Here is a 54,614-nt window from a genome sequence, read left to right on the forward strand (position 1 = left end):
CTGAATTTCTTTGATTTCCTGGCGGTTCTCCTGAAGAAGAACCTGCGTGTGTCGCGCGCGCGATCAGCCAAGATCGCGGGCCGCGGCGCGCAGGCGCAGAAGGAGCACGAGGCCTTGTTTGCCGCCATCGAGAAAGGCGACGTCGAGCTTGCGCGGCAGCATGCGCGCACCCACGTCGACAACACGGAAGCACGTCTGCGTACAGCGGCGGCCACGGCGGAAAGACCGTAGGCGCCCGGGTTTGGGGGCATCCTCCAAGGGGAAGTGGTGATGGGTCATAAGACGATCGATGAGTTGGTGCGCGCCGACGAGGGGCTGGTCAGCCGGTCTATCTTCGTGGACGACGAGATCTTCCAGCAGGAGCTAAGGCAGGTGTTCTCGCGAGCGTGGTTGTTCGTGGGGCACGAGAGCCTGGTGCCCAAGCCGGATGATTATTTTGTGTCGCGCATGGGAACAGAGTCCGTGATTCTGACGCGCGACCGGCAGGGCCAGATACAGGTCATGCTAAATAGCTGTGCGCATCGGGGCATGAAGCTGTGCCGCTACGACCACGGCAACAATCGGACCTTTACCTGTCCGTACCATGGCTGGAGCTTTTCCACCGACGGCAAGCTGGTGGAGCGGCCTGGCGAGCTGGTCGGCGTGCCCGGCCACGCGACGCATTACAAAGGCGAGCTGGACAAGAAACAGTGGGGCCTGAAGACCGTGGCGCAGGTGGCGAACTACAAAGGCGCGGTCTTTGCGACGTGGGACGCGGATGCGCCGCCGTTCGAGGATTATCTGGGCAATATGCGCTTGTACCTGGACGCGGCGCTGGACCATCGCGATGGCAGCCCGGGCGGTTCCGAGGTTATCGGCGGCGTGCAGAAGTGGCGGGTGAAGTGCAATTGGAAGTTCGCGCCCGAGAATTTCATCGGAGACCTGTATCACGACATCAGCCATCGCTCGGTGGATATCGTGGGCATAGGGCCGGGCGGAGGCAAAGGGCGCCGCGACGCGTCCGTCAGCCGATCGGCCATCTGTTTTCCCGAGCTCGGGCATGGGTTGCTGGGCCGGTTGCCGTTCTATGAAGAGGGGCCTTACGCGCCGCAGTATGCGCGCTATCCCGAGGTGGAGGCGTACTTCCGCCAGATCCACGAGCAGCGCGAACGCACGCTGGGGGCGGCCATGCGGGTGCAGACCAGCGTGGGTACGATTTTCCCGAACATGTCGTTTCACGGGCGCCAGCCGCGCACGCTGGCCGTATTCCATCCCATCAGCGCGACCGAGATGGAAATGTGGCGCATGTATCTGGTGGACAAGGACGCACCCGAAGCCGTCAAGGAAGCCATGCGCCACTACTTTCTGCGCTATTCGGGGCCGGGCGGCATGACCGAGTCGGACGACATGGAGAACTGGACGGGCGCTACCGAAGCCAGCATGGGCGCCATGTCGCGCGAGCTTTACTTCAACTACCAGATGGGCGTGGGCCACGCGCAGGCCGTGCCGGAGATTCCGGGCTGTGCCGTCAACGGCGAGTACACGGAAGAGAACGCGCGAATCTATTACCGGCGCTGGGCGCAGTTCATGAACGGCCTGTCCTGGAAGCAGCTGATGGCCGGCGCCACGCGCGCCGAGGAGCAGGCGGCATGAACGCGACCATTGAAAACGCGCCGGACGCGGCGCAGGATTCCAGCGTGGACGACATGCACATCTGGTGGCAGGCGCAGCGCTTTCTGCACTACGAGGCCGACCTGCTGGACCATCGCGACTTCGACGCCTGGCTGGGCCTGCTGGACGAAGACATCGCCTACCGCATGCCGCTCACCCGCAACGTGCGGCGCGACGCCATGGCGCAGGAATATTCAGGCACGCAGGACGCCGCCTGGTTTGACGAGGGCATCGATACGCTGCGCCAGCGTGTCGCGCAGATCAAGACCGGCATTCACTGGGCCGAGGAACCGGCTTCGCGCGTGTCGCGGCTGGTGACCAACATCCGCGTGCTGGACGTCGCGCCGGAAGAGGGCGGCGGCGAGCGCGTGCGGGTGCGCTCACGGTTTCTGATCTACCAGAACCGCCTGCAGACCGAAGTCAACTTGTTCGTCGGCAAGCGCGAGGACGTACTGCGCCGGCGTGACGGCCGCTGGACGATCCTGGCGCGCGAGATCCACCTGGACCAGAACGTCCTGCTTTCCAAGGCGCTGACGATCTTCTTCTAGCGCCGACCCTGCCGCAAATCGTTGGTTGTTTCCACTCGGGGCCAGTCCGCCGACAGGACGAGACTCGTCCATACCTGGAGTCGCAGCATGCATAGACGTACTGTATTGAAGGCCATCGCCGGCGGCGTCGCCGTAGCGACGGCCGGAATGTCCCGGGCGGCCGACGGCGCGTTTCCCACCAAGCCCATGCGCCTGATCGTGCCCTATCCGCCGGGCGGCGTGACCGACGTGGCGGGGCGCCTGGCCGGGGAGATTCTTAGCCGCAAGTTTGGCCAGCCCGTCGTGGTCGAGAATCGTCCCGGCGCCAACGGCATGATAGGCAGCCAGCAGGTGGCGACGGCGCCGGCGGACGGCTACACGCTGCTGCTCAATGGCCTGGGTGGCATGGTGCTGCCCATGGCCACGGTGACGGGGCTGCCGCTGGACATGTCGCGCGCCTTTACGCCCATCGGGCAGATGGCCGAGTTCATCAATGTGCTGATCGTGCGTGCTGATTCACCAGTGCGCAGCGTGGATGACCTGATCGCCGCCGCGCGCGCTCGCAGCAAAGACGGATTGAACTATGGCTCGAACGGCATCGGCACCTCGGTGCATCTGACCACCGCTTTCTTCGCGCAGCGCACCGGCACCAATCTGCTGCACGTGCCGTACAAAGGCAGCGGCGAGATGCTGGTGGACGTGGTCAACGGCAACCTGGATTTCAGCTTCAGCAATCTGCCGCCCGTGATGGGGCTGGTTCGCAAGGGGTCCATCCGTGCGATTGCCGTGACCAGCAGTTATCGCAGCAAACAGTTGCCCGACGTGCCGACGATGGCCGAGCAGGGCGTGGCGGATTTTGATGTGACAAGCTGGTTGGGGCTGTATGGCCCGGCGGGATTGCCGGCGGCATTGGTAAGCAAGCTTAGCGCGGCATTGCAGGAAGGCATGGCGCAGCCGCAGTCGGTGGAAACGCTTAGCGCGGCGGGCTTCGAACCCAGGCCGTCGGGGGCGGACGCCTTTGCGGAATTGAACCGGGCCGAACTGGCGCGCTGGAAGCAGGTTGCCACGCGCGCCAATATTTCCCTGAAATTCGGAGCGTGATGGCCATGGAGTCTTCTTCGCGGGTACGGCACGTTCATACGGCCATCATCGGCGCGGGGCATGCCGGCGTTGAATGCGCCTGGGCCTTGCGCGCGGCCGGCGTTGAAGGCGACCTGGCGCTGTTCGGCGCCGAGACGCATGCGCCCTACGAACGGCCGCCGCTGTCCAAGGCGCTTTTGACTGGCGGAACCAGCGCCGAGCGCATCGCATTGCGCGCCGACAGTGCTTACGAAAAGTCGCGGGTGGTGGTCGTGGCCGGTGATCCGGTGGTCAGCATCGATACGGCCGCGTATACCCTGTCCACGCGCTCCGGCCGCGTGGTCGGCTACGAACACTGCGTGCTGGCCACGGGCGCCAGCGCCCGCCCTATCGCCGAGGTGGCGGGTGAGCAGACCTATTCGGTTCGCGGCCTGGACGACGCGCACCGGTTGCGCCAGGCGCTGCGTCCCGGCGTCCGGCTGCTGGTGGTCGGCGCGGGCTACCTGGGCCTGGAGGCCGCATGTTCGGCGCGCAAGCTGGGCGCCGAGGTGCTGGTGCTGGAGCAGGGCGGCAACGTGATGGCGGGCAAGGTGTCCGAGCCGACCGCCACCCGCATCGGCGACCTGCACCGCGAAGCGGGCATCCAGATCCGCCACGGCGCGGCGGTGGCGCGGTGGGAGCGCACCGCGACAGGCTGGCGCGCCCACTTGGCCGACGGAACGGTGCTGCAAGCCGATCTGGTGCTGGTGTCCATTGGCGCCATCGCCGAGACCGCGCTGGCCGAGGCGGCCGGCCTGATCTGCCTGGATGGCGTGGTGGTTGACGAGTGCTGCCGGACCTCGGCGCCAGATGTCTACGCCATCGGCGATTGCGCCAGCGCGTTCCGCGGCGAGCTGCAGCGCCACGCACGCATAGAGAGCGTGCAGAACGCGCTGATGCAGGCGCGCACGGCAGCCGCTGCCATCGCCGGCAAGAGCCCGCCGGCGCCGCGTCCGCCCACGTTCTGGTCAGAGCAGCAGGGCCGTCGCCTGCAGATGGCGGGCCTGGTCGATCCGGCCCAGGCTTGCCGCGACGTATTGTTGCCCACCGCCAAGGGGTGGCTGGTGGAGCGCTATCAGCAGGGCCGGCTGGCCGCCATCGAAGCGGTCGACAGTCCGGTGGAATTCATCAAGAGCGTGCCGCGCATCGGCTCGCCCGAGTCCGCCTCATGAATCGTAGTGAAGCCACAGGGAGGCATCATGCCCTTTGCCATATTTGAGTTGCCCGACGGCGCCGAACAGGTGCTGGACGTTCCCGATGACTGGTCGCTGATGGAGGCGGCGCGCCGCGACGGCCTGGAAGGCATCGTCGCCGAGTGCGGCGGCGGCGCCATCTGCGGGACCTGTCATGTGCAGGTGGACGCCTCCTGGCATGCGCGGCTGGAACCGCCCGGCATGGCGGAGGAAGCCTTGCTGGAAGTCGTGCCCGAGCGTTGCGCCACCAGCCGCCTGTCTTGTCAGGTGATCATGACGCCAGCGCTGGACGGTATTCGCGTGCGCGTGCCGTCTTCGCAGCTTGAACTGTAGTGGTAGCGGAAAGGAGACAGCCGCGATGCCCGATAACAAATCCATCAACCTCGTCGACCTCCAGGCAGGCGTGCGCGTGCGCATGGCCGGCGGCGCGCTCGCCGAGATCGTAGAGAACCCGCAGGACGGGTTCTGGCTGATTGTCCGATACCTGGAACATCCGGCCGAACCCGCGCTGGTCGACGCTGGTGAGCAACAGGTGTTCGCCACCGACGTCGAAGCAATCGAACCTTGACCCTACCGGAGCCGTAAATGAATCAAAAGCCTAAAGTCATCGTGTCCGCGCCACTGCCGGCGGACTTGCGCGAACGCCTCGCCGCACGGTGCGAAATCATCGATGTGCCCACCGGACAGAATCCTGCCGAAACCGTGCCGGCGGCGTTGCGCGAGCAGATCGCCGGCATGGTCTGCACCATGCGCACCAAGGTGGATCAGGCGCTGCTGGACGCATTTCCGGCCCTGACCGTTAGTTCCAACTTTGCGGTGGGTTTCGACAACGTCGATCTGGCCGCCGCCACACAGCGCAAAGTTCTGATTTGCAATACACCCGGAGTACTGGACGGCGCGGTAGCCGACGTGACCATCGGCCTCATGCTGTGCCTGGCCCGCAACCTGGTGGCGGGCGACGCGTTCGTGCGTAGCGGCGAATGGACCAAGGGGGCTTTCCCCCTGACTCGCGACATTCGTGGCAAGACGCTGGGGCTGCTGGGCATGGGCCGCATCGGCCGCGTGGTGGCGCGCACGGCGCAGGCTTTCGACATGAAGGTGGTCTATCACAACCGGCGCCAGGACCCGCAAGCCGAAGGCCTGGCCAGTTACGTCGAACGCGATGAGCTGTTCAAGGTGTCGGACGTGCTCAGCGTGCATATTCCGCTGTCCGCCGAAACGCGCCACTCCGTCGGCAAGCGCGAATTGGCGTTGATGAAGCCGACGGCCTACCTGATCAACACGGCGCGCGGGCCGGTCATCGACGAAGCGGCGCTGATCGAGGCACTGCGTGCCGGGACCATCGCGGGCGCAGGGCTGGACGTGATGGAGCAGGAGCCATTGCCGGCCGCAAGCCCGCTGTGCCAGTTGCCCAACGTGGTGTTGCAGGCGCACGTGGGCAGCGCCACGCACGAGACGCGGCGCGCCATGATAGACCTGGCCGTCGCGAACCTGATGGATGCGCTGGGCAACAAGACGCCGCAAGCCATGGTCAATCCCGAGGTCTGGCAGGCGCGCGCCTGAAGGGCTCCTTGGCCGGGGCGCAATGCTGGCATGGGCCACTCCGGCACGGGCCGCCCCTGGCATGGAAAGTCCATGCCCGGGGCGGCCCGTGCTCTTTACTTGGCGCCGTAGTCCACGACAATGCCGGCCTGCCTGGCCACCTCGCTCCAGCGCTTGAACTCCGCAGCCGAGAAAGCCTGGAATTCCGCCGAGTTGCGCAGCTTGGGCTCGAAACCGGCGCCGATGATGCGTGCCTGGAATTCGGGCGTCGCAAGCCCGGCCACGATGGTGTCTGACAACTGCGCGACGATGGCGGGGTCGATCCGGGCGGGCGCGTACATGCCCAGCCAACTGGTCACGTCGAAGTCCGCCATGCCTTGTTCCTGCATCGTCGGCACCTTGGGCAGCTGCCGCGCGCGATAGGCGCTGGTCACCGCCAGGGCCTTCAGGCGCTTGCCTTCCACCATGGGCAGGGTGGGGGGCAGGTTCATGAAACAGAGATCCAGGTCGCCATTGGCGGTGCCGACCAGGGCGTCGGCCGCGCCCTTGTACGGCACGTGGTCGAACTTCAGGCCGGTGCGCATGGCGAAGAGTTCCGCCGTCATCTGCGACGAGCTGCCGACGCCATTGCTGCCGTACAGGGGCTTGCGCTTGCTGGCGCGCAGATGTTCGATCAGGTCGGAGACCGTCGTGGCGGGGTGGTCCGCCCGCACCACCAGCGCATTGACGAATTCCGCGACCTGGGCGATGGGCAGCAGGGCGGTGGGGATGTCGATAGGCAACCCGCGCAGCGTTGCCGGCGGCAGGACATTGTGACCCAGGCCGCCGGTGGTCAGGGTGTAGCCGTCTGGCTTGGCGGCGGCGGCGGCCTGCATGCCGATGACGCCGCCCGCGCCGGCGCGGTTTTCGATCACTACGCTCTGGCCATATTTGGCGTAGAGCAGGTCTCCGACCAACCTCCCGGCAAGATCGGTGGCGCTTCCGGGCGTGGACGAGACGATGATCTTGATGACTCGGGACGGATAAGGCCCGCTCTGCGCCCAGCCCCTGCCTGTCAGGCTCAGGCCGGCTGCGGTTCCGATCAGCTTTAACGCACTGCGACGTTTCATGACGACTTCCCCTTGGGTTAGACCTACTGCTTCACGTGCTGCTCCAATCGATGTGCCTCGGACTTTGTACGATAAACATATTTATCTACGGTACGAGGCAGACGCGAACACGCAAATTGCGGCTAACCCTAGGGACGTTGCGGCACGCGCTTGCAGCCGGCGGGCAGCGGCGCATCGCGCAGGTAATCATGGATGGCGCGGATGAGCGCCTGCGCGGCGGGGCTTAGCGGGTGTTCTTTGTGCCGGATGATGCAGACCGTGCGCGTGACAGTCGGCCGCGCCAGCAGCGCGTAGGCCAGGCCCGGCTCCAGCACGCGTTCGGCGGCCAGCGCCGGCAGCAGCGCCACGCCCAGGCCCGCTTTTACCAAGGCGGCCTGCGACGTCGTGCTGGACGCTTCGTAGAACGGCGCGCCTGCCTCGATAGGCAAGTCCGCGCGGGCGCGCAGCAGCGCCATGATTCCCGTTTCGTCCACGACCCCCACCAGTTTGTGTTGCGCCAGCGCCGACCAGCGCATGGTGCCGTCGCGCCCCGGGCGCAGGCTGTCGTCGTCGGCGCGGTACAACACGCCAAAGCGGTCTTCCAGCACAGGGTCGAAACGCAGCCCCGGCGCATCGGCCCAGCGGCTGGTCAGCCCGAAGTCCACATCGCGCGTGGCGACCTTGCGCTGGATGCGGCCGGAATTATCATCGCTCAGGTACAGGCGCACGGCGGGATACTGGGCGGAAAAACGGGCCGCGGCCGGCGCGATGATCTGCGTGATGGCCGACGGCGCCGCCGCCACGCCCACGCGCCCGCGCTCCAGGGCGCCATAACGCACCACGTCTTCGATCGCGCCGTCGAAATCCGCCAGCAGCCGCATCACGCGGGGCAAAAACGCTTCGCCAGCGGCGGTCAGCAGCACGCGCCGGCTGGTGCGCGCGAAAAGCTGGGTGGCCAGCGCGTCCTCCAGTTGGCGCACCAGGCTGGTCACCGACGATTGCGTCTGGAACAGACGTTTGGCGGCATGCGTGAAACTGGATTCCTGCGCCACCGCCACAAAGGCGGTCAGGTGCTTCAAGGTAACGTGCTTGGGCAGGCGATTCATTACAAACCACGATAGATGGATCAATAAAAACAATTTTCCCAGATTGATCGCGCCGACGATACTAAGGCTTGTTCCCTCCTGGCCTGAGCGCGGCATTCTGTTATGCGCACAGGCCCGGGGCTTCATCGGGCAGGACGATCATGCGGCAGGAAATAGTGGATCTGATCATTGAAGGCGGCTGGGTTATCGACGGGCTGGGCGCGCCCCGGCGACGCGCCGACATCGGCGTGAAGAATGAGCGCATCGCGGCCATCGGCGACTTGTCCGGCGTGGCCGCCGCCCGGCGGCTGGACGCCCGAGGCAAGATCGTGGCGCCGGGTTTCATCGATGTGCACGGCCATGACGATCTGATGTTCGTCGAGAAGCCGGGCCTGGAATGGAAGACCAGCCAGGGCATTACCTCTGTCGTGGTCGGCAATTGCGGCGTCAGCGGCGCGCCTGCGCCGTTGCCGGGCAACACCGCCGCAGCCTTGGCGCTGCTGGGTGAAACCCCCTTGTTTCCGGATATGCACGCCTACTTCGACGAAGTGCGCATGCAGCGCCCGATGATCAACGTGGCGGCCCTGGTGGGCCACGCGAACCTGCGCCTGGCCGCCATGCGGGACCCGGCGGCAGCCCCCACCCCGGATGAGCAGGCGGCCATGCAGCGCATGCTGGCCGACGCGCTGGCCGCCGGCGCGGTGGGGTTCAGTACCGGTCTGGCGTACCAACCGGGCGGCGTGGCGGAATCCGCCGAACTGGAGGGGCTGGCCCGCGTGGCGGCGGCCCACGGCGCGCTGCACACCAGCCATATCCGCAATGAAGGCGACGAGGTCGAAGCCGCCGTGGACGAAGTACTGGCCGTCGGCCGCCAGACGGGCTGCGCGACCGTGCTGTCGCATCACAAGTGCATGATGCCGCGCAACTGGGGCAAAAGCCGCGCCACCCTGGCCAACATCGACCGCGCCCGCGCCGAGGGCGTGGACGTGGCACTGGACATCTATCCGTACCCGGGCAGTTCCACCATCCTGATCCCCGAGCGCGCCGAGAGCATCGACGATATCCGCATCACCTGGTCCACGCCGCACCCCGAATGCAGCGGCGAATCGCTGGCCGATATCGCCGCGCGCTGGGGCTGCGACAAAACCACCGCGGCTCAAAGGCTCTGCCCGGCGGGCGCTATCTACTTCGCCATGGACGAAGCCGAAGTGCGGCGCATCTTCCAGCACGAATGCTGCATGGTGGGCTCGGATGGTCTGCCGAACGACGCGCATCCGCATCCGCGCTTGTGGGGCAGCTTCACCCGCGTGCTGGGCCGCTATGTGCGCGAGGCCGAACTGCTGACGCTGGAGGCCGCGGTCGCCAAGATGACGGCGTTGCCGGCGCGCGTATTCGGCCTGGCGGGGCGCGGGCAGCTAAGCGTGGGGGCATGGGCGGACATCACGGTGTTCGATGCCGACACGGTGGTGGACCGCGCCACGTGGGAATCCCCCACGCTGGCGTCGGCCGGCGTCGAACACGTGCTGGTGAACGGACATCCGGTATTTCCGGCGGTTGAGGGCACGGCGCGTCCCGGCAAGATACTGCGGCGGGAACCTGCCGTGCGCGGCCAAGATACTGAATAACAACAGCAACCACCCTTCAGGAGATTCCCCCATCATGATGATGCGCAAGACTTGTATGGCCCTGCTGCTGGCCGCCGTGCTGCCCGCTGCCCACGCCGCTTTTCCCGACCATCCCATTACGTTGATCGTGCCGTTCCCGGCAGGCGGCCCCACGGATATCGTCGGCCGCGTGGCGGCCGCGAAAGCGGGCGAGATCCTGGGCCAGCAGATCGTGGTGGAAAACCGGACCGGCGCGTCGGGCACCATCGGCATGGTCGCCACGGCCCGCGCCAAACCGGACGGCTACACCGTGGGCCTGGCCACCGTCAGCACGCACGGCACCGCGCCGCACCTGTTTCCCAACCTGGCTTACGACCCGGTGAAGGATTTCACGCCCATCAGCAACCTGGTCACCAGCCCCAACATCCTTAGCGTGAATCCGAAGTTCCCCACGCAGACGCTGGCCGACTTCGTGGCCCACGTGCGCGCCAATCCGAACAAGGACGGTTATGCGAATGCCGGCGCGGGCGGGGTGAACGACCTGGGCATGATCTGGTTCCTGCAGATCATCGGCGGCAAGATGAACAGCATTTCGTATCGCGGGTCGGCGCCTGCGCTGACCGACACCGTGGGCGGCGTGGTTCCGGTGATCTTCGACAACTTCCCGTCGTCGTTGCCCTACCTGAAAAGCGGCCATCTGCGCGCGCTGGCCATCACGGGCACCCAGCGTAATCCGCGCCTGCCCGACGTGCCGACGTTCGCCGAGCAAGGCTACAAAGACTACGACGTCACTGCCTGGTACGGCGTGGTGGGACCAGCCGGAATGCCGGCCGATGTGCGCGACAAGCTGGCGCAGGCGTTCGCCCAGGCGGTGCGCGATCCGGCGACGGCGGCAAAGATGGAAGAGACGGGCGCGTTCCCGCTGGGCAACACGCCGGCTGAATTCGCCGAACAGATCCGCAGCGAACGCGACCGCTGGAAGACCGTGATCGACCGCGCGCAGATCAAGCTGCAGTAAGCGCGCGTCAGTACACGTCGCGGCGGTAACGGCCGCCGTGCTGCATGGCTTGCAGGCGGTCGTCGCCCAGGATGTCTTGCAGCGCGGCATCCACGCCGCTCGCCATGCCTTGCAGGCTGCCGCAGACATAAATCGCGGCGCCGGCGTCCACCCACGACCTGACGGCGTCCGCCTGTTCGCGCAGCAGGTCCTGCACGTATCGGCGCTGGGGCTGGTCGCGCGAGTAGACGGCGTCCACGCGCGCCAGCGTGCCTTCCTGCCGCCAAGCGTCGATATCCGTTTGGCAGAAGTTATCGTGCGCGGCATTGCGTTCGCCGAATACCAGCCAGTTGCGCCGGTGGCCCGCGGCGCGGCGGGCCTTGATCAGCGCCCGCAGACCGGCAAGCCCGGTGCCATTGCCCACCAGGATCAACGGCCGGCCGTCTTCAGGCGCATGGAAATTGCGATTGGTGCGCACGCGCAGCGCGATCTCGTCGCCGGTTTGGGCGATATGGGTCAGCCATCCGCTGCCCAACCCCAACCCGCCATCGGCGCCGCGCATCTGCCGCACCAGCAACTGGATCGCGCCGTCTTCCGGCAGGGATGCGATCGAATATTCGCGGTGCGCCTGCACCGGACCGCCGGGCTCCCGCCGGGGGCCGATTTCGGCGATGTCGCCCGCCATCCATTGCGGCATACCGCCCGGGGGCGGTGTCAGGGTCAGCAAATAGCAGGGGCCGCCCTGGCTCTCGGGATTCATCAGACGGCGATCCGCCAGGCGCCAGGCGTCGTAGACCGGCGCTTGCCAATCAGGCAGGTCGCTTCGGCCAGCCAGCAAACCCAGGTGATGCTGCCAATGGCGCAGCGCGGCCGGATCGCCGTTGTCCACTTCGACCAGGTCGAACAGCGGCGTCGCGCCTTGTGCGTGCAGCCAGTCGTCAAGCCGGTGCCCAAATCCGCAGAACCGGGCATATTCGCTGTCGCCCAGCGCCAGCACGGCGTATTGCATGCCGGCCAGCGTCGGGTTTACGCGGGGGGCGGCGGGCGGCGCCTGCATCTGTCCGGCGAAGGCCGCGGCGGCATCGGGCGGGTCGCCTTCGCCATAGGTGCTGGCCACGAACAGGACGCGGCGATAGGAGGACAGGCGCGGCAGGTCCAGTTGGTCCAGCGCCGCCACGCGGACGGTCAAACCGCCGGCGCGCAGGGATTCGGCGGTCTGGCCGGCCAGGGCTTCGGCGTAGCCGGTCTGGGTTGCGTAGGCGATCAGCAGGGTGTCTTCGGGTGTGGGCGCGTTCAGGGCTTGGAGGGCCTGTGCGTGCAGCGCCTCGTGCCGTCTGGCGCGGCGCCATGCCCACAGGCAAAGCAGCAGCCAAAGCCCCACCACGCATGCCGCCGCGATCAACCGGGTCAGGCTCATGGGTTCAGTGGGCGATGGCCCGCGCCTGGAACGCCGGCGTGGCGATGACACGATAGGCGCCGGCGTCGCGCAGGATGAAGAGGGCCGCCAGATCATGGCGGCGGGCATAGGCCAGGCCGTCCGCTTCGCCCAGCACCGTCAGCGCGGTGGCCAGGGCGTCGGCCTGCATGCATATCGGGTGCAGTACGGAAACCGACGCTACGTTGTTGCGCACGGGCTGGCCGGTGCGCGGGTCGATGGTGTGCGCGTAGCGCGCGTCGCCGCTGCCGGCGTGGCGCCGATAGTCGCCCGACGTGGCGATGCTGACGTCTTCCAGCGGCAAGGCCAGGGCATGGTCATCGCTGGCGTCGGGCACTTCGACGGCCACGCGCCAAGGCTGGCCGTCTGGCCGGTTGCCGCGCGCGCGCAATTCGCCGCCGACCTCCACCAGGTATTGCGTGATACCCAGGGCGTCCAGCGCCATCGCGGCGCGGTCGACGCCATAGCCCTTGGCAATCGATGATAAGTCCAGATACGCGCCGCCCGGCTGATAGGCAGCCTGCGTCTCGATATCCAACGCCAAGCGCCGCCAACCGCATCGCAGGCGCGCCGCGTCCACGGTGGTGGGCGAAGGCGGTTCAAAGGCGCGTTGATGCGGGCCGAAACCCCAGGCGTTCACAAGCGGACCCACGGTCGGGTCATAGGCTCCATCGGTGTCATCCGCCAGCGCCACCGCATGGCGCAGGACATGAAAAAACGCGTCGGGCAAGGCGAGCCAGCCCGGGCCCGCCTGATTGAACAGACTGATGTCGGAACCTGCTTCCCAGGTGCTCATTTGGGCCACGACTTCGTCTAGCGCAGCCTGCACCGCCAGCCGCGCCGCGTGGTCGCTGCAACCGGCGGGCAGCGCCATGCGCGCCGACCACGTCGTGCCCATGGTGACGCCGGCCAACGCGGCTGGCGCCATCAGCGCGGCCGGCATGGCGCCATACGCCACGCGAACGGCAGGCGTCGCCGCGCCGCGCGGCGCATAGGAAGAAGAGGTGGCCACGCGCCCGCCGCGTCTTAGGGCTGCAGCACTTCGACCGTGCCGGCGTAGGACAAGCGGCGCTTCTTGGCTTGCGGCACGGTGATCTTGGCGTCTTCCATGCCAGCTTCAATCCAGTACAGGCCTGGTTGCGCCCACTTCACGGAGAACTTGCCGTCCTTGTCCGTCTTCAGCTTGATTTCGCCGACCTTGTCGCGATAGCGGCTGCCGCCGGGCACCACATTCACATCCAGTTCCGCGGCCGGCTTGCCATCCACCAGCATCTGGAAGGTGGCTTCTTCACCCGTGAAGAGATCGTTCGGATGCGTCACGGGCGCCAGTTCCAGGCCGCGGCCCACCGGCTTGATGGCCGTCGGTTTGCCTGCCGTCACGAAGGTCTCGACGCGGCCCAGGCTCTGCGACACCTCAAGCTCTTGGGCGTTGGCGGGCACGGCCTGGGCCATGCCTTCCACCTTGCCGAAGTAGCGCTTGTTCTTGCCGTCTTCCTTCCAGCGCGCGAACACGCCGTCATTCACCACCGCCACGCGATAGGTGCCGCTTTGCTTTAACTGCAGGTCGAAGGTGCTGCGCAGCTTGCCGCGGTTCAGGTTTTCGGCTTCGGCGGCGTTGCCGTCCGGGGCCACGACGGCCAGGCCGTCCAAACGCATCGGCGCATGGTTGAAATAGAACTTGTCATTGCCCACGGCGGCGTCGACCGTGATCCAGCTGTCGGTGCCCGACAGCACGGTGGAGGACGGCACGATCCAGACATCATGCGCGTGCGTGGCAAAGGGCAGGCACAGCGCCAGGGCGGCGGCCAGGTTGGCGGCGGATTTCATGGTTGCGCTCCTTGAAGGCGATTCGATGGGCATCAGGGTTTGAGGTCGAGCGCAATGGCGCCCAGTTCATGTTCGCCGCGCGCCGTCAGTTGCTCGGCTTTCTGCGGCGGCCACTGGAAGGGGATGCGCAGCAGTTCGCGGCCGCCGACTTCGCGCGCGGCTTCGACAACCACGGCGTATTGGCCAGGCTTGAGCGTGGACAGGGGCTTGCTTGCCGCGTCGAAGCTCAGCGCGTGCTTGCCCACGGGCTTGGTCGCGCCGCTGACGCCGTCCACCGGGAACTGCTGGTTGCGGCCGCTGCGGCGCCACCATTGGCGCATGTCCTTCAGCCACTCGGCGCCTTCGTTGTTCTTCTTGGCCACGTCGTACCAGACGGCCAGGTCGGCGGCGACGCTCTGGTCGGGATTTTCGATCCAGATCGCCACGTAGGGACGGTGGTACTCGGCCACGTCCAGGCGCGGCACTTCGATGTTCAGGCCGATGTCGGCCGCATGAGCCGTTCGGGCGATCAGGCCAGCCAAGAGGGCCGGCAATAGCAGTTTGCGCATGGAATGCTCCAGGAGCGGATCGGATGGAATCAATGGATGAACAGTAGGGCCAGCACCACGGGGATCACGACGCCCATCCCGACCATGGGCCAGGTTGCGCTGCGGTTGCCTGCGTGCATCTTCAGCAGTACCAGCCCGGTCAACGAAAAGACCAGACAGGCGACGGCGAATATGTCCAGGAACCAGCTCCAGGCCAGACCGGTGTTGCGGCCCTTGTGCAAATCGTTCAGGTACGAGATCCAGCCGCGGTCGGTGCGTTCGTATTCCACGTCGCCGCTGGCAAGGTCGATCGATAGCCAGGCGTCGCCGCCGGCGCGCGGCAGCGACAAATACACCTCGTCGGCGGACCATTCGGCCGTTTTTCCGGCGGTGTCGGCATCCAGCGATTCATCCAGCCATTGCGCCACGGGGACGGGCAGGGGCGCTTTCTTTTGCCCGGCCGGCGAGGACAATTGCTTCAGCACGGGCCCGGGCAATTGCGCCTGCCGGCTCGTCACCACGGCTTTCGATTCAATGTGCGAGGCGTTGTTCAGCGTCAAACCGGTGACGGCGAATAGCAGCATCCCCAGCAGGCATAGCGCCGAGCTGATCCAGTGCCATTGATGCAGCGTCTTGAGCCAATAGGCCCGGCGCCGTGGAGCGGGTTGACTGTCCATGAGGGATTCGATTTGAAGGCGCGGATTCTAACATTTAATGAGAATTACTCTTATAAAACGCCGGGCTGCGCGAAGATGGAAATTTCAATCCGTTTCGCCGCGCGGCATCGATCCGGCCGTCCGCGGCGTGGCGGCGGCAGTCCTGCGGGGATAAGATAGGCCACCCGTTACCAACACCGGAGGTGCGTCATGCTGGAACCGCAATGGGGGGATATCGGTCGTCATTGGGGGTGGGTCGCTTTGCGCGGCGTCGTCGCCATCCTGTTCGGATTGATGGCCTTGTTCATGCCGGCCATCACCTTGTCGGCGTTGATACTGGTGTGGGGAGCATTCGCGCTGGTGGACGGCGTGCTGGCCCTGATCGCCGGGGTGCGCATCCGCGACAACGGCAAGCCGCTGTGGGCCCTGATCATCGTCGGCCTGCTGGGCGTGGCCGCGGGCATCGTGACCTTCCTGTGGCCCGGGCTTACCGCTTTGCTATTGCTCTACATCATCGCGTTCTGGGCGCTTGCGGCGGGTGTGTTCCAGGTCATTGCCGCCATCCGCTTCCGCAAGGAAATCCGCAACGAATGGCTGCTTGCCTTGTCGGGCGTAGTGTCGATCCTGTTCGGGATCATGCTGGTCATGCAGCCTGGCGTCGGCGCGCTGGCGCTGGTTTGGGTCATCGGCATCTACGCCGTGTTCTTTGGCATACTGCTGCTGGTCTTTTCCCTGCGGCTTAAACAGCACCGCGCCTCTTGACGTCCATGTCCGCCTACCAAACCCTGATCCCCTTGAATTTCCTGGCCGTCGGTCTGGGCGCCGTCCTTGGCGCCTGGATGCGGTGGCTTGTCAGCCTGTGGCTGAATGTTGAATCCTGGCCTTGGGGCACGTTGGCCGTCAACCTGGCGGGCGGATATCTGGTGGGATTGGTGCTGGCGATGGTGGCGGGCCACCCCGAATGGCCGGCCTGGGTGCGCCTGGGCGTCATCACCGGCTTCATGGGCGGCCTGACCACGTTTTCGACGTTCTCGGCCGAAACCGTGGCCATGCTTGAACGCGGCGCCTACGGCAGCGCGCTCGGTTACGCCGGAATTAGCTTGGCGGGATCGTTGGCCCTGACGGCCGCCGGCATCGCCACGGCGCATTTACTGCGCTAAGCATCGCGGAAATCGGGGCAGGCGGCGGCGCGCGCCATGCGCCAGCGCCGGTTGCGCCAGCCGATCAATCCGCGGCCAGATCCGTGGCCAGGTCCGCGCGCGGGTTCAAGACCCGGGCAGCCTGCAGGCCGCTTTGCACCGCGCCTTCCAGTACACCCGGATAACCCGTGTCGGTCCAGTCGCCGGCCAGGGCCAAGGTGGCCCACGGCGTTGAATTCAGGGGGCGTGTCAGGCCCGGCACTGCCGCGAAGGTGGCGCGCTTTTCAATCAGCAGTTCGGACGCGGCCACTTCCGGCATGCCGGGCAGCCGCGCGGGATGGCGCGCCGCCTGTTCCGCCACCTGGTCGATCAAGGCCTCCACCACCTGATGGCGGTTGCGCTCCGCGATGCTGGTGGCGGCGCTGGCGACCACGGCCAGTTCGCCCACCTTGGTGTCGCCCGCCAGTTGCGCGCGGTCGAACAGCCATTGCCCGATGTGGCCGCGCGCGGCTTCCTCGCGCAGCATCATCATGGGTTCGGGCAGGCGCCACGGTTCCGCCAAACGCAGGTTCAGCGTGGCGATGGGCAGATAGGTGAACGCCTTCAGCGCGTTCAGCAAGCCGGTGGCGCCGGCCTGCCGCAAGGGCGCGTCCAGCAACCGCGCCGCGAAAGCGGGCGGCACCGCCAGCACGGCGGCGTCGAAGCGTTCCTGGTTGACGACGATGCCGTCGTCGGAAGGATCTAGCTGGCGCACGGTGCTGCCGTAGCGCATCGTCACCTGGCGCGCCGCGGCATCGGGCCACAGGGCGGACAGGTCGGTGCAGGGCAGCAGCAAGTCGCTGTCTTCGCGGGTGCCGGCCAGGCTGTCGCGCAGCACGCGGGCAAACAGCGCCGCGCTGGCCGTGGCGGCCGGCGTGTTCAGGGCGGCCAGGCAAAGTGGTTCCCAGAGCTGGCGGATCAACGCGTCGGATTGCGCGTGGTAATGCAGCAGGTGCAGCACGGTCCAGTCGCGAGGCGGCATCCACGACATCGTTTTCAGGCCGCGCATCAGGCGCAACGTTGCAAAACGGTCGGCCCACGACAGGCCGCGCGCGCGCAGGATCGCGATCGCCATGTGTAGCGGGGCGGGCAAGCGGGGGGCGGACAGGCGGAAACGGCCGTCCAGGGTGGCCAGCCGTAGCGGCCGGCGCATCAGTAGCGCATCGGGGTTGCGGCCCACCCGGCGCATCAGCGCCAGCGTCTGCTTGTAGGCGCCCGACAGCAGGTGTTGGCCATTGTCCAGCGGCGCGTCGAAATCGCCGTGGAACACGCGGCGGGCGCGCCCGCCGGGCGTATGGCCAGCTTCGAATACCGTGACTTTGGCGCCGGCTTCACGCAGGGCGACGCTGGCCGCCAACCCCGCCCAGCCCGCGCCGATGACCGCCGCCTTCACCGCGCCAACCGGCGGACCAGTCCGCGTCCGCCGCCCACCCAGGTTTTCCATGCCAGCCACAGCTTGCGCAGTGGGGTCAGCGAAATGCGCTGGTGCAGCACCTGCCAGTTGTCGCGCTCGATTTCGTCAAGCAACGCGTGATAAATGGCGGCCATCATCAGCCCCGGCCGTTGCGAGCGGCGGTCGGCGTCGGGCAGATTGCGCATCGCTTCCCGGTAGAGTTCGCGGGCACGGTCGGCCTGGAACTTCATCAGGGCGGAGAAACGTTCCGAGTATTCGCCATTCAGGATGTCCGAGGCCTTGACCTCGAATTGCTGCATCTCGTTGACGGGGATGTAGATCCGGCCGCGGCGCGCGTCGTCGCCCACGTCCCGGATGATGTTGGTCATCTGGAACGCCAGGCCCAATTTTTCGGCATAGACCAGCGTCTTGGGATCGCTGTAGCCGAAGACGCCGGCGGACAGTTCGCCCACCACGCCCGCGGCGTGCCAGCAGTATTTACGCAAGCCCGGCCAATCCAGGTAGCGGGTCTGGTCCAGGTCCATCTCCATGCCGTCGACCACGGCCAGCAAACGTTCGCGGGTGATCGAACAGCTTTGCAGATGCGGCTGTAGCGCCCGCGTCACGGGGTGGTCCGGCTTGCCGTCGAACATCTGGTCGATTTGCGTGCGCCACCAAGCCAGCTTGACGCGGGCCAGTGACGGGTCGGTGCATTCATCGACCACGTCGTCCACTTCGCGGCAGTACGCGTACAGCGCGGTGATCGCGCGGCGGCGTTCGGGCGGCAGGAACAGGAAGGAATAGTAGAAGCTGGAACCGCTCTTGGCGGCTTTCTCCTGGCAATATTCGTCAGGGGTCATAGATAGGCAGGGCCTGTTACTTGATAGAGCGCCACAGCATGATGGCCCAGTCTTTGGCGCCCAATTCGGGGCGATTCATGAATACATCGTAGCCGCTCGCCTCGATCCGCTCCAGCACGCGCAGCCCGCCTTGCACCACTAGGCGCAGCTCCAGGCCGATGCGGCCCGGCAGGCGGCGCGCCAGCGGAGCGCCGAAGTGTAGCAGCGCCCGCGTGCGTTCGACCTGGAACGCCATCAGTTCGCGCCAGGCGGGTGTCAGCCGGCAGGCGGCCAGGTCGTCCTCAGAGACGCCATGGCGGCGCAGGTCTTCCTGCGGCAGGTATACGCGGTGCTTGTGCCAATCCACCCGCACATCCTGCCAGAAGTTCACCAATTGCAGCCCCGAGCAGATGGCGTCGCTTTCGGCCGTGTCCTGAGGGGTGGTGGCGTCGAACAGGTGCAGCATCAGCCGGCCGACCGGATTAGCCGAGCGCGTGCAGTAGTCGGCCAGCGCGGCGTAGTCTTCATAGCGTTTGACGGTAATGTCCTGCTCGAAGGCGGACAACAAGTCGAAGAACGGCGTGATCGGCAACTGATGCCGGGCGATGGTCTTGGCCAGGGGCGTGAAGATGTCGGCCAGCGGCGGCAGGCCAGGGGGCGGCGGCGTGCCGGGCTCGGCGCCGATGCGGTGCAGTTCCGTGCGGAACGCCGCCAGCTGGGCCAGGCGTTCGTCGTCGGTGGCGCTGCCTTCATCGGCGATATCGTCCGCGGCGCGGGCGAACCGGTAGATATCGGTCACGGCGCCACGCAGCCGGCGCGGTAGCAGCACCGAGGCGACGGGAAAGTTCTCGTAGTGATCGATAGACATAATAAGCAGCTCGGGCGGGGTCCCCGGGGACCCTGTCCACCTCATTTTAGAGTAGTCGTTTCGCCAAGGCACGATGCCGTGCCGGCGGGGGCGGCGATCAGTTAGACTTAAGCGCCACAGGATCTCACATCATGCCGCGCCCAATTTCCGCCACTGTCTCCGTTTCTGCCCTTGCGCACAATCTTGCCGCCGTGCGCCGCCACCTTGAACAGACCGCCGCGGCCGTCTCCGGACTGCCGCCTTCCATCTGGGCGGTCATCAAGGCCAACGCCTACGGGCATGGCATCGAGCAAGCAGTAACGGGGTTTTCCAAGGCGCAGGGTCTGGCGATGCTGGACCTGGACGAAGCCGTGCGCTGCCGCGAAGCCGGGTGGGGCGGGCCCATCCTGCTGCTTGAAGGCTTCTTCAACCCGTCGGACCTCGACCTGATCGATCGCTATCACCTCAGCACCACGGTGCACAACCGTGAACAGCTGGATATGCTGGCGCGCGCGCGTTTCGCCCGCCGGGTGGACATCATGCTTAAGCTCAACAGCGGCATGAACCGGCTGGGCTTCAGCCCCGCCGCCTATCCCGCCGCACATGAACGCGCCGTGCTGCTGCAACAGCAGGGCACGGTGGGCTCCATCGGCAAAATGACCCACTTCGCCTGCGCCGACGGCCCCCAGGGGGTGAGCGAGCAGCTGGCCGTATTTAATTCGGTGACGCATAAGCTGCCGGGCACGATCAGCGTCTGCAACTCGGCGGCCACGCTACGTTTCGCCGACATCGCCGTCGGGTCGCCGACACAGACCCATTGGGTGCGTCCCGGCATCTGCCTGTACGGCGCGTCACCGTTCGCCGACGCCGATGCCGCGTCGTTCGGCCTGAAACCGGCCATGACGCTCAGTTCCGAGATCATCGCGGTGCAAGAGCTCAAGGCCGGAGATTCCGTCGGCTACGGCGCCATCTTCCGCGCCGAACGCGCCATGCGCATCGGTATCGTCGCCTGCGGCTATGCCGACGGCTATCCGCGCCACGCCACGACCGGCACCCCGGTCGTCGTGGCGGGCATCCGTACCCAATTGGTCGGCCGCGTCTCCATGGACATGCTGATCGTCGACCTGGATCCCATTCCGGCGGCCGGCGTCGGCGCGCCCGTGGTGCTCTGGGGCGAAGATGGTCCTTCCGTCGACGAAGTGGCCCAGGCCGCCGGCACGATCGGCTACGAGCTCCTCTGCGCCTTGGCGCCTCGCGTCCCGGTCACCCGCGACGCTTGATCACCCGGGTTTTCCGTCTGTCGGCCGGGCCAGACGGCTTCCGTTCGGGAGTGTCCGGCGTGCAAAAATTGCTACGCAATTTACAAGACAGCCGACGCCGGATGGTGTCTACTTGGAACACCGGGCGCTCAAGCGCCCGTTTTTGACCCAGAAAACAGACTGCGAGGTTTCCACCCATGAAGGACAAATGCGTGCTCATTACGGGCGCCACGAAAGGCATCGGCTGGGCGCTTACGCAGCGGCTGTCCGACATGGGCTGTCATGTGGTCGGCATTGCGCGCAACACCACCGACGTCGATTTCCCGGGATATCTGTACGCCTGTGATCTGGCCGACGCCGGACGCACCGAAGAGGTCCTGCGGGAAATCCGAGACAAATTCCCGGTCGACGCCGTGGTCAATAACGTGGGCGTCGCGTCGCCGCAGCCTTTGGGCGAAATCGATCTGGCCACGCTGTACAACGTGCTGGACCTGAACGTGCGCGTCGCGGTGCAAGTGACGCAGGCTTTCGTCGAATCCATGAAAGTGCGCCGCGCCGGCCGCATCGTCAACGTGGTCAGCCGCGCCATCTACGGCGGCCTGGACCGCACGGCCTATTCCGCCGCCAAGAGCGCGCTGGTCGGTTGCACCCGCACCTGGGCATTGGAATTGGCCGAATACGGCGTCACCGCCAATGCGGTCGCGCCGGGCCCGATCGAAACTGAATTGTTCCGCGCCACGCGTCCGGCGGGCAGCGATGGCGAAAAGCGCGCGCTGGCATCGGTGCCCATGAAACGGCTGGGCACGCCGGCCGAAGTCGCCGCCGCCATCGCTTTCCTGCTGTCGGACGATGCGGGTTTCATCACTGGCCAGGTACTGGGCGTGGACGGCGGAGGCAGTCTGGGCGGACGCTCGTAAGCCGGTACGGGACGGCGGCGCTGTTCCTCTCCGCACTGCAATTCGAACAATGGGATTACCCATGAGGTCGTTTGTCATCCGGGACTCGACCTTGCGGCGATTCCTAGTCGCTGGCCTGCTATCGCTGGCGGCCGCCTTGCTGCCGGTCCGGGCCGCCGAGCCGCCCGGGCCGTTCCAGCTGACGTTGCAAAGCCAAGTGCATTGGCAGCATGTCACCCCTGCGATTTCCGAAAACGACTGGGTCTGGTTGCGCGAAAAGCGCGAGCTGGTGCTCGGCGTCGTCGACAAGGCGCAGGCGCCTTTCGAAATGGTCTACCGCGACGGCACCTACAAGGGCATCAACGCCGACGTGACCTCGTTGGTGGCGCAACTGCTGGGCTTGAGCGTCCGGCTGGTGGCGTTTCCGGATGATCAGACCGCGCTGGCGGCGCTGACCGACAGGAAGATCGACCTGCTCGCCGGAGACTTGGCGCACGCCGCGACGACGGGCTTGTTGCTTAGCGCGCCCTATGTGACCGACAAGATCGCGGTGTTCCGTCGGACAAGTGAAAACCGAAAATTCCGTCCCGATTTGCGCGGCATGACCGTTGCGGTCGCGGGCCCCGCAACGGTGGCCGAAGCCTCCAGGCGTTATCCCGACGCCAAGATCATGGAATACGCCACCGACGACCAAGCCATCGCGGCGCTGGGTTTCGGTCACAGCGACGTCTATTTGGGGGGCGTGCTGACCGCCTATCACCGAATCAACGGCGCCTTCTACGGTTATGTCCAGTTCGACCGTTTCACGGATATGTCGACGCCGTACCACTACGCGTTGAACGCCGCCGACGCGCGTTTGCGGCAGGTCATGAACGAGGCCATCGCGGCGATCGACAGCGCGTTGCCCGAAATTACCCGCAGTTGGGCGGGCAGCGGCTTTATCCCCGATGCCCGGAACATACCCTTTACCCCGGACGAGCTGCGTTGGATTGCGCAGCATCCCCGATTGCGCCTGGTCATCAACGACGACCTGGCGCCGATCGCCTTCTTCAATATCAATGGCCACTTCTCGGGCCTGGCGACGGACCTCCTGGAAATGGTGTCCTTCCAGACCGGGCTGACTTTCGACGTGGTCAGCCGCCGGGGCAGTTTTCCCGCGCAGATCGACCTGATCCAACAAGACGGCGCCGACGTCGGCATCATGACCGTTACGGCCGAACGGGAACAGTCCCTGCGCTTCACGAAGCCCATCTCCCTGGATCCGCTTGTCCTCGTCATGCGGCGTGGCGCGCGCGAGGGGGGCGTGCCGCCGGATCCGCGCCGCATCGCCATTGCCGAGGGGCATTTCGCAAGCGGGTTTGTCGCCGAGCGTTATCCCCAGGCCACGATTACCCACGTCGGCTCCTCGCTGGACGCGCTGCACAAAGTCGACATCGACGAAGCAGACGCCGCCGTCATGGCATTGCCCTCGGCGCGTTACTACAACGGTCGCTTGTTCGGCGACCGCCTGGTCGTGAGCGATATGCTGGACCTTCCGCCTGTCGGCATCAGCTTCGCCGTGCGTCGCAGCGATCCAGAACTGCAATCGATCCTGGACAAGACGCTTGCCGGGCTGACGCCCTATCAGATCAACGCATTCAACAATCGTTGGAAAGCCATACCGGGCATGACGGGCGAGACCTGGCGCGACTATGCCGTCATCATCGCCGAAGTCATTGCGGCCGCGGCCTTGCTCTTGCTGATCGCATTGGCGTGGGCGGTCTCCTTGAGACGAACCGTGCGCGCCAAGGATCACGCCAAGAAGCTGCTGAAAGACCAGCTGCAGTTCGTCAGAACCCTGATGGACAGCATGCCGCCGCCGATCTACGTGCGCGACACCGAAGGGCGCATGCTGGCGTGCAACCGTAGCTACCTTGACAGTGCGGCGCTGGAGGCCGAAGACGTGCTGGGCAAGACGGCGCTGGAAATGCCCAGTGGCGCGTTCGAAGCCGCCGAAAAGTTCCATGCGAACTATCTCGAGGCATTGAAGACCGGCCGAAGCGCGACCGGCGTGCATGCCGTCCGGATCCATGGCAAAGAGAGCTGGATCCAGCACTGGATCCAGCCTTTCCAGGATTCCGCCGGCGTGAACGGCGGGGTGATCTGCGGGTGGATCGACATTACCGAGCATCGCAACCTGATCCAGGAGATCGAAGCCGTAAAAGATCAGGCGCTGGCGGCCAACCGGGCCAAGACGACCTTCCTGGCGACGATGAGCCACGAGATTCGCACGCCGATGAACGCCATTATCGGCACGCTGGAGCTCGCGCTCAAGCGCGCCGATGCCAAGCCCATCGACCGCCACAGCATCGAGATCGCTTTCGCCTCGGCGCAAAGCCTGCTTGCGCTGATCGGAGACATCCTGGATATCGTCCGGATCGAATCCGGGCGCTTGAGTCTGACGCCCGGGCGCGCGAATCTACGCGAACAGGTGGAATCCGTGGCGCGGGTATTTGAAGGGCTTGCCCGCCAAAAGGGCCTGAGCCTGCTGCTGGAAATCGATGCCGAGGCCCAGGCCGACGTGCTGATCGACGCATTGCGATTCAAGCAGATCTTGTCCAACCTGGTGGGCAATGCAATCAACTACACGGACTCGGGGTTCGTCAGGGTTCGTGTGCAGGCTGTGCAGACGGAAACGTCGGTCTTGCAAGTCAGCGTCGCCGTCGAGGACACGGGGGTCGGGATTAGCGCGGAAGACCAACAACGCCTGTTCCGGCCCTTCGCCCAGGTTGACGGGGGCGAACGGGGCGCTGGCGGAACGGGGCTGGGTCTCGTCATCAGCCGCTCATTGTGCGAAATGATGGGCGGACGCCTGACCTTGTCGAGCGTCCCGGGGCGTGGCACGACGGTCTTGGCGGAGTTGCGCTTGCAGATCCTTGACCCGGTCGCGGCGCCGGCAAAACCGGCGCTGCTGCCGCCGGGAAGCGAACGCGTCTTGCAGATCCTTGTGGTGGATGACCATGCGGTCAGCCGGCGCATCTTGACTCAGCAGTTAACGTTTCTGGGCCACGATGTGCAAGAGGCGCCGGACGGGATCGCGGCGCTTGCCCGATGCGCGGCGCATCCTTTCGACGTGGTTTTCACCGATTTCCGCATGCCAGGCATGAGCGGCGCCGAACTGGCAAGGGCCATCAGGCAAGGGGAACAGGAACGCGGCGAAGTCCGGGCCTTGATCATCGGCGTGACGGCGGACGCCCAACCGGACGAGATCGCACGTTGCGTGCAGGCGGGCATGGACGAATGCCTGATCAAGCCTGTGGGGCTGGACGCGTTGGCGGCGCGGCTTGCGGGCATCGTCCCGGAAAGCCGCGATCCCGTCGACGCGCGGCCGGACGCGCCCTTGTTCGACTTGGGGCCATTGCAGGAAGTCTCGGGCGGCAATCTTGGTCAGCAATGGCTGCTGCTCGACGAGTTGGTGCGCGCCAACCGCGAAGATGCACAACGGCTGGCGGCTTTTGCTTCGGCGGGGCGTGTCGGGCAGATGGCGGAAGTCGCCCACCGTATCAAGGGCGCGGCGAACGTGATCCGGGCGGAAGGCGTGGTCCAGGCTTGCACCGAGCTTGAACATGCCTGCGGCGCCGGACGGGCCAATGACGGGGCGTTGGCGCTTGCAGTCGAACGCCTGCAATCGTCTTTGCGTCAATTGGAGCAAGGGTTGGGCAAGCTGCGGGGCAGCCAGCGCGGGTAGCGCAGTTAGTACAGCCGGTACAGCAGGTGCCGCTAGTGCAATGAGCCGGGCGGGTGCGTCCGGCAGTAGCCCAGGAATTGCACCTGGTCCATCGGACGGGCGTACAGGTACCCCTGCGCGATTTTGCATCCCAACTGCTGCAGCTGCTTTCGCTGTTCCAGCGTTTCCACGCCTTCCACGACCAAGGCCAGGCCCAAGGCTTCGGCCATGCTGGCGACGCCGCGGATAACGGCGGCGGTGCGCGGCTGGATTTTCAGCCGCCGGACGAAGCTGGCATCCAGCTTGATCTGGCTAAAGGGAAAGGCGCATAAGCGGTCTAACGACGAATAGCCCGCGCCGAAGTCGTCCATGGCCAGGCCGCAACCCATGACGCGCAACCGGACCAGGTTTTCAAGGATGGCCGCGGGTGTGCTTTCAAGACCGTCTTCGGTGATTTCCAGGGTAATGTCGCTTGCGGACAGCTCACGCTGGGCCAGCGCGTGCTCTATGCCTTCCGTCAATAGCGGCGACGCCAGCTGGGACGGGTGCAGATTGAAGGCCAGCGCGGCAGGAGGGTGGATGCGTTTCTGCTGTTGTTGAAGTTCCAACCCTTGCTCCAGCATGCACCAGAACAGGGGTTCCATCAGGCCGTGGGTCTGCATCGCGGGAAGGAAATGCGAGGGGGGGAGCACGCCGTGGCGTGGATGATGCCAGCGCGCCAGCACCTCGGCCTCTACCAGTGATTCGCCATTGATACTGACCTTGGGCTGGTAGTACGCCTTGAATTCCCCGCGGTCCAGGCCGTGCCGTACCTCGCTTGCCGGAGGCGGCTCGACAAGCGCGGAATGTGCGCGTCGACGGCTGCGCTGGAATGTTGCCAACAAGGCGGTCAGGCCGTTGATATCCAACGGCCTGGCCAGTTCACCCAGAAAATTCAGGCCCAGGCATTCGATCATCGCCGCTGACGCCTGGCACAGCGCCGGATCCAGCGCGCTATTGAGAATGACGGAATGAACCAGCCGGGCGTTGCCGGATTCCCGCAGAAATTCCAGGCCATCCTTGCCGGCCATCTGCAAGTCGCAGATGGCGATGTCCACGCCGCCGCAGGCCTTTAGCACCGACAAGGCTTCACCGCCCTCGGACGCCTCGTATATCCTGCCCGCAATGACGGATCGCAGGGCGGTGACCACCATCAGCCGCTGAAACGGGTGATCTTCCAATACCAGTACGCTAAGGTTCTTCATTGAACGCTTCCGGAGCGCGCGCCTGCCGTTCAGTCATAGCTGAACGAGAAGGTCACGGTGGCGTTGATATCGCCTTGGTTGATCGTCCTGTTGCTCAGCGCATCGGGTTCACCCCGCAAGAACGCATTGATGACGATATCGTTGGCGCCGGAGGAAAGCGTGTCGATGGCAGTGGGCTGGTCCAGCGGGACGGCGACGCCGCGCTTGGTTTCCAGGCCGATCGCCACGCCGGTGGCGCCGCCGGCGTTCAAGTTCAGGTGTCCGGGCAGGACGGCGTTGGGCGTCCCGCTCAATGTCACCTTTATTCGGGTGCGGCCTTCGGTGATATCGCAGTTCTGTAGATGCAGCGTGATGGGGCGGCCGGCGCTACGGCCTTTGGAATAGATTGCGCTGGTTGCGACGCCGCGGAAATTCAGTTCGCTTGCGCTGTCGGCCGGCGCCAAAGTGCAGGGTTCAGCCACCAGCCGCCCCGAAAAAGACATGTTGCTCTGGCCAGCGGCTGGAGCCTGGGCCGACGCGCTGGATGCTGCCATTGCGGCCAGCAAAGCCGCCGTTATTGTGATGGTCCGCATGCGTGGCCCCTTAGTAAAGTTCGGCGATCAATAGCGCCGTCGCTTCGAATTTGTCTTCGGGCAGGCGCGATCCGCTTCTCTTCACGGGCACCGCTTCCAAGAGGGGGGGGCGGTCCCGGTCAGTCATTTCGATCTCTCGGGGAACATTCAGCGTAAACGCCTCGTTGTTCAGTCGGATTTGAATGCCCAGGTCTTCGATGGAGGTTTGCACGGCGGCGGAGTCGAATGTCGTATCGGCCGCGACAATGGTCATCCGGACCCGCCATGGGGCGCTGCCCGGGCACTGGATCTGATAAGGAATGACTTGCTGGTAGTTCTTGCCGTCGATCTTTTCAATGCCGATGTTGGTCTGGAATACCACGTTCATGCGCCCGCCCTTATCGCTGACGGTACATCCCGGCGTGATGACGGTTCCGGTGAATCGCATGTTCTCTTCGGCGGCGGCCGGGAACGGGCAAGCCGCCAGCAGGGCAAGCAGCGCGAGCGCGCTGGATAAACGTAGGGCTTGGGACGAGTTCATCGGTACTCCACTATCAGCGTGGCGCCGACGCTGAATTGGCCAGGTTCGATATCGCCTGCGGGATCTTTCACCAATACCGCCTTCAGTCTCGGAGGTTTCGTGCTGTCGAAATCGAACCATTTCTCCAGGGCGACCGGCGTGCTGCCGTCTTTCAAGGCAATAGCCAAATGGGGATTGGAAGCAATGCCTAAGAGCCCGTCGCCGAAGCCAGCGAGGCTCCCGGTAATCTGCATGCGAAGTGAATTCGTGGAGGCGTTGCTGCAATCCATTCCATAAGGGATATCCTTGGTCAGGTACTGGCCATCAACTCGCGTGGTCAGGACCTCGCCGAACGGCACGTCGATCATGCTGCCTTGATTGCCGTTGATGACGCAGGGAATCGGGGCGAAGATCTTTCCCGTGATGGCGATGCGGGTCTGGGCCGATACGGGCGCGGCAAAAGCCAAGCCAACGGCCAGAGCGGCCAGCGACCGGCGGCCGGGTTGATAAAACGGGCGCTTAGTCATAAGTCAGGAACAGATTGATATAGGCTTGAAAATACCCGGGCCGCAGGGGTGCGGACGTGCGTTCCGGTGTGACGTAGTAGGTCAGGACCGCATCCCCGGGCGTCACGAACCAGGCGCGCGTCTGCTGGCCCAGCGCAATGCGCCGCCGATTAGCGTCGCTCAAGCGCAGGCCGAATCCGCTTGCACCGCGCACGCCCACCAATTCCGGCGTATCGGGGTCCGCTTGCGCCCGGAAGGTGACGCCGATGACGGGCTCCGACCCGCTCCAGGCCAACGCTCCGCCGTTTTCCTCGCGCCTGCCGCCTTGAATTCGGACGCAGCCACGCAGTGTCAGCTCGACCGCGACGGGCACGCCTTGATCTCCGGGCCGTGGCAGGTCGGCGGTGCCGATTTCACCTAGCCTGACTTCCTGGTAGGCCGAACGCATGTCCAGATGGCACGCGCTTTCCAATAGGGAGCCGACCACGTGGAATTGGGCATGCACGTCGTCGGTATTGTCGAACTCCGTGGCGACGGCCGTGCTCGGGATCGCGGCGGCAGCGTAGATCAGGGCGGCGCATAAGCTGGCGCCGGCGTGTTGCTTGTAGCGGGGGGCTCGGGTCATGAGTAGGCCTGGCAGCGTTAGGGGGGCGATCAGTTGCTGACTTGCTTGGCGGTGCACTCCTGCCCGGTGCATCGGAACTCCAGCTTCGGGCGGCCGCCATAGTCATTGATGTAAGTCAGCACGGGAGCGTCGCCCAGGCTGCCGGCGCTGACGTTCAAGGGGGCTTGCGAACGCGGGGCAACCATCAGCGGTTCAAAGCTTTCGATCGACGCGCCGCCCGTGCTCTTGGAGGCGTCGATCAACGTGACGTAGTAGGGCGTGGGATTGTCCACGATGTATTGATCGCCCTGGCGCATCAGGCGGATGCCGGTTTGCCAGGGGGCCGCCGACGCACCGGACGAAGCGTTCAACGCGGCGGGGCGATAGAAGAGCTTGACGCGCGTCTGCAGCGCGATCTGCAAGCTATTGGCCTGATCGCTGCGCGGCGGGACCTCGCGTAGATTGAAATAGAAAAGGGATTCCCGGTCTTGAGGCAATTGCTTGGCTGCGGGCAACGCCTGGATCTTCACCTGGCTTCGGGAGCCCGGCTCAAGCCGCTGCAGCGGCGGCAGCACCACCAGGGGGCCCGTAATCTTCTCGTCCTGGTCGTTCTCGATCCAGGCTTGCGCCAGATAGGGCAGTTGATCGTTCTGGTTGCTGATGTTCAGGCTGACGGACTTGTCCTGGCCGGAAAAGATGATGCGCGTCCTGTCCAGGGATACGGCGGCCCAGGCAGGCTGCGACGCGAACAGGCAGAGCAGCGCGGCGGATGCGAATGACTTCAAATTGAATGGGGTCATGGTATGGGGGACTCTTTGGAGGTTGAATGTTTCGTTTTTGGATCGGTTCGGCGCCGTGTCTTACGACGTGGGGCGGCAGAGAAAGCGTTCAGGCGGCCCCTCGGCGGCATCCATCTTGGGAATGTCGAACGAGCACTGCGGCTTATCGTTCCACTGCAACGTCATGGTTTCGCCGGGCTTCATGCCGCTCAGGTAGGTAACCCCTTCCTCGCCGACGATGCCCGTGGCCTGATTTCTGCTGTTGCGCACGGTGACGCCAAACGGAGGATGCGCGCCATCGCTTAGCTGGATCGTGGTCATGGCCTTTTCTCCGGAAATCAAATCCAGGGAGCGGTAGCCGATGGCGCCCTCGGTCAGCGTCGCCTGCACCACGGATTGAGTGGCTTCGACGTCATCGGCAAGCGCGTCAAGGTCGATGCTGGCCTGGTTGCGGTAGTAGCTGTTGACGTCCGTGATCACGGCGGTGCCGAACATGTTGGAATTGGTCGTGGGGCCGTAGCCGCGCACCGGTACGCCGGCAACCCCGTTGGTGTCGATCATCAGGCGGGTACCGCCCACCACGGATGTCCGATGCAGGGCGGCACCCTTTGCGGTAACGGTGGCGCCACCCTGCATGGACAGGCCCCCAGAGCTGTAGGCGCCCGCTTCATGGCTGACGCTGGCCACGACCTGGGCCATTGAACCTTCGTGCGTCAGGTAGCCGCTGGCTTTTCCGCCGCCGCCCGCGCCTGCGCTGACCATGTAAGAGTTGCGATCGTCCAGACGGTCGTAGTAGCTCACGTTGTGCGTGGCGTTGCTGCGATCCACCGACGCGCTGTAGCTGACGGACGCGCTGTTGCCCAAAGGAATGCTCAGTGACAGGTACGCGCCACGGTCCGATGCGCCGTCGGACTGGGTTCGGTAGCCGGTGACCGACAGGCTCAGGTTCTTCAGGCTGCCCAGGTTGAAATAGCGGGACGCCGACACGCTGTAGCGGTCGCTTGACCGGCTGTTCCAGTAGGTCTGGTGGTTGTAGTTGGCATAGACGCTGGTATTGGCGTCCCGGAATTGCTTGCTGAGCGTGGCGGTATACATGGCTTTGCTCTGATTCAGCGGCGTGCCGCCTTGGCGGGCGTCGACAAACTCGTTCATGGTCATGAAGTCGCGTTGCGAAAACCGATAGCCGGCGAACGTGACCTGGCTGTCGAAGTCTTCGAAGCGTTTGGAATAGCTGGCGCGGTAGGACTTGCCGGAAAGAACGCGGCGGCCCGGCAACGTGGCGCGAGATTGCGTGACGTCAATGGACAGCGCGCCGAACGCCATCAGGTCCCGGCCTACGCCGACGGCGATCGCGGTATAGTCTTTCGCGCCCAATCCGCCGCCGTATAGCGACCAGCCGTTGCTGACGCCCCAAGAGAACTCGCCCGACCCGAAGGCGGGCCCGTTCATGCGGTGGTTCCATTCGGAAGGCTTGCCTCCGGCGAATTGAAACCGCACCGTGCCCGGACGGGTCAGGTAGGGGATGTTGGCCGTATCAACTTGAAATTGCTGGGTGGTGCCATCTTGCTCTTCCACGCGCACATCCAGTTTGCCGCTGACTGCATCGTTCAAGTCCTGGATGCGAAAAGGGCCGGGGGGCACTTGGGTGTCGTAAAGCACGCGACCCAGCTGCCGCACCACGACACGCGCATTGCTGCGGGCAACGCCCGAGATCTCGGGGGCGTAACCGCGCAGGTTGGGCGGCAGCATGCTGTCGTCGCTGGTCAGGCTGGCGCCCGTGTAGCGGAAGCTGCCGAACAGATTCGAGTTCAGGTAGTCTTCGCCCACGATCAAGCTTGAGCGCATCGAGGGGATGGCCCGCATGGCGTAAAAACGGCTCCAGTCGAAATTCTGGCGGCGCGTTTGCCCCGTGGTGCGGTCAGACTGCGCTTGCCAATCGGCGCGCATGCGCCAGGCGCCCAGGTTCATGCCCAGCGTGCCATAGCCGCTAAGGTGGCTGGTGTTTCCCTGGCCGCGAGCGCGCCTGGTGGACAGCGCATTCAGGTTGTAGTCCACCAATACGCCGGAGATGCCTTCATCCCAGCGTGATGGCGGGTCCCAGTTGGCGGCGCTGTACTCGAGTTCCGCTTGCGGAACGACCACATACAGCCCCGAGGTGCCAAGATCGGCGCGTGCCGTCATGCCGGGAACGCTGTCCGTATTCAAGCATTGGCCATCGTTCCACCATGTCAGCCCTCGTTCGGCGCTTGTGCGCAAGCCCAATTGGGCCACCACATCCGGCGACAGGCAGACTACGCTGCCCTTGGGGTCGCCTTCAGGCGCCAGGAACGCGATGTCGTTGTCGTTCAGCTGATTCTGATTGACGTGAAGGGTAAGGTTGTACGTGCCGGGCATGATGTAGTTCGCCCGCGAAAACACGCTTAAGTCGAGGTTTTGCCTGTCCTTGATGTCTAGGACGTCCGTATTGAACTCGAGCTCTTCTGCAGCTTCAGAGGCGCAAGCGACCAGCATCAAAACAACTATGTTCAGCACCCTGAAACGAATCACGTGTACGGCGTCCTTTAGCGTTTCAACAACAATGTGGCGGCTCAGAAGTAATTCATCCTGAGCCGGATGGTGATTTGGTAATCGCCTGCTTGGAGCGCGGCGCCCGTGCCGGTCAAGCTAAGCGCGTAGTGCAATGCCAGGTCCCCGGATGACGGCAAGCGCTGTTGCACCGGGACGCCGGGTACGATCTGTTTGCCTTGGCTGTCTTTGATTCGAATCGCGATACCCTTGGCGGACCCGCGGGCCAAGTACCCTTGGCGATCTCCGGTGCCTTCGAACATCAGCGTGAACGTATTGCCGCCGGTGGCGCCGGATTGGGTCTCGTGGGGGCTGCAATTGAGCAGTTGGACTTTGAACGGCTGCTGTAGAGTGGCTTCGCCATTTATCAGCCCGCTGATGACGGCAGGGGCCATGGTGACGGTTTGATCCTTGGATTCCACCCGGAGCGAGCAAGCGGATGTCACAATGGCGCCGTTCATGTTGACCTGTGCCGTCATTGCATGCGCGCTAGCGATATCTGCTACGCAGGCGTTCAGGGCAATCAGCAGAATCAGCAGGCCAGGACGTGAAGCAGACTTGAACCGATGCATCGACTGGTTTCCCCTAGTTCTCCAGAAAGGGCCCGACGCGCGCGAACCTCGCGCGTTTCGGGCAGTTGGATCCCTTAGGGAATTACTGGTAGTTCAGGGTAAAGGTGGCGGCCGTGGTGAAGTCACCCGGAACGATGGCGGAGCCGGTGTCGCCGTCCATGTCGCCTTGCAGGTAGGCCTGGAATTCCAGCACGTTGTCGGCGTAGATCAGCTTGGTAGCCAGCGACGGCGTGTTGGCCTTGATGAGGTTGCCGCGGGCGTCCGCGATAGCCAGGCTGGCGCCAGCAGCGATGCCGCTGGTGAAGGCCAGCAGGTCAGGCTGGGGAACCGACGTTTGGCCGCTGAACGTGGCGGTAACGTTTTTCTTGGCGTCGTCCAGATCGCATTCGGTCAGGCGGATTTGAAAGGCCTTCGGCGTGGACTTGCCGCCGTTTTTCAGCGCGGCATTGGTGATCTTGTCCATTTGCACGGTTTGATTCGCGCTTTCGGCGGCGATCGAGCAAGGGGCTTCGATGATCGAGCCCTTGAAGGTGATCTCGCCGCCATCATTGGCGGCAAAGCTTGCCGAGGAAGCCGCGCCCAGAGTGATCGTTGCGAGGAGCAGGGCCAGTTTATTGAGTTTCATCACGGTGTCCATATTGGAGGGTTGCAGCCTTCAGGACAGCGATCATGTGACGACGCAGTGATACTTGGATCTGCTGCCACATTAGGCTTATTTTCGTCGCTGTCTTTGAGCTGAATTCAGTGTATGAACCGTGGGAATAGGCGAAAATAGGATAGGTAGCAGTCGTTTGTAGGAAATTTCCTAATCGACCCGACGACCGGGTTGTGTTTCTGTGGGAGCTTGCTCTGCGACTAGAATTGGAAATCCCAAAACGTGGCGTTGGCAGGCTGCGGCCTGCGGCGCGACTGCGGATGTTTACTCAAAGGAAGTTCGGTAGCCGACCATGAATACAATCCTGATTGTCGACGACCATCCTCTAGTGCGGCTCGCGGTGCGAATGCTGCTTGAAACGAACGGCTTTAACGTCGTGGGCGAAGTTGGCAACGGCATCGACGCCGTGCAGGCCCTGCGCGATTTGTCTCCCGATGTGGTGATTCTGGACATCGGTATTCCCAAGCTGGACGGCCTGAGCGTCATTGCGCGCATGTTGGCCATCAACCCCGACTGCCACATCCTGGTGCTTACGTCGCAGTCGTCGGAAGCGTTCTGCCATCGTTGCATGCAGGCGGGGGCAAAGGGATTCATCAGCAAGGACGAAGACCTGAACAAGCTGGTCAACGCCATCAAGGCCGTGATGGCGGGCTATAGCGTCTTTCCGTCGATGTCGGTGGCGTCGGAGCATGGACGCCTGTCGGACTCGGACATGGTCAAGCGCCTGTCCGACCGCGAGATGGTGGTGCTGCAATATCTGGCGCAGGGCCGGACGAATAAGGAAATCGGCGAACTGCTCTTGCTTAGCAACAAGACGGTCAGCACCTACAAGACGCGCCTGCTGCAAAAGCTGGGGATGGAATCGGTGCTGGAGCTGGCTGAATTCGCCAAGCGCAACGCCTTGCTTGGCGTGGCGGCTCCCGAGGGCGCGAAAGGCGCTTGAGCCCCCGGGTTGCGTCCAATGGTGGGGTCAGTACGGGCCTTTGCCCGCCGCCACCGTCTTGATGTCTTTGAACTCTCCCGCCAGCTTTTCCGCCGCTCGCGCAAGCAATACGGCGTCCACGCCGACGGCCACGAAGGTGGCTCCCAGCGCCAGGTAGTGCTTGGCCTGCGTGACGCCGCTGTGCAGGATGCCTGCGGCCTTGCCGCTGCGGACGATGCGGGTGATCGCGTCGTCGATGGTCTTCAGGACGTCGGGATGCTCCGGTTGGCCCAGGTAGCCCATGCTGGCCGAGAGATCTGCGGGGCCGATGAAGGCGCCGTCCACCCCGTCGACCGCCAGGATGTCGTCCAGGGCATCGATGCCGCGCGGCGTTTCGATCTGCACCAGCACGCACATCTGGTCATTGGCGCGTTCCAGGTAATCGGGAATGCGGTTCCAGCGCGACGAGCGCGCCAGGGCGCTGCCCACACCCCGGATGCCCGCGGGCGGGTAGCGCACGGCGGCCACGGCGGCCGCCGCTTCATCCGCGGATTGGATCATCGGCACCAGCAGCGTTTGCGCGCCGGTGTCCAGGATCTGCTTGATCTGCACCGGGTCGTTCCAGGCCGGGCGCACGACGGGCGCGACCGGATAAGCCGCCACCGATTGCAATTGCGCCAACGTGGTCTGCAATGTGTTGGGGGCGTGTTCGCCGTCTATCAGCAGCCAGTCGAAGCCGGCGCCTGCGACGATTTCCGAGGTGTAGGCGCTGGCCAGCCCGGCCCACAGGCCGATTTGGGGCTGGCGGTCGCGCAAGGCTTGCTTGAAGGTATTGGTGAGGATGTCCATGGACTGCATGCCGTGTTAAATGAAATGACAGTTGACGGAACCCAGCACGCCGTAATCGACATTGAACGTGTCGCCGGGCCGGGCGGCTACCGGTCGGGTAAAAGACCCCGACAGGATGATCTCTCCGGCCTCCAGCGCCACATCGTGGGCGGCCAGTTTGTTTGCCAGCCATACTACGCCATTGGCGGGGTGATTCAAGACGCCCGCGGCCACGCCGGTTTCCTCGATGATGGCGTTGCGCGACAGGATGGCGCCGATCCAGCGCAGGTCCATGTCGCTGATCTTCACCGGGCGTCCGCCCATCACCACGCCCGCATTGGCGGCGTTGTCCGCGATCGTGTCGAACACCTTGCGCGGACGCTTGGTGTCGGGATCGATACCGTGCGAGCGCGCATCAATGATCTCCAGCGCGGGGATCACGTAGTCGACGGCGTCATACACCTGGAACAGCGTCACGTCGGGGCCTTGCAGGCGCTTGCCCAACACGAAAGCCAGTTCGACTTCCAGGCGCGGCAAGATGAAGCGGCCCGCCGGGATGTTGCTGCCGTCTTCGAAGAACATGTCGTCCAGCAGCATGCCGAAGTCGGGTTCGTCGATCTGGGATGCCTGTTGCATGGCGCGGGACGTCAGCCCTATTTTGTGGCCGCGTTTGACGCGGCCCTCCGCCAGTTTCAGATCCATCCACGCGCGTTGGATGGCGTAGGCGTCGGCAATGCCGATGTCGGGATACTCCAGCGAGATCTGGCGGATCTGCGTGCGGGTGCGTTCGGCGTCGTGCAGGCGCGCGGCGATGGCGCGCACGGTTCGGGTGTCTAGCATCGGGTGTCCAGGGTGAATCAGGAAGGGAAGGGGGCCAGCGTGTTGACGAGTCGTCCCACGCCTTCGATGTCGGTGACCACTTCATCGCCGGCCATGACATTGACGATGCCATCAGGCGTACCCGTCAGGATCAGGTCGCCGGGCGACAACGTCATGAAACTGCTGAAGTACTCGATCAGTGCGGGCACGTCGAACACCATGTCGCGCGTGTTGCCGCGCTGCGTCTCGATGCCGTTGACGGTGGTGCGCAAGTTCAGGTTCATGGGATCGGGCACGTCGTCGCGGTCTACCAGCCATGGGCCCAGCGGCGTGCAGGTGTCGCGGCTCTTGACACGCAAATTGGGGCGATACCAGTTTTCCAGGTAATCGCGTAGCGCGTAGTCGTTGGCGACGGTGTAGCCCGCGACGTAGTCGTAAGCCTGGCCGCGCGTGACGCGGCTTGCGCGTTTGCCGATGACCACTGCCAGCTCGCATTCATAGTGCATGAAGGCGACATCGGCCGGCCGCAAGGTATGCGAACGGTGCCCGATGAACGTGTTGGCCGCCTTCAGAAAACCCAGCGGCTCGTCCGGCGCCTTGAAGGCCAGTTCGCGGGCGTGGTCCGCATAGTTGATGGCAAGCGTGAACGTGGTGCGGGGTTCGATGGGCGGCAGCCAGGCTACGGCTTCTTCGGCCAGGATGCGGCCGTCGGCAAGACGGACAAGCCCGGGCCCGGCTTCGGTCGCCGCGTGGGTGGCGCCCTGGTAAACGATGCGTGCATGCTTCATGGGCGGGCTCCTCAAGCGTTGGCGGCGGCCAGCCGATTGCCCAGCGTGCCGACCCGCGGGATGCGGATGTCATAGCGTTGGCCAGCGCGCAGGCGCGGCGCGTCGTAGGGGGCGCCCACCAACAGCATGTCGCCCGCGTCGAAACTCATGAACTGCGTGACGTCCGCGATCAGCCTGGCAACCGGACGGACCAGGTCGGCCGTGCTGGCCCGCAGCGCCAGGACGCCGTCCACGAGGATGTCGATGTCCAGCGCGTCGGGATCGGCGATGGATGCGGCGGGCGTGAACTCGTGTCCGATGGGGCAGAAGCCATCGCGGCATTTCTGCTTCAGGGCCGGCCGGAAGTAGCTGGCGTGCGGCACGGACAGGTCGGCCACCACGCGGTAGCCCGCCACGTAGTCCAGCGCGTGCGCTTCGTCGACCCGGGTGGCGCGGCGCGAGAACACCACGCCCAGGCACGGGCCGACTTCCACCTCGTCCACGTCGGCTGGCAACGTGATGACGTCGCCGTCCTGCGCATAGGTGTTGGCGGGCTTGATATAGAGCACCGGGGCCTTGGGCGGGGCGTTGTACGGGGGCGCGTCCATGATGCCGCCCAGCGCTTCGAGGGACTGGCGCGTGTTCAGCGCGGCGCCCACCACGGTTCGAGGGGGCGCCGCCAATGCCGCGGCGGCTTGGGCGGCGCGCGCGGCCAGATAGGCGCGGTAGTTGTTGGCTTTGTAATTCAGCACGGGGTCGGCTTCTTCGATCTGCATCGAGATGCCCAACGGCGTCGCAGCCATGTGCGGCGCCAGCGCAGCCGTCAGCGCCTGGAACACCCGTTCGCCCAGCGCCGCCTTCTGCGCGTCGCTACGACCGTGCCCGATGCGCAACACGACATGGACAAAGGCGTTGTCGGGGTGGCCGTCGACAATCAGATAGTCGTCCACGCGCAAGGCTCGCGTGCGGGCGCCAGCTAGCGGAAAGAGGGTGCCGTCGCCGACTGCGGCGTCCTGCACGGTCCGCATCAGCGCGCGCGTGTCCAACTTCAGGTTGCCGGAATACTCAATCCAGATGTGGGGCATATTGCCTCGCTCGGCATATAGTTAGCATGTTAACTATAATAGTGAAAAAGCGCGGAGGCGGCAACGCGCGGGCGGGGCGGGCGGATTCGGGGTTTCCCGCCGTTGACAGCACTTCCGCATCCGCATAACGTTAACGTGTTAATTAAATGGGCGGGACGAGGTTGGCGTCCCGGTCACGCGAAGAGGAGCGCACGTGAGCATCAAACACTGGATCAACGGCAAGCAGGTCGATAGCGCGGACCGCTTCGTCACCTATAACCCGGCTACCGGGGACGCCATTGATGACGTCGCCGCGGGCGGCCAGGCCGAGATCGACGCCGCGGTGTCCGCCGCGGCCGATGCCTTCCCGAAGTGGGCCAATACGCCCGCCAAGGAGCGCGCCCGGCTGATGCGTCGGCTGGGCGAACTGATCGACCAGAATGTGCCGCAGCTGGCCGACCTGGAAACGCGGGACACGGGTTTGCCAATTTCCCAAACCCGCAAGCAGTTGATCCCGCGCGCCGCCGAGAACTTCACTTTCTTCGCTGAAGTTTGCACGCGGATGAACGGCCATACCTACCCGGTCGACGACCAGATGTTGAACTACACGCTGTACCAACCGGTCGGCGTGTGCGCGCTGGTGTCGCCCTGGAACGTGCCGTTCATGACCGCCACCTGGAAGACCGCGCCATGCCTGGCGCTGGGCAATACCGCGGTGTTGAAGATGTCCGAATTGTCGCCGTTGACGGCCGACCAACTGGGCAGGCTGGCACTTGAGGCCGGCATCCCGGCGGGCGTGCTGAACGTGGTGCAGGGCTACGGCGCCACCGCGGGCGACGCATTGGTGCGTCATCCCGGCGTGCGCGCCATCTCTTTCACGGGCGGCACCGTGACCGGCAAGAAAATCCTGGCCAGCGCGGGCGGCATCAAGAAGTACTCGATGGAGCTGGGCGGAAAATCACCGGTCTTGATATTTGACGATGCGGACGTGGAGCGCGCGCTTGACGCCGCGTTGTTCACCATCTTCTCGCTGAACGGCGAACGTTGCACGGCCGGCTCGCGCATTTTCGTCCAACAGGGCATTTACGACGATTTCGTGCGCGCATTTGCCGCGCGCGCCGAACGGTTGGCCGTGGGGGATCCGGCCGACGACGCGACCCACGTGGGCGCGATGATCACGCGTCAGCATTGGGAAAAAGTGACAGGCTACATTCAGTTGGCCGAAACCGAGGGCGCCCGGATTCTGGCGGGCGGCGCGGGCAGGCCCGCGGGGCTGCCTGCCCATTTGGCCGGTGGCAATTTCGTGCGCCCGACGGTGCTGGCCGACGTCGATAACCGCATGCGTTGCGCGCAAGAAGAGATTTTTGGCCCCGTGGCCTGCCTGATTCCGTTCAAGGACGAGGCCGAGGGCCTAGCGCTGGCGAACGACGTGAAATACGGGTTGGCCTCTTACATCTGGACCCGCGACATCGGCCGCGCCCACCGCCTGGCGCGGGGAATCGAGGCGGGCATGGTTTTCATCAACAGCCAGAATGTGCGCGATCTGCGCCAACCCTTTGGTGGTACGAAGGAATCGGGCACGGGGCGAGAGGGTGGGGAATATAGCTATGAGGTGTTCGCCGAAATCAAGAACGTGTGCGTATCGCTGGGTAGCCACCACATCCCGAAATGGGGCGCATAAGCTTCAGCAACCAGGAGACAACCATCATGGGCAAGCTTGTATTGGCGGCCAAGGTGACGCACGTGCCGTCGATGTATCTGTCGGAGCTTCCCGGCAAACATCAAGGCTGCCGAGAGGCGGCCATCCAGGGACACCGCGTCATTGGCCAACGCTGCCGCGACCTGGATGTGGACACGATCGTGGTGCTGGACGTGCATTGGCTGGTCAATGGCGGCTATCACGTGAACGCCAACAGGCGATTCCAGGGGCGCTACACCAGCAACGAGTTGCCGCATTTCATCAAGGATATGGACTACGCCTACCAAGGCAATCCCGAACTGGGACGGCGCATCGCCGAGTGCGCCAACGCGGCCGGCGTGGGCACGCGTTCGCACGAGATCGATAGCCTGGAATTGGAATACGGCACGCTGGTGCCGATGCGCTACATGAACGGCGATGGCCGCTTCAATGTCGTGTCGGTGGCGGCCTGGTGCGCGTGGCATGCGCTGGACGACAGCCGCCGTTTCGGAGCGGCGTTGCGCCAGGCCATCGAGGCCGGCGACAGCCGAGTCGCCGTGCTGGCCAGTGGCTCGTTGTCGCATCGCTTCAACGACAACGGCAGTCCGGAGGCCGCCATGCACCAGATCAGCCGCGAGTTCTATCGCCAGGTGGATTTGCGCGTGGTCGAGCTATGGCGCCAGGGAGACTGGAAGACGTTCTGCGCGATGCTGCCGGAGTACGCCGACCTGTGCGTGGGCGAAGGCGGGATGCACGATACGGCCATGCTGCTGGGGCTGCTGGGCTGGGATGGTTACGACAAGCCGGTGGAGATCGTCACCGATTACTTCACCAGTTCCGGTACCGGGCAGATCAATGCGATCTTCCCGGTGCCGGCGTGAGTCAGGGTTCGCCTGATTCGCGCGAGGCGGGCCCGTCGCGCTTGATCAGGTCAACCATGGCGTCGACGTCGCGGTATAGGCGCTCTAGCAGTTCCTTGCCGATCTTGCCTTCGATTTCCTGGTATTTCGCATCTACCTGCGGGCGCATGCGGTCGATCAGCTTGTTGCTTTTAGGGGTCAGGGATATTTCCTGGCGGCGCTGATCGGCGCTGGAGCGCACGCGCTTGATCAGGCCCTGTTCTTCCATGCCGGCCAGCATGCGAGTCAAGCTGGGGCTGAGGATCTGGCAACTGCGGGCGATCTGGTTGGGTTCCATCGAGCCGACTTCGCTCAAGGTGCGTAAGACGCGCCATTGTTGTTCAGTGACGCCCGCCGCATGCAGAATAGGGCGGAAATGCGCCATCAGAGTTTCGCGCGCGAAAAGCAGCAGATGGGGAAGATTGCGGTGGTGGAAGCTCGGACTCATGGCGGCTATGTTAGCAAGAAGCCGCCCATTTCTTGACCAAATATTTGCGTGCGTCCGGCACGCCACCCCCGATCGGCGCGGGCCGACAGGGGGCTGGGTGGCGGAAGCCGGGTGGCGAAAGTCAGGCCGGGTTTTGCTGCGCCAGTTCGTGCAGGTCGTCCGGCAAGGTCAGGTCAGGCGCGCCCTGTTGCAATTCGCGTAACGCCTGGATGGCTTCGTCCTGCCGGTCGTCTTGGACCAAAGCGCGGATGTGAGCCACGCGGGCTTCGATGTCCTGTTCGCTGAAAGCCACGACTTCCGTGGCCGTGGCGTCGGTTTCTTGCGCCGATTCCGCGGTGGCGGTTTCCAGGGGAACGGCGGCGGACTGCGAGGGGGCGACGGTGTCGTTCGGGGATGCGGAGACGCGCTGGGGGTCAACCGACGTGGCCGGCTTGGCGGCCAGCGCTTCGGTCAATGCCGCCGGGACAGGCGCGCGTTCCGCGCTGGCGCCGCTTTCGTGGGGCGTGGCCAGTTGCGCGTTCATTTCCTGCATGTCGGCGCTTTCGCGCATGTCGGTCCAGGCGAACAGCCCGGCCACCATCGCGGCGCAAGCTGCCGCGGCCCAGCCGGGATGCCAGCTGTGGCCGGGGTGCCAGGTACGGCGCACGGCCGCGTCAAGTTCGGGACTGGTCCCGGGTCTGGGCTTGCGGTACAGGGCGCGCAGATCCCGTTCATCGTCTTCGTCGAAGGGGGGGCGATAGGTAATGCTCATGCGCGTACTCCTCGCGCATACGCCCGGTGGCAGGACGTATCCGCGTTTGACCTTTGCTGGGCGCCGCGCCGGTGGTCCGGCAGTCTCGTCGTGGCTAGGGTCTTGTTCCGGTTTATGCGGCCTCGGCAAAGACCGCAGGGCGATTGCGCCGCGATTCCCATTGCTGCGCCCGTAAAGGGCGGTTGGCGCCGGGTATGCCATCCTGACCGGACGGTTCGACAATGCGCTGCACCCGTTGATTATGCGCGATTTGTAGAAATCCGCCAGGGAATTTCTTCTGTTGGCATGATGTAACTTTGGACTGTCCCTGTTTGTGAAAGGGAAATGACAGATTCGTGCGCCGGTGCGGGGCAATCCAGGCGCGAGCGCGCCTTTTGATGCCTGCCCCGCACGCTGAAAAGACGGGTTGCCGGTACACTTTCGCGCATGGCCAAATCCCGAACCGTATACGTGTGCGCCGACTGTGGCGGCACCACCCCGAAGTGGCAGGGCAAATGCCCGCATTGCAACGCCTGGAACACCCTGGAAGAAACGGTGGAATCGTCGACGCCCGCTGCGGCGGCGCACCGTTACGCGCCGTTGGCCTCGGCCAGCCCGGTGCGCAGCCTGTCCGAAATCGAAGCCCGCGAAACGCCGCGCCAGCCCACCGGACTGGACGAGTTCGATCGGGTGCTGGGCGGCGGCCTGGTGGCCGGCGCGGTCGTGCTGATCGGCGGTGACCCGGGCATCGGCAAGTCAACGTTGCTGCTGCAGGCGCTGGCATCGATGTCCCAGAGCGCCAACGTCCTGTACGTCACAGGCGAAGAATCCGCCGAGCAGGTCGCGTTGCGCGCCCGCCGGCTGGACTTGCAAACCGGCAATGTCAACCTGTTGGCCGAGATCCGGCTGGAGGCCATTCAGGCCGCGGTGTCCGAGCAGAAGCCGACGGTTGCCGTGATCGATTCGATCCAGACCCTGTACAGCGGTGAACTTAGCGCGGCGCCCGGTTCGGTGTCGCAGGTAAGGGAGTGCGCGGCGCAACTGACGCGGCTGGCCAAGCAAACCGGCATTGCCATCGTCATGATCGGCCACGTCACGAAAGACGGTGCGCTGGCGGGCCCTCGTGTGCTGGAGCACATCGTGGACACCGTGCTGTATTTCGAAGGCGACACGCATTCGTCGTTCCGGCTGGTGCGTGCATTCAAGAACCGCTTCGGCGCGGTGAACGAATTGGGTGTCTTCGCGATGACCGACCGCGGCCTGCGCGGCGTGGCCAATCCTTCCGCGCTTTTCCTGTCGCAGCACGAACAGCAGGTGGCCGGTTCCTGCGTGATGGCCACACAAGAAGGCACGCGGCCGTTGCTGGTCGAGATCCAGGCGCTGGTGGACAGTTCCCATGCGCCCAACCCGCGCCGTCTGACGGTTGGCCTGGAAGGCAATCGCCTGGCCATGCTGCTGGCGGTGCTGCATCGGCACGCCGGTGTCACCACTTTCGACCAGGACGTTTTCGTCAATGCGGTGGGCGGGGTGCGCATCACGGAACCCGCGGCGGATTTGCCGGTGCTGCTGGCCATCATGTCGTCGCTGCGCGACAAGCCATTGCCGCGCGGTTTGATCGCTTTCGGCGAGGTCGGATTGGCGGGCGAGATCCGGCCTGCGCCACGTGGGCAGGAACGCTTGCGCGAAGCGGCCAAACTGGGCTTTTCCATTGCGTTGATCCCCAAGGCCAACGCGCCGCGCCAGCCCATCGAAGGCCTGGAAATCTGGGCGGTGGACCGCTTGGACGCCGCGTTGGACAAATTGCGTTGACGTCCCGGTCCGGTCTAAACCGGGCCCCGTCCACTTGAATATCTTTTTTCGAATCGCCCATCCTGGACAAGGCCGGGTCTGCTGGAGCAAGACGTGAGTCTGTTTGTTATTGCCGCGTGCCTGGTCGCGGGTGGCCTGATTGGTTTCATGGGCGGCGTGCTAGGCATCGGAGGCGGACTTATCGCCATCCCGGCATTGGTGCTGTTGATTGGGATGTCTCAGCAACTGGCTCAAGGCACGGCACTGATCATGGTGCTGCCCGCCATCACGATGGCGGTGCGCAAATACAACCAGCAAACGCGCATTGACAAGCGGGTGGCCGCGGCGGGCGCGGCGGGCGCCGTGGTCTTTACCTGGGTGGGGGCGCGACTGGCCTTGGGCATCGATTCCAGCGTGCTGCGCCAGAGCTTCGCTGTGTTCCTGTTCTTCATTGCCTTGTTCTACGTCTGGCAGACCTGGCGTGCCGCGCGTCCCGCAGCGCGGCGTCCGCAGGCCGACAAGGGGCCGGCTCCCGTTTTCACGCCGCGTCGCGCCAGCGTGCTGGGCATACTGTGCGGCACGTTGGGCGGGTTCTTCGGCGTGGGCGGCGCGGTGCTGGCGGTGCCCATCATCACGTCGGTCTTCCGCTTACCGCAGACCACCGCGCAAGCCTTGGCGCTTAGCATGGTGATTCCAGGGTCGACCATTGCCTTGATCACCTACGCGTGGGCGGGGCAAGCGGACTGGATGGTCGGTTTGCCGCTGGCTATCGGCAGCCTGCTGTTCGTGCCAGTCGGCGTGAAGCTGGCCTACCGTCTCCCTGAACGCAAGCTGAGAATCTGCTTCGCGGTGATGCTGTTCGCAACGGTCGCGCTGCTGGCGTTCGAGGCGTAGGAAGGATGGAGCGCCAGCTTCCTTGACGTAGGATGGGTGGAGCGCGAGCGTTCTTAACGTAGGATGGGTGGAGCGCGAGCGTTCTTAAGCAAGAATATTGCTGCCAAGCGCGCGCAACCCATCAAGCAGCGGTGAATTCCTAGCCGCTTTTCCTACAGCGCAACCGCTGCTTGATGGGTTGCGCGCGCTGTGCTTTCGCGTCCTGCTTCACAGCTTCTCGCGCTCCACCCATCCTACGATCTTCTACCGCCTCACGCGTCGCCCCGTTGCGCAGCGGCGGTTATCTATTTCCAAGCGTTAGCGTCCGCAATTTTGTGGTTCGGGGTTGAACCTTCTTGAGGGGCCCCCTTCAAACGGAGTACGGGGTAAGCGGCGATGTTGCCGCCCCGTGTCGGAAAAGGCTTTGGCCTTTTATATTCAGGAGTTCATGAAATGACGACTCACTCCCGTATTGCTGCGTTCTTGTCCACCTCGGCCTTGTGCCTCGGTCTTGCTGCTGCGCCTTCGGCGTTCGCGGCGGGCGCCGAAGCATCGGCCAAGGCGGGCGATACCAAGACCCAGGCGCAGCACAAGCATCACAAGTCTGACAAGACGTCCGCCAAGCCGGCGGCCGCCAAATCGGGCACGGCATCGAAGATGGACCATTCCGGCGCCACGACGCCGGCGAAGTAGGCAAGGGGCTGTAAAGCCCGAAAAGTAGTTCCTTTGCAGAAAGACTGCCGGCTCCGCGGGACCGGAAAGTCGAAAGCCTCTCGGTATGGGCACCGAGAGGCTTTTTCGTTTCTACCGTGGCGCAAGGCGCTTTATTCCACCGGGGTGATCACGCGGCCGGTGTCGAAGTAGGCCTGAAGGTTTTCCAGCATCAGGTTTTCCATCGCAAGGCGCGTCTCCAGCGTGGCGCTGCCGATGTGCGGCAGCACGACGGCGTTGTCGCTCTGGGCCAAGGCCTCCGGCACCTTGGGCTCATGTTCGAACACGTCCAGCGCGGCGCAGCCCAGCTTGCCGGATTCCAATGCGGCTACCAGGGCGGTCTCGTCGATGACCGGCCCGCGCGCGATGTTGACGATGATGCCCTTGGGACCCAGCGCTTCCAGTACCGGCTGGTTCACCAGATGGCGCGTGCTGGGGCCGCCCACCGTGGCCACGATCAGGAAGTCCGCCCACTTGGCCAGATCGACCAGCGAGGCCTCGTAGCCGTAGGCGATGTCGTCGCGCTTGCGGCGGTTGTGATAACGCACCTGCATGTCGAATCCGATGCCGCGCTTGGCGATCGCTTCACCGATCCGACCCAGGCCCACGATGCCCAGCTTCTTACCGCTGACGCGTTGGCCCAGCGGGATGCTGCCGTGCACTTGGCCCCACTGGCCGGCGCGCACGAATCGTTCGCCCTGGCCCATGCGACGGGCGCCGGCGATCAAGAGGCCCCAGGCCAGATCCGCCACGCAGTCCGTCAACACGTCTGGTGTATTGCTGACCTGCACGCTGCGCTTTCGGGCGGCGTCCACGTCGATGGTCTCGTAGCCCACGCCCCAGCTGCAGATGGCTTTCAGGTCCGGCAGCGCGTTGATGAGTTCGGCGTTGGCGCCGAAGTTTGCCGACGTGACGACCGCCGTGATGCCTTTGCCGTGCTCGGCCAACGCGGCCTGGCGGTCGGGGAATTTCCATAGCTCGACAACGTCGTACCGGTCGGCGAGGTGCTTGTTGGCGGAGGGGGAGCCGGCCAGCGAGCCGACCTGGATGATGCGATGCTTAGTGGTCATGTTGTCGTACGGGTGGGTGGCGAAAATGGTCATGCTACTTGATTCGGCTTTGAAAATTGCTGAGGGGATGCCCGCAGGCACCCCCTCGCGTGTTCCCTATTTTGCTTTCATACGGTTATTCCAGCTGGATGTTGGCCTTCTGGATGACGTCCTTCCAGCGCTTGACCTCGCCTTGCTGGAATGCCGTGAACTGCTGCGGCGTATTCGCGACGACTTCGAAGCCCAGGCCTTGCAGGGTCTGCTGGGTTTTCGGGTCGCGCAACGCGGTCTGCAGCGCCTTCGACAGTTGCTGCACGACCGCCGGCGGGGTGCCCTTGGGCACGGCGAAGCCTTGCCAGGAGTACACCACCATGTCCTTGATACCGGCCTCGCTCAGCGTGGGCACGTCGGGCAAGTCGGGCGCGCGCGCATCGCCGGTGATGGCCAGGGCCTTCAGCTTGCCGGCCTTGATGTGATTCTGCACCGCGCCCAGGTTCTGGAACGACACATTGACCTGTCCGCCGATCAAGTCCGCGATGGCCGCGCCGCCTCCTTTGTAGGGGACATCCACGCCCGTGCTGCCCGTGCGCTGGCGGAACAGCACGGCGGACAGGTGGTCGGACGAGCCCGTGCCCGACGACGCGTAGGAGACGCTGCCGGGATGCTTCTTCGCATAGTCGACCAGTTCGGCGACGGTGCCGGCGGGAAAGGAGGTGGCGGCGACCAGCACGTTGGGATTGCGCACCGCCTGCGTCAGGTATTCAAAATCCTTGCTGGGGTTATACGACAGGTTCTTGTAAAGCGCTTCGTTGATGGCGAACGTGCCAATCGAACCCACCATCATGGTGTAGCCGTCGGGCGTGCTGCGAGCCAGGGCCTGCGCGCCGATGGCGCTGTTGGCGCCCGGCTTGTTCTCGACCACGAAGGTCTGGCCCAGCAGTTTCGACAGCGCGGGCGTGACCGAGCGTGCGGTAATGTCGGATGAGCCGCCCGGCACGAAGGGAACAATCATGGTGATGGGTTTTTCGGGGTAGCCGGCGGCCTGGACCGCCGGCCCGCCAAGCAGGGCGGCGCCCGCCGCAATGGCGCAGATCAGTTTATTCATGGTGTCTCCTGGTTCGCGTGATGCTGGGAAGCCCGCCGCTCACGCGTTGCGCGCGGGCCTGGATCTGCGCCAGGTCAGTCGACCTTGGCGCCGGATGTTTTCACGACTTCCGCCCACTTCACGGTCTCTTGCGCCATGAACTGTTTGAATTGCGTTGGGGTGTTGCCCGAGGGCGTGGCGCCCTGGGCCTGCAGTTGCGCGCGCACCGGCTCTTGCCGCAGCGCGGCCGCCACGTCGCGCTGGATCTTGTCGACGATGGCGGGCGGCGTGCCCGCAGGCGCCAGCAACCCGAACCAGCTGGAGGCCTCGTACCCTTTCACGCCGGCTTCGGCCAGCGTCGGCACATCGGGCAACGCCGGCGAACGCGCGGTCGTGGTGACCGCCAACGGCCGCAGCTTGCCGCCCTTGATGTAGCCCATGGACGACGGCAAGTTGTCGAAGATCAGGTCGGCGGAGCCGCCCATCACGTCTGTCAGTGCGGGGCTGCTGCCCTTGTACGGCACGTGCGTCATGCGCGTGCCCGTCATGCTCTGGAACAGTTCGCCCGACAGGTGGGTGGACGTGCCGTTGCCGGTGGACGCCATGTTGACGGTGTCGGGATTGGCCTTCAGGTACTTGATCAGATCCGCCACGGTGCGGATGCCGTGCTTGTCGGCGAACTTGGGATTCAGTTCAAGAATGTTCGGTACCGGGATGACGAGCGTCACGGGCACGAAATCTCTGACCGGGTCATAGGGCAGCTTGGCGTAGACGGACTGATTGATCGCATGCGTGCTGACGGTGCCCATCAGCAACGTGTAGCCGTCGGCCGGCGCGCGCGCCGCCTCGGCCGAACCGACGTTGCCGCCCGCGCCCGCCTTGTTGTCCACCACGACGGACTTGTTCCAGCTCTTGCCCAATTCGGCCGCCACGACACGCGCGGCAATGTCCGCCGTGCCGCCGGCGGGGAAAGGCACGATGATCTTCACGTCGCGTTCGGGGTAGTCGGCCAGCGCGGGGGCCGCCGGAAGCAGGAAGGCGGTGGCCGTCAGCATGGCGGCGGTAAACAGCCGGCTGCGCAGGGGAGCTGCTTGCATGGAACGTGTCTCCTTGGTGTGCGCGTGGCCGCGCATCGTTTGTGGGGAATTCCAACCCGGGCGTGGCCCGGGCTTGAAGCCGCAAGGCGCGCGCGGCACCCTGCGTTTTGCTGCCGTTCTACTTGTAAAACAAATATAGGTATTGAGGTTATGGTTGTCAACCAAGTATACTTTTTTCACCTTACTCATCTAACAACTGGATCAGCCAGGAGCCCCGTCCATGAAAACTTCCCCGGTATCCGCCCAGGACTTGCAGCGTTCGGTCATCGCCGTGCCGCCGTTGGCCCGCCACGACGACCTTTCCCTGAACGAAGCCGCCAACAAGGCGTTGCTGGGCCACCTGGAAGCCGGCGGCGTGCGCAACGTGATGTATGGCGGCAACGCCAATTTCTATAACGCGGCGGTCAGTGAATACGCGCGCATCGTTGACATGCTGGCGGGCCTGGCAGGGTCGGATACGTGGATACTGCCGTCGGTCGGCCCCGACTACGGCAAGATGATGGACCAGGCGGCGATCCTGCGTTCGCGCGCCTTCCCCACGGCGATGCTGCTGCCTATGTCGTTCCCGTACACCGACGCCGGGCTGGCGGACGGCGTGCGGCGTTTCACCGACGCGTTGGGCAAGCCGGCCGTGGTCTACATCAAGTCGGCGGATTATCTGGCGCCGGAGACGGCCGCGCGCCTGATCGAGGAAGGCCGCATCGTCGCTTTCAAGTACGCGGTCGTGCGTGACGACCCCTTGAAAGATCCGTACCTGTCGTCCTTGTTGCAGGCGGTGGATGCGCGCTGGGTCGTCAGCGGCATCGGCGAACGCCCGGCCATCGTCCATTACCGCGACTTTGGGCTGAAGAGCTTCACGTCGGGCTCGGTATGCGTGGCGCCGCGCGGATCGATGCGCCTGCTTCATCTGCTGCGTGAAGGCCGCTACGACGACGCCGAGGCCGTGCGCGAGCACTACCTGGGCCTGGAGGATTGCCGCGACGGCATCAGCCCGATCCGCGTGCTGCATGACGCCGTGACCTTGTCCGGCGTGGCGGACATGGGTCCCATGCTGCCGTTGCTGACCGGCATTTCCAGCGCGGAACGCGAACGCGTGGCGCCCGTGGCGCGCGCATTGGCGGCATGGGACAAGGAAGCCGTGGCGGCCTGACCTTGAACGCCACGGCCGCGCGCCTCCCGTCGGACCGCCTGTTGGCGGTACGATGGGCGCTGTTCACGGAATGGTGAGCAGGCCTAAGTATTCAGGAGGTTTCGTGGCCCGATCCAAAGCATCAACGTCATCCGAGCCGCAGGCGCCCGTCGATTCCGAGGCGCCGGGTTCGCCCCCGCTTGAACGCGGGCACCGGGTGCGGCTGGCGGATCAGGTCTACGGGCAGGTTTTCGAACAGATCGTGTCCGGCGGCTTGAATGTCGGCGACAAACTGCCCTCTGAAAACGAGATTTCGGAACGTTTTGGCGTATCGCGGCCCGTCGTGCGCGAAGCGTTGCTGCGTTTGCGCGCCGATGGCCTGATCACCGCGCACCAGGGGCTGGGCACCTTCGTCAGCCATCAGCCCGCGCCACGTCTGAAGACCTTCAACGACGTGCAGAATGTCAGCGCCTATCTACGGGCGCAAGAGGTGCGGGTGGCGCTGGAAGGCGATGCGGCCCGGCTGGCCGCGTTGCGCCGCACGGACGAACAATTGAAGAAGATCGCCGATGCGCACGCGGCGTTCGCCGACAGCCTGACGCACGGCCAGGTCTCGCCCGAGGCCGACTTGGCGTTTCACGCCAGCATCGCCGAAGCCAGCGGCAACGACTTCTATCTGGGGGTGCTGGAGAGCATCCACGAATCCATCAACGGTTTCATGCGGCTGACCTTGAGCTTGACGCGGACCGGTTCGCGGCAGCGCGCCCAACGCGTCGTGGACGAGCACGCGACCATCCTGGACGCCATCCGCGAACAGGACAGCGAGCGCGCCCGCGTCGCCATGCAGTTCCATCTGGGGCAGGCGCGCCATCGGCTGGTGGACCGCGAGCGCGACTGACATCAACAACAACGGAGGCAACGAGTGCAAGCGAATGGAACAATAGCGAAGACCGTGCCGGTCGAGCAGGTCCGCGAACAGATCCTGCAGGTATTGCAAGCCTGGGGTATGGACGAAGATCTGGCGCACACCACGGCCGGCCTGATGGCGCAGACCGACCTGCTGGGCATTGATTCGCATGGCATTTCGATGCTGCCGTCTTACGAGGAGAAACTGCGCGCGGGTTCTTTGCGCCTGGACGCGCGGGCGCGGATCGTGCGCGACGGCGGGGCCAGCGCGTTGATCGATGGCATGGGCGGGCTGGGCTACCCGGTGGCGTCGCAGGCCATGCACCTGGCGGTCGATAAGGCCCTTGAACATGGCGTGGGCGCGGTGTCGGTCTGCAATTCGCATCATTTCGGCGCGGCCGGCGTGTATGCGCGCATCGCGGTGCAGCGCGGCGTGGTCGGCCTCGTTACCAGCAGCGCCAATGGCATCATCATGGTGCCCACGCGCGGCGCCATGCCCATGCTGGGCACCAATCCCATCGCATTCGGCGCGCCCGCGGCCCATAACGAACCGTTCGTCCTGGACATGGCGACGACCACGGTCGCGGCCAACAAAGTCAAGGTCTACGACTTTCTGGACAAGCCGCTGCCGCCGGGATGGGCGGTCGACGGGCAGGGCGGGGCGGTCACCGATGCCGACGCCGCGATGCAGTTCATCTTCAAGCACCCCGAAGGCGGCCTGACGCCATTGGGCGGCACTGCCGTGATGAGCAGCCACAAGGGCTACGGCCTGGCGATGATGGCGCAGATTCTGGGCGGAACGCTCAGCGGCAGTGCCTTCGCGGCCCGCCGCGCGCCGACCCGCCGCCCCGGAGAGCCGGACGACGTCGGGCATTTCTTCCTGGCGCTGAACCCCGATGCGTTCCGCGCCGCCGGTTCGTTCGAATCCGATATGGACGACATGATCGACGCGCTGCACGACACGCCGCCCGCCAACGCGGACGAACCGGTGTTGGTGGCTGGCGAACCGGAAGCGGCCGAACGCGCACGCCGGCTGCGCCAGGGCATCCCGATTTCGGCCGCGTTGGCCGAGCGCCTGCGCGGCATCTGCGAACGTGCTGGCACGCCGTATCTGCTGGAAGATAGTTGAATCGGCTGTTGCGGCCTGCCGCGGCGAGCGATAAGCACAGACCCGGACACCGGGCGATAACGCGATAAAAACCATGAGGAGACAACCATGCGACAGAACCCACCCGTGGCGCGCAGGCGCCTTGCCATCCTGGCCGTTGCGGCGGCCGGGGCGCTGACCCTGATGCCCGGGGCCGCCACAGCGCAAGCTGGCGCCTGGCCCGCGAAACCCGTCAAGCTGGTCGTGCCGTTTCCGGCCGGCGGCAGCACGGATTCCGTGGGCCGACTGCTGGCGGCGGAGCTATCCAAGGAATTGGGCCAAAGCGTCATCGTCGAAAACAAGGGTGGCGCCAACGGCAATATCGGGTCCGACGTCGTGGCCAAGTCCGAACCGGACGGCTACACCTTGCTGCTGTCCGGCGTCGGGTCCAACGCCATCAGCTATGCCGTCTACCAGAACATGCCCTACCGCAACAGCGACTTCGCGCACATCTCGCTGTTGGCGACGGGCCCCAATGTGCTGGTCGCCAACATGGAGTTTCCCGGCAAGACGTTTGCGGACTTCATCCGCTTGGCGCGGGAGAACCCGGGCAAGTACACGCACGCCAGTTCGGGCAGCGGGTCGTCGGGCCACCTGGCCATGGAGATGCTGAAGCAGGACGCCAAGATCGATCTGGTGCATGTGCCATACAAAGGGGGTGCGGCGGCCATCACCGACATGATCGGCGGACGCGTCTCGGTGATGTTCCTGAACCAGGACACGTTGTTGCCACAAGTCACGTCCGGCAAGCTGCGCGCGCTGGCCGTCGCCAGCGCCAAGCGCAATCCCGCGTATCCCGACACGCCCACGGTGGCCGAATCGGGCTATCCGGGCTTCTCGGCCGAGTCGTGGTTTGGCTTGTCGGCGCCCGCCAAGACGCCGCCCGCCGTGATCCAACGCCTGAACCAGGCGACGGTGAAGGCGCTGGCGTCGCCGGAAATCCGGCAGAAGCTCGAAAGCGTGGGCTTTGTGGTGGTGGGAGACGACCCCAAATCGTTCTCGGCATTCGTCGACAACGAAATCACGAAGTGGGGCAAGGCGGCCAAGGCATCCGGCGCCCGCATGGACTGAACGGCGTGTCGCCGGGCCCCGGCCCGGCAGTTATCCCTGTTTTTCTTTTCTGCAAAACGAAGGCGGCAATGAACTCACCCTTACCCAACCGTTTCCGGCAACGCATCCTGGCCCGCGAACGGCTTATCGGTTTCTGGATGTGCATGTCCAGCCACATCACGGCAGAGCTTGTGGGGCTGGCGGATTTCGACTGGCTGCTTCTGGACGGCGAGCATTCGCCCAATGAGGTACCGATGTTCCTGCAGCAGCTGCAAGCCCTGCAGGGCAGCGCCAGCGCCGCCGTGGGCCGGCCGTCGTGGAACGATCCCGTGCAGATCAAGCGCCTGCTGGATATCGGTTTCTACAATCTGCTGATTCCGTTCATCGAGTCGGAAGCCGATGCGCGGCTGGCCGTGGCCGCAACCCGCTATCCGCCGCAAGGCATCCGCGGCGTGGCCGGCGCGCAGCGCAGCAACCGCTATGGCACGGTGCCTGATTACCTGCAGACCATCAACGACAACATCTGCGTGCTGCTGCAGATCGAAAGCCGGCCAGGCATCGACGCGGTCGACGAGATCGCGTCCGTGGAGGGTGTGGACGGCGTCTTCATCGGGCCGTCGGACCTGGCCGCGGCGCTGGGCCATATTGGCAACCCGGGCCATCCCGAAGTGCAAGAGGCCATCCGCCACCTGCATCAGCGCGTGACCGCGCAGGGCAAGGCCGTGGGTATCCTGGCGCCGGTGCACGCGGACGCGCGCCGTTACCTGGACATGGGCATGCACTTCGTGGCGGTCGGCACGGACCTGGGCGTGTTCAAGCAGGCAACCTTCGCGCTGCGCGACGCGTTTCCCACCTGACGCGTTCTCGGGGAAAAGCCGAAAATGGCGCCCCACGCCGCGCACGCTTCGCGCGCTGGCTGCCCCCCGAGGGGGGCTTTTTGCTTATTGCTCCAGCGCCAACAATTCGTTGACCGTCTGGCGGCGTCGGATCAGGCGGGCGTCGCCCCGGTCCAGCAACACTTCCGGCGCCAGCGGGCGGCTGTTGTAGTTGGATGACATCGACGAGCCATACGCGCCCGCGTTGTGGAAGACCATGAAGTCGCCGATACGCGGCTGCGGCAGCAACTGGTCCGACATCACGCCACCTTCATCCTGCGTGAACACGTCGCCCGATTCACACAGCGGGCCGGCGACCGCGATGCGGGTTTCGGCCACGCCCTGTGGCGCCGAGCCATCGGGCGCATGCACCGAGATGCGGTGATAGCTGCCGTACATGGCCGGGCGCATCAGGTCGTTGAAACCGGCGTCCACCAGCGCGAAGTCGCGCTCGGGGCGGCGATTGATCGAATGCACTTCGGACACCAGCACGCCGGCTTCGGCCACCAGGAAACGGCCGGGCTCGATTTCCAGCCGAACCGGATGCCCCAGAAATTGTTCGATGCGCTTGCGGGCGGCGTCCCATTGCTCGAAATAGTGGTCGCAATCGATGCGTGGCTCGCCGTCGCGGTAGGGGATGGACAAGCCGCCGCCGGCCGAGATCGCTTCAAGATCGTGGTCCAGCGAGCGCACCACGTCGACCATGGCGTCGCAGACGCTGGACAGGTGGCCGTAGTCGACGCCCGAGCCGATGTGCATGTGAATGCCGACCAGCTTCAATCCATGACGGCGCACGATGGAGACGGCTTCGGCCACGTCGTCGATCCAGATGCCGTGTTTGCTTTGCGGACCGCCGGTATTGGTCTTGTTGCTGTGGCCGTGGCCAAAGCCGGGGTTGATGCGTAGCCAGACGCGGTGCCCGCGCGAAGCCTGGCCCACGCGTTCCAGCATATCCAGCGACCCGGCATTGACGGTGATCCCGTGGCGGAGCACGGTGGCCAGCGTGGCGTGGTCGATCAGATCGGCGGTGAAGACCATGCCTTCGGGTTCGCCCTTGGGATCGAATCCCGCGGCCAGGCTGCGTTCGATCTCGCCCAGCGATACGGCGTCGACCACGGCGCCTTCTTCGCGCATCAGACGCAGGATGTGCAGGTTGGAGCAGGCCTTCTGCGCGTAGCGGATGGTGTCGAAGCGTCGCAGTTGCGAGATGCGTTCGCGGATGACGGCGGCGTCGTACACCCACAGCGGCGTGCCGTGCTGGGTGGCGAGTTGGGTGAGTTGGCGCGGATCGAATGCCATGACGGACGGACCTTGATTGGGGATTGAAACCAGGCGGCATGATGCCCGGTCGTGAGCATCCAGTAAAATGCTTATCTTTAGAAGATC

55 protein-coding genes (1 of these 55 only partly in view) are annotated in these 54,614 nt (G+C 64.9%); 26 read left to right on the top strand and 29 right to left on the bottom strand.

The features are described 5' to 3' along the window. The 8 genes from ACI0FO_RS20615 to ACI0FO_RS20650 form a co-directional block, all read left to right on the top strand. On the top strand, positions 1 to 231 hold the final stretch of the coding sequence (locus ACI0FO_RS20615; RefSeq protein WP_416029673.1) for a FadR/GntR family transcriptional regulator. Its footprint begins 507 nt before the window's first position; the window shows 231 of its 738 coding nt (coding positions 508-738); its start codon lies beyond the left edge, outside the window; the stop codon is at positions 229 to 231. Between the two features lie 39 nt (positions 232 to 270). Then, positions 271 to 1,632: an aromatic ring-hydroxylating oxygenase subunit alpha gene (locus ACI0FO_RS20620; RefSeq protein WP_416029675.1), complete on the top strand. Its 1,362-nt coding sequence runs from the start codon at positions 271 to 273 to the stop codon at positions 1,630 to 1,632. Further along, positions 1,629 to 2,198, top strand: coding sequence for a 3-phenylpropionate/cinnamic acid dioxygenase subunit beta (locus ACI0FO_RS20625; protein ID WP_416029677.1), 570 nt, complete (start codon positions 1,629 to 1,631; stop codon positions 2,196 to 2,198). The genes ACI0FO_RS20620 and ACI0FO_RS20625 overlap by 4 nt, the downstream gene beginning before the upstream one ends. Positions 2,199 to 2,285: 87 nt before the next feature. Continuing rightward, a complete protein-coding gene (locus tag ACI0FO_RS20630) occupies positions 2,286 to 3,278 on the top strand; it encodes a Bug family tripartite tricarboxylate transporter substrate binding protein (protein ID WP_416029678.1) in 993 nt (330 codons plus the stop codon). 5 nt (positions 3,279 to 3,283) lie between these two features. After that, the gene (locus ACI0FO_RS20635; protein ID WP_416029680.1) at positions 3,284 to 4,468 is read left to right on the top strand and encodes an NAD(P)/FAD-dependent oxidoreductase; all 1,185 of its coding nucleotides are present in this window, start codon (positions 3,284 to 3,286) and stop codon (positions 4,466 to 4,468) included. A gap of 27 nt (positions 4,469 to 4,495) precedes the next feature. Continuing rightward, a complete protein-coding gene (locus ACI0FO_RS20640) occupies positions 4,496 to 4,822 on the top strand; it encodes a 2Fe-2S iron-sulfur cluster-binding protein (RefSeq protein ID WP_416029682.1) in 327 nt (108 codons plus the stop codon). Positions 4,823 to 4,847: 25 nt separating this feature from the next. Further along, positions 4,848 to 5,057: a hypothetical protein gene (locus ACI0FO_RS20645; protein ID WP_416029684.1), complete on the top strand. Its 210-nt coding sequence runs from the start codon at positions 4,848 to 4,850 to the stop codon at positions 5,055 to 5,057. A gap of 17 nt (positions 5,058 to 5,074) precedes the next feature. Then, on the top strand, positions 5,075 to 6,052 hold the full coding sequence (locus ACI0FO_RS20650) for a 2-hydroxyacid dehydrogenase (protein WP_416029685.1): 978 nt from the start codon (positions 5,075 to 5,077) through the stop codon (positions 6,050 to 6,052). A 95-nt stretch (positions 6,053 to 6,147) separates the two neighbouring features. On the opposite strand, the gene ACI0FO_RS20655 is transcribed toward ACI0FO_RS20650, so the two are convergent. Next, positions 6,148 to 7,140 (bottom strand): Bug family tripartite tricarboxylate transporter substrate binding protein, encoded by a 993-nt coding sequence (locus tag ACI0FO_RS20655; protein ID WP_416029687.1) that lies wholly within the window; start codon positions 7,138 to 7,140, stop codon positions 6,148 to 6,150. Between the two features lie 128 nt (positions 7,141 to 7,268). Beyond that, positions 7,269 to 8,225, bottom strand: coding sequence for a LysR family transcriptional regulator (locus tag ACI0FO_RS20660; protein WP_416029688.1), 957 nt, complete (start codon positions 8,223 to 8,225; stop codon positions 7,269 to 7,271). A gap of 140 nt (positions 8,226 to 8,365) precedes the next feature. On the opposite strand from ACI0FO_RS20660, the gene ACI0FO_RS20665 reads away from it, so the two are divergent. Both ACI0FO_RS20665 and ACI0FO_RS20670 read left to right on the top strand, forming a co-directional pair. Further along, positions 8,366 to 9,829: an N-acyl-D-amino-acid deacylase family protein gene (locus ACI0FO_RS20665; protein ID WP_416029690.1), complete on the top strand. Its 1,464-nt coding sequence runs from the start codon at positions 8,366 to 8,368 to the stop codon at positions 9,827 to 9,829. Between the two features lie 37 nt (positions 9,830 to 9,866). Beyond that, positions 9,867 to 10,826, top strand: coding sequence for a tripartite tricarboxylate transporter substrate binding protein BugE (locus tag ACI0FO_RS20670; protein ID WP_416029854.1), 960 nt, complete (start codon positions 9,867 to 9,869; stop codon positions 10,824 to 10,826). 7 nt (positions 10,827 to 10,833) lie between these two features. Here the strand turns inward: ACI0FO_RS20670 and ACI0FO_RS20675 are convergent, their stop codons facing one another. The 5 genes from ACI0FO_RS20675 to ACI0FO_RS20695 all read right to left on the bottom strand — a co-directional run bounded on the left by ACI0FO_RS20675 (position 10,834) and on the right by ACI0FO_RS20695 (position 15,271). Further along, entirely contained in the window at positions 10,834 to 12,222 is a 1,389-nt protein-coding gene (locus ACI0FO_RS20675) for a sulfite reductase subunit alpha (RefSeq protein ID WP_416029692.1), read from the bottom strand. A 4-nt stretch (positions 12,223 to 12,226) separates the two neighbouring features. Then, on the bottom strand, positions 12,227 to 13,183 hold the full coding sequence (locus ACI0FO_RS20680) for an FAD:protein FMN transferase (protein WP_416029856.1): 957 nt from the start codon (positions 13,181 to 13,183) through the stop codon (positions 12,227 to 12,229). Positions 13,184 to 13,266: 83 nt separating this feature from the next. Then, positions 13,267 to 14,067 carry a DUF4198 domain-containing protein gene (locus ACI0FO_RS20685; RefSeq protein WP_416029693.1) on the bottom strand — a complete coding sequence of 267 codons (801 nt, stop codon included), beginning with the start codon at positions 14,065 to 14,067 and terminating at the stop codon, positions 13,267 to 13,269. A 32-nt stretch (positions 14,068 to 14,099) separates the two neighbouring features. Beyond that, the gene (locus ACI0FO_RS20690; RefSeq protein WP_416029694.1) at positions 14,100 to 14,615 is read right to left on the bottom strand and encodes a DUF2271 domain-containing protein; all 516 of its coding nucleotides are present in this window, start codon (positions 14,613 to 14,615) and stop codon (positions 14,100 to 14,102) included. Positions 14,616 to 14,644: 29 nt separating this feature from the next. Then, positions 14,645 to 15,271, bottom strand: coding sequence for a PepSY-associated TM helix domain-containing protein (locus ACI0FO_RS20695; protein ID WP_416029695.1), 627 nt, complete (start codon positions 15,269 to 15,271; stop codon positions 14,645 to 14,647). Between the two features lie 189 nt (positions 15,272 to 15,460). Between ACI0FO_RS20695 and ACI0FO_RS20700 the strand changes: the two genes are divergently transcribed. Continuing rightward, entirely contained in the window at positions 15,461 to 16,012 is a 552-nt protein-coding gene (locus ACI0FO_RS20700; protein ID WP_416029696.1) for an HdeD family acid-resistance protein, read from the top strand. A gap of 5 nt (positions 16,013 to 16,017) precedes the next feature. Next, on the top strand, positions 16,018 to 16,410 hold the full coding sequence (gene crcB, locus ACI0FO_RS20705; RefSeq protein WP_416029698.1) for a fluoride efflux transporter CrcB: 393 nt from the start codon (positions 16,018 to 16,020) through the stop codon (positions 16,408 to 16,410). Positions 16,411 to 16,474: 64 nt separating this feature from the next. Here the strand turns inward: crcB and hpnE are convergent, their stop codons facing one another. The 3 genes from hpnE to hpnC are packed head-to-tail and all read right to left on the bottom strand — an operon-like array spanning position 16,475 to position 19,528. Then, the gene (gene hpnE / locus ACI0FO_RS20710) at positions 16,475 to 17,821 is read right to left on the bottom strand and encodes a hydroxysqualene dehydroxylase HpnE (RefSeq protein ID WP_416029858.1); all 1,347 of its coding nucleotides are present in this window, start codon (positions 17,819 to 17,821) and stop codon (positions 16,475 to 16,477) included. After that, a complete protein-coding gene (hpnD, locus tag ACI0FO_RS20715) occupies positions 17,818 to 18,681 on the bottom strand; it encodes a presqualene diphosphate synthase HpnD (protein ID WP_416029700.1) in 864 nt (287 codons plus the stop codon). The genes hpnE and hpnD overlap by 4 nt, the downstream gene beginning before the upstream one ends. Positions 18,682 to 18,697: 16 nt before the next feature. Further along, positions 18,698 to 19,528 (bottom strand): squalene synthase HpnC, encoded by an 831-nt coding sequence (gene hpnC, locus ACI0FO_RS20720; protein ID WP_416029702.1) that lies wholly within the window; start codon positions 19,526 to 19,528, stop codon positions 18,698 to 18,700. A gap of 131 nt (positions 19,529 to 19,659) precedes the next feature. On the opposite strand from hpnC, the gene alr reads away from it, so the two are divergent. From alr to ACI0FO_RS20735, 3 genes are all read left to right on the top strand, one after another. After that, positions 19,660 to 20,787: an alanine racemase gene (alr, locus tag ACI0FO_RS20725; RefSeq protein ID WP_416029703.1), complete on the top strand. Its 1,128-nt coding sequence runs from the start codon at positions 19,660 to 19,662 to the stop codon at positions 20,785 to 20,787. A gap of 176 nt (positions 20,788 to 20,963) precedes the next feature. Further along, positions 20,964 to 21,683 carry an SDR family oxidoreductase gene (locus ACI0FO_RS20730; protein WP_416029705.1) on the top strand — a complete coding sequence of 240 codons (720 nt, stop codon included), beginning with the start codon at positions 20,964 to 20,966 and terminating at the stop codon, positions 21,681 to 21,683. A 61-nt stretch (positions 21,684 to 21,744) separates the two neighbouring features. Beyond that, positions 21,745 to 25,389: an ATP-binding protein gene (locus ACI0FO_RS20735; protein ID WP_416029706.1), complete on the top strand. Its 3,645-nt coding sequence runs from the start codon at positions 21,745 to 21,747 to the stop codon at positions 25,387 to 25,389. A 32-nt stretch (positions 25,390 to 25,421) separates the two neighbouring features. On the opposite strand, the gene ACI0FO_RS20740 is transcribed toward ACI0FO_RS20735, so the two are convergent. From ACI0FO_RS20740 to ACI0FO_RS20780, 9 genes are all read right to left on the bottom strand, one after another. Next, a complete protein-coding gene (locus tag ACI0FO_RS20740) occupies positions 25,422 to 26,612 on the bottom strand; it encodes an EAL domain-containing response regulator (RefSeq protein ID WP_416029708.1) in 1,191 nt (396 codons plus the stop codon). A gap of 29 nt (positions 26,613 to 26,641) precedes the next feature. Further along, positions 26,642 to 27,184, bottom strand: coding sequence for a fimbrial protein (locus ACI0FO_RS20745; RefSeq protein ID WP_416029710.1), 543 nt, complete (start codon positions 27,182 to 27,184; stop codon positions 26,642 to 26,644). 10 nt (positions 27,185 to 27,194) lie between these two features. Further along, positions 27,195 to 27,704 carry a fimbrial protein gene (locus ACI0FO_RS20750; protein WP_416029712.1) on the bottom strand — a complete coding sequence of 170 codons (510 nt, stop codon included), beginning with the start codon at positions 27,702 to 27,704 and terminating at the stop codon, positions 27,195 to 27,197. Then, positions 27,701 to 28,210: a fimbrial protein gene (locus ACI0FO_RS20755; RefSeq protein ID WP_416029714.1), complete on the bottom strand. Its 510-nt coding sequence runs from the start codon at positions 28,208 to 28,210 to the stop codon at positions 27,701 to 27,703. Before ACI0FO_RS20755 ends, ACI0FO_RS20750 begins: the two co-directional genes overlap by 4 nt. Next, the gene (locus tag ACI0FO_RS20760) at positions 28,203 to 28,814 is read right to left on the bottom strand and encodes a fimbrial protein (RefSeq protein ID WP_416029716.1); all 612 of its coding nucleotides are present in this window, start codon (positions 28,812 to 28,814) and stop codon (positions 28,203 to 28,205) included. Before ACI0FO_RS20760 ends, ACI0FO_RS20755 begins: the two co-directional genes overlap by 8 nt. Positions 28,815 to 28,843: 29 nt before the next feature. Continuing rightward, on the bottom strand, positions 28,844 to 29,593 hold the full coding sequence (locus tag ACI0FO_RS20765) for a fimbria/pilus periplasmic chaperone (protein WP_416029718.1): 750 nt from the start codon (positions 29,591 to 29,593) through the stop codon (positions 28,844 to 28,846). Between the two features lie 60 nt (positions 29,594 to 29,653). Beyond that, the gene (locus tag ACI0FO_RS20770) at positions 29,654 to 32,119 is read right to left on the bottom strand and encodes an outer membrane usher protein (protein WP_416029720.1); all 2,466 of its coding nucleotides are present in this window, start codon (positions 32,117 to 32,119) and stop codon (positions 29,654 to 29,656) included. A gap of 41 nt (positions 32,120 to 32,160) precedes the next feature. Further along, a complete protein-coding gene (locus tag ACI0FO_RS20775) occupies positions 32,161 to 32,709 on the bottom strand; it encodes a fimbrial protein (protein WP_416029722.1) in 549 nt (182 codons plus the stop codon). Positions 32,710 to 32,791: 82 nt separating this feature from the next. Continuing rightward, positions 32,792 to 33,334 carry a fimbrial protein gene (locus tag ACI0FO_RS20780; RefSeq protein ID WP_416029724.1) on the bottom strand — a complete coding sequence of 181 codons (543 nt, stop codon included), beginning with the start codon at positions 33,332 to 33,334 and terminating at the stop codon, positions 32,792 to 32,794. A 322-nt stretch (positions 33,335 to 33,656) separates the two neighbouring features. Between ACI0FO_RS20780 and ACI0FO_RS20785 the strand changes: the two genes are divergently transcribed. Next, on the top strand, positions 33,657 to 34,307 hold the full coding sequence (locus ACI0FO_RS20785) for a response regulator (RefSeq protein WP_416029726.1): 651 nt from the start codon (positions 33,657 to 33,659) through the stop codon (positions 34,305 to 34,307). Positions 34,308 to 34,334: 27 nt separating this feature from the next. Here ACI0FO_RS20785 and hpaI read toward each other — a convergent pair whose 3' ends face one another. The 4 genes from hpaI to ACI0FO_RS20805 are packed head-to-tail and all read right to left on the bottom strand — an operon-like array spanning position 34,335 to position 37,785. Further along, a complete protein-coding gene (gene hpaI / locus ACI0FO_RS20790) occupies positions 34,335 to 35,135 on the bottom strand; it encodes a 4-hydroxy-2-oxoheptanedioate aldolase (RefSeq protein WP_416029728.1) in 801 nt (266 codons plus the stop codon). Positions 35,136 to 35,150: 15 nt separating this feature from the next. After that, positions 35,151 to 35,954 (bottom strand): 2-oxo-hept-4-ene-1,7-dioate hydratase, encoded by an 804-nt coding sequence (gene hpaH, locus ACI0FO_RS20795; protein WP_416029730.1) that lies wholly within the window; start codon positions 35,952 to 35,954, stop codon positions 35,151 to 35,153. A gap of 17 nt (positions 35,955 to 35,971) precedes the next feature. Further along, positions 35,972 to 36,721, bottom strand: coding sequence for a fumarylacetoacetate hydrolase family protein (locus ACI0FO_RS20800; protein WP_416029732.1), 750 nt, complete (start codon positions 36,719 to 36,721; stop codon positions 35,972 to 35,974). A gap of 11 nt (positions 36,722 to 36,732) precedes the next feature. Beyond that, the gene (locus tag ACI0FO_RS20805) at positions 36,733 to 37,785 is read right to left on the bottom strand and encodes a fumarylacetoacetate hydrolase family protein (RefSeq protein WP_416029734.1); all 1,053 of its coding nucleotides are present in this window, start codon (positions 37,783 to 37,785) and stop codon (positions 36,733 to 36,735) included. Between the two features lie 193 nt (positions 37,786 to 37,978). Here ACI0FO_RS20805 and hpaE point away from each other — a divergent pair, with 193 nt between their 5' ends. After that, on the top strand, positions 37,979 to 39,445 hold the full coding sequence (hpaE, locus tag ACI0FO_RS20810) for a 5-carboxymethyl-2-hydroxymuconate semialdehyde dehydrogenase (RefSeq protein ID WP_416029736.1): 1,467 nt from the start codon (positions 37,979 to 37,981) through the stop codon (positions 39,443 to 39,445). A 26-nt stretch (positions 39,446 to 39,471) separates the two neighbouring features. Further along, on the top strand, positions 39,472 to 40,323 hold the full coding sequence (gene hpaD, locus ACI0FO_RS20815) for a 3,4-dihydroxyphenylacetate 2,3-dioxygenase (RefSeq protein ID WP_416029738.1): 852 nt from the start codon (positions 39,472 to 39,474) through the stop codon (positions 40,321 to 40,323). A 1-nt stretch (position 40,324) separates the two neighbouring features. On the opposite strand, the gene hpaR is transcribed toward hpaD, so the two are convergent. Continuing rightward, entirely contained in the window at positions 40,325 to 40,789 is a 465-nt protein-coding gene (hpaR, locus tag ACI0FO_RS20820) for a homoprotocatechuate degradation operon regulator HpaR (protein ID WP_416029740.1), read from the bottom strand. 121 nt (positions 40,790 to 40,910) lie between these two features. Continuing rightward, positions 40,911 to 41,540 (bottom strand): hypothetical protein, encoded by a 630-nt coding sequence (locus tag ACI0FO_RS20825; RefSeq protein WP_416029741.1) that lies wholly within the window; start codon positions 41,538 to 41,540, stop codon positions 40,911 to 40,913. A gap of 426 nt (positions 41,541 to 41,966) precedes the next feature. Here ACI0FO_RS20825 and radA point away from each other — a divergent pair, with 426 nt between their 5' ends. The 3 genes from radA to ACI0FO_RS20840 all read left to right on the top strand — a co-directional run bounded on the left by radA (position 41,967) and on the right by ACI0FO_RS20840 (position 44,873). Further along, entirely contained in the window at positions 41,967 to 43,328 is a 1,362-nt protein-coding gene (gene radA / locus ACI0FO_RS20830) for a DNA repair protein RadA (protein ID WP_416029743.1), read from the top strand. Between the two features lie 93 nt (positions 43,329 to 43,421). Beyond that, a complete protein-coding gene (locus tag ACI0FO_RS20835; protein WP_416029744.1) occupies positions 43,422 to 44,201 on the top strand; it encodes a sulfite exporter TauE/SafE family protein in 780 nt (259 codons plus the stop codon). A 432-nt stretch (positions 44,202 to 44,633) separates the two neighbouring features. Next, positions 44,634 to 44,873 (top strand): hypothetical protein, encoded by a 240-nt coding sequence (locus ACI0FO_RS20840; protein WP_416029746.1) that lies wholly within the window; start codon positions 44,634 to 44,636, stop codon positions 44,871 to 44,873. Between the two features lie 131 nt (positions 44,874 to 45,004). On the opposite strand, the gene ACI0FO_RS20845 is transcribed toward ACI0FO_RS20840, so the two are convergent. The 3 genes from ACI0FO_RS20845 to ACI0FO_RS20855 form a co-directional block, all read right to left on the bottom strand. After that, complete coding sequence (locus ACI0FO_RS20845; protein WP_416029860.1) at positions 45,005 to 45,961, bottom strand: 2-hydroxyacid dehydrogenase; 957 nt, start codon at positions 45,959 to 45,961, stop codon at positions 45,005 to 45,007. 115 nt (positions 45,962 to 46,076) lie between these two features. Further along, positions 46,077 to 47,045: a Bug family tripartite tricarboxylate transporter substrate binding protein gene (locus tag ACI0FO_RS20850; RefSeq protein ID WP_416029747.1), complete on the bottom strand. Its 969-nt coding sequence runs from the start codon at positions 47,043 to 47,045 to the stop codon at positions 46,077 to 46,079. A 74-nt stretch (positions 47,046 to 47,119) separates the two neighbouring features. Beyond that, the gene (locus tag ACI0FO_RS20855) at positions 47,120 to 48,121 is read right to left on the bottom strand and encodes a Bug family tripartite tricarboxylate transporter substrate binding protein (protein WP_416029749.1); all 1,002 of its coding nucleotides are present in this window, start codon (positions 48,119 to 48,121) and stop codon (positions 47,120 to 47,122) included. Between the two features lie 220 nt (positions 48,122 to 48,341). Here ACI0FO_RS20855 and ACI0FO_RS20860 point away from each other — a divergent pair, with 220 nt between their 5' ends. The 5 genes from ACI0FO_RS20860 to garL all read left to right on the top strand — a co-directional run bounded on the left by ACI0FO_RS20860 (position 48,342) and on the right by garL (position 53,210). After that, positions 48,342 to 49,271, top strand: coding sequence for a dihydrodipicolinate synthase family protein (locus tag ACI0FO_RS20860; protein WP_416029750.1), 930 nt, complete (start codon positions 48,342 to 48,344; stop codon positions 49,269 to 49,271). A gap of 70 nt (positions 49,272 to 49,341) precedes the next feature. Then, positions 49,342 to 50,148, top strand: coding sequence for a FadR/GntR family transcriptional regulator (locus tag ACI0FO_RS20865; protein ID WP_416029752.1), 807 nt, complete (start codon positions 49,342 to 49,344; stop codon positions 50,146 to 50,148). 24 nt (positions 50,149 to 50,172) lie between these two features. Then, positions 50,173 to 51,285: an Ldh family oxidoreductase gene (locus tag ACI0FO_RS20870; RefSeq protein ID WP_416029753.1), complete on the top strand. Its 1,113-nt coding sequence runs from the start codon at positions 50,173 to 50,175 to the stop codon at positions 51,283 to 51,285. 87 nt (positions 51,286 to 51,372) lie between these two features. Next, a complete protein-coding gene (locus ACI0FO_RS20875) occupies positions 51,373 to 52,374 on the top strand; it encodes a Bug family tripartite tricarboxylate transporter substrate binding protein (RefSeq protein WP_416029755.1) in 1,002 nt (333 codons plus the stop codon). Positions 52,375 to 52,442: 68 nt separating this feature from the next. Then, positions 52,443 to 53,210 carry a 2-dehydro-3-deoxyglucarate aldolase gene (gene garL, locus ACI0FO_RS20880; protein WP_035213403.1) on the top strand — a complete coding sequence of 256 codons (768 nt, stop codon included), beginning with the start codon at positions 52,443 to 52,445 and terminating at the stop codon, positions 53,208 to 53,210. Between the two features lie 84 nt (positions 53,211 to 53,294). Here garL and lysA read toward each other — a convergent pair whose 3' ends face one another. Then, the gene (gene lysA / locus ACI0FO_RS20885) at positions 53,295 to 54,527 is read right to left on the bottom strand and encodes a diaminopimelate decarboxylase (protein ID WP_416029758.1); all 1,233 of its coding nucleotides are present in this window, start codon (positions 54,525 to 54,527) and stop codon (positions 53,295 to 53,297) included. Positions 54,528 to 54,614: the final 87 nt, after the last annotated feature.

Source organism: Achromobacter marplatensis (assembly GCF_049060505.1).
Lineage (GTDB): Bacteria > Pseudomonadota > Gammaproteobacteria > Burkholderiales > Burkholderiaceae_B > Achromobacter > Achromobacter marplatensis_A.

What these genes read in the sequence shown, in the direction of transcription:
- ACI0FO_RS20620 (WP_416029675.1), top strand. Translation starts at nt 271, where the DNA reads ATGGGTCATAAGACGATCGATGAGTTGGTGCGCGCCGACGAGGGGCTG.
- ACI0FO_RS20625 (WP_416029677.1), top strand. Translation starts at nt 1,629, where the DNA reads ATGAACGCGACCATTGAAAACGCGCCGGACGCGGCGCAGGATTCCAGC.
- ACI0FO_RS20630 (WP_416029678.1), top strand. Translation starts at nt 2,286, where the DNA reads ATGCATAGACGTACTGTATTGAAGGCCATCGCCGGCGGCGTCGCCGTA.
- ACI0FO_RS20635 (WP_416029680.1), top strand. Translation starts at nt 3,284, where the DNA reads ATGGAGTCTTCTTCGCGGGTACGGCACGTTCATACGGCCATCATCGGC.
- ACI0FO_RS20640 (WP_416029682.1), top strand. Translation starts at nt 4,496, where the DNA reads ATGCCCTTTGCCATATTTGAGTTGCCCGACGGCGCCGAACAGGTGCTG.
- ACI0FO_RS20645 (WP_416029684.1), top strand. Translation starts at nt 4,848, where the DNA reads ATGCCCGATAACAAATCCATCAACCTCGTCGACCTCCAGGCAGGCGTG.
- ACI0FO_RS20650 (WP_416029685.1), top strand. Translation starts at nt 5,075, where the DNA reads ATGAATCAAAAGCCTAAAGTCATCGTGTCCGCGCCACTGCCGGCGGAC.
- ACI0FO_RS20655 (WP_416029687.1), bottom strand. Translation starts at nt 7,140, where the DNA reads ATGAAACGTCGCAGTGCGTTAAAGCTGATCGGAACCGCAGCCGGCCTG.
- ACI0FO_RS20660 (WP_416029688.1), bottom strand. Translation starts at nt 8,225, where the DNA reads ATGAATCGCCTGCCCAAGCACGTTACCTTGAAGCACCTGACCGCCTTT.
- ACI0FO_RS20665 (WP_416029690.1), top strand. Translation starts at nt 8,366, where the DNA reads ATGCGGCAGGAAATAGTGGATCTGATCATTGAAGGCGGCTGGGTTATC.
- ACI0FO_RS20670 (WP_416029854.1), top strand. Translation starts at nt 9,867, where the DNA reads ATGATGCGCAAGACTTGTATGGCCCTGCTGCTGGCCGCCGTGCTGCCC.
- ACI0FO_RS20675 (WP_416029692.1), bottom strand. Translation starts at nt 12,222, where the DNA reads ATGAGCCTGACCCGGTTGATCGCGGCGGCATGCGTGGTGGGGCTTTGG.
- ACI0FO_RS20680 (WP_416029856.1), bottom strand. Translation starts at nt 13,183, where the DNA reads ATGCCGGCCGCGCTGATGGCGCCAGCCGCGTTGGCCGGCGTCACCATG.
- ACI0FO_RS20685 (WP_416029693.1), bottom strand. Translation starts at nt 14,067, where the DNA reads ATGAAATCCGCCGCCAACCTGGCCGCCGCCCTGGCGCTGTGCCTGCCC.
- ACI0FO_RS20690 (WP_416029694.1), bottom strand. Translation starts at nt 14,615, where the DNA reads ATGCGCAAACTGCTATTGCCGGCCCTCTTGGCTGGCCTGATCGCCCGA.
- ACI0FO_RS20695 (WP_416029695.1), bottom strand. Translation starts at nt 15,271, where the DNA reads ATGGACAGTCAACCCGCTCCACGGCGCCGGGCCTATTGGCTCAAGACG.
- ACI0FO_RS20700 (WP_416029696.1), top strand. Translation starts at nt 15,461, where the DNA reads ATGCTGGAACCGCAATGGGGGGATATCGGTCGTCATTGGGGGTGGGTC.
- crcB (WP_416029698.1), top strand. Translation starts at nt 16,018, where the DNA reads ATGTCCGCCTACCAAACCCTGATCCCCTTGAATTTCCTGGCCGTCGGT.
- hpnD (WP_416029700.1), bottom strand. Translation starts at nt 18,681, where the DNA reads ATGACCCCTGACGAATATTGCCAGGAGAAAGCCGCCAAGAGCGGTTCC.
- hpnC (WP_416029702.1), bottom strand. Translation starts at nt 19,528, where the DNA reads ATGTCTATCGATCACTACGAGAACTTTCCCGTCGCCTCGGTGCTGCTA.
- alr (WP_416029703.1), top strand. Translation starts at nt 19,660, where the DNA reads ATGCCGCGCCCAATTTCCGCCACTGTCTCCGTTTCTGCCCTTGCGCAC.
- ACI0FO_RS20730 (WP_416029705.1), top strand. Translation starts at nt 20,964, where the DNA reads ATGAAGGACAAATGCGTGCTCATTACGGGCGCCACGAAAGGCATCGGC.
- ACI0FO_RS20735 (WP_416029706.1), top strand. Translation starts at nt 21,745, where the DNA reads ATGAGGTCGTTTGTCATCCGGGACTCGACCTTGCGGCGATTCCTAGTC.
- ACI0FO_RS20740 (WP_416029708.1), bottom strand. Translation starts at nt 26,612, where the DNA reads ATGAAGAACCTTAGCGTACTGGTATTGGAAGATCACCCGTTTCAGCGG.
- ACI0FO_RS20745 (WP_416029710.1), bottom strand. Translation starts at nt 27,184, where the DNA reads ATGCGGACCATCACAATAACGGCGGCTTTGCTGGCCGCAATGGCAGCA.
- ACI0FO_RS20750 (WP_416029712.1), bottom strand. Translation starts at nt 27,704, where the DNA reads ATGAACTCGTCCCAAGCCCTACGTTTATCCAGCGCGCTCGCGCTGCTT.
- ACI0FO_RS20755 (WP_416029714.1), bottom strand. Translation starts at nt 28,210, where the DNA reads ATGACTAAGCGCCCGTTTTATCAACCCGGCCGCCGGTCGCTGGCCGCT.
- ACI0FO_RS20760 (WP_416029716.1), bottom strand. Translation starts at nt 28,814, where the DNA reads ATGACCCGAGCCCCCCGCTACAAGCAACACGCCGGCGCCAGCTTATGC.
- ACI0FO_RS20765 (WP_416029718.1), bottom strand. Translation starts at nt 29,593, where the DNA reads ATGACCCCATTCAATTTGAAGTCATTCGCATCCGCCGCGCTGCTCTGC.
- ACI0FO_RS20775 (WP_416029722.1), bottom strand. Translation starts at nt 32,709, where the DNA reads ATGCATCGGTTCAAGTCTGCTTCACGTCCTGGCCTGCTGATTCTGCTG.
- ACI0FO_RS20780 (WP_416029724.1), bottom strand. Translation starts at nt 33,334, where the DNA reads ATGAAACTCAATAAACTGGCCCTGCTCCTCGCAACGATCACTCTGGGC.
- ACI0FO_RS20785 (WP_416029726.1), top strand. Translation starts at nt 33,657, where the DNA reads ATGAATACAATCCTGATTGTCGACGACCATCCTCTAGTGCGGCTCGCG.
- hpaI (WP_416029728.1), bottom strand. Translation starts at nt 35,135, where the DNA reads ATGGACATCCTCACCAATACCTTCAAGCAAGCCTTGCGCGACCGCCAG.
- hpaH (WP_416029730.1), bottom strand. Translation starts at nt 35,954, where the DNA reads ATGCTAGACACCCGAACCGTGCGCGCCATCGCCGCGCGCCTGCACGAC.
- ACI0FO_RS20800 (WP_416029732.1), bottom strand. Translation starts at nt 36,721, where the DNA reads ATGAAGCATGCACGCATCGTTTACCAGGGCGCCACCCACGCGGCGACC.
- ACI0FO_RS20805 (WP_416029734.1), bottom strand. Translation starts at nt 37,785, where the DNA reads ATGCCCCACATCTGGATTGAGTATTCCGGCAACCTGAAGTTGGACACG.
- hpaD (WP_416029738.1), top strand. Translation starts at nt 39,472, where the DNA reads ATGGGCAAGCTTGTATTGGCGGCCAAGGTGACGCACGTGCCGTCGATG.
- hpaR (WP_416029740.1), bottom strand. Translation starts at nt 40,789, where the DNA reads ATGAGTCCGAGCTTCCACCACCGCAATCTTCCCCATCTGCTGCTTTTC.
- ACI0FO_RS20825 (WP_416029741.1), bottom strand. Translation starts at nt 41,540, where the DNA reads ATGAGCATTACCTATCGCCCCCCCTTCGACGAAGACGATGAACGGGAT.
- radA (WP_416029743.1), top strand. Translation starts at nt 41,967, where the DNA reads ATGGCCAAATCCCGAACCGTATACGTGTGCGCCGACTGTGGCGGCACC.
- ACI0FO_RS20840 (WP_416029746.1), top strand. Translation starts at nt 44,634, where the DNA reads ATGACGACTCACTCCCGTATTGCTGCGTTCTTGTCCACCTCGGCCTTG.
- ACI0FO_RS20845 (WP_416029860.1), bottom strand. Translation starts at nt 45,961, where the DNA reads ATGACCACTAAGCATCGCATCATCCAGGTCGGCTCGCTGGCCGGCTCC.
- ACI0FO_RS20850 (WP_416029747.1), bottom strand. Translation starts at nt 47,045, where the DNA reads ATGAATAAACTGATCTGCGCCATTGCGGCGGGCGCCGCCCTGCTTGGC.
- ACI0FO_RS20855 (WP_416029749.1), bottom strand. Translation starts at nt 48,121, where the DNA reads ATGCAAGCAGCTCCCCTGCGCAGCCGGCTGTTTACCGCCGCCATGCTG.
- ACI0FO_RS20860 (WP_416029750.1), top strand. Translation starts at nt 48,342, where the DNA reads ATGAAAACTTCCCCGGTATCCGCCCAGGACTTGCAGCGTTCGGTCATC.
- ACI0FO_RS20865 (WP_416029752.1), top strand. Translation starts at nt 49,342, where the DNA reads ATGGTGAGCAGGCCTAAGTATTCAGGAGGTTTCGTGGCCCGATCCAAA.
- ACI0FO_RS20875 (WP_416029755.1), top strand. Translation starts at nt 51,373, where the DNA reads ATGCGACAGAACCCACCCGTGGCGCGCAGGCGCCTTGCCATCCTGGCC.
- garL (WP_035213403.1), top strand. Translation starts at nt 52,443, where the DNA reads ATGAACTCACCCTTACCCAACCGTTTCCGGCAACGCATCCTGGCCCGC.
- lysA (WP_416029758.1), bottom strand. Translation starts at nt 54,527, where the DNA reads ATGGCATTCGATCCGCGCCAACTCACCCAACTCGCCACCCAGCACGGC.